Consider the following 57,671-nt stretch of genomic DNA (forward strand, 5'->3'; position numbering starts at 1 on the left):
CGGATGGGGCATCGGCGTCCCCGCGCCGCAGGCACGCGTTGGTGAGCTCGTTGAGCCGCGCGAGCGCCTTGCTCTCCGTACGGGTGGGCATGTCGAGCTGCTCGCTGCGGCACTTGAAGTCGAGCAGCTGGGACGGGTCGTTGGCGGCGTCGACGCGCGGTCGCCCGCTGGGCCCTTGGACGGACCGTGCGTCGACGCCGAAGTCGTGCATGCAGCTCACGACGCTCTCGGCCGCCTTCGCCAGCTCTTCGCGCTCCCGCTCCGGCAGCCGGAAGGGACCGACCGCGCGGGGATCGATGCGGTCCACGTCCGCGGTGTCCGTCCCGGCCTCCGCACCGGCGTTGAGAGTCCCGTCGACGGCGAGCGGATCGACGACGGCGGAGGCCTTGGAGGGCAGGTCGGCACTCCGGGAATCGGTGCTCCGGGAATCGGTGCTCCGGGAATCGGTGCTCCGGGAGCCGGTGCTCCGGGAGTCGGCGATGACGACACGATCCTGCGTGGTCAGGGCGATGCGCCGCCCGGTCTGCCGGGCCAGCTCCCGCACGGTCTTCTCGACACCCCGCCAGCCGGGCGCACCGGCACCGAGGGCGAGCAGTTCGTCGTAGACACGGGCGTCGTCGGCGAGGACCTGTCCCTGTTCCTGCCGGATCGCGCCGGAGGTGGTCTGCGCGGCGAGCCATGCGGTGGCGGCGATCGAGACCACGGAGACGAGCACGGAGACCGCGAGCAGCCGGGGCAACAGGCTCTTGCGGAACGGTATGTCACGCGCCACGTCGCGCCGCCGCCCCGAAGGCCGCATCCGTGAGCTTGTACCCGACGCCGAAGACGGTCACGAGATGACAGGGCCTGCGCGGATCGACCTCGATCTTCTTGCGCAGATTCAGTACGTGTACGTCGACGGTGCGCACCGATATGTACCCGGACGACCCGTGGATACGATCCAGGAGCTGGGGCCGCGTGAACACCCGCTCCGGCTCCGCGGCCATCGCGGCGAGCAGCCCGAACTCCCCCGGCGTGCACTCCACGAGCCGCCCGTCGACGGTCACCTCGTGCCGCACGGGATCCACGGCGAGCCCACCGACCCGCAGCACGCGCGGCACGGCTTCGGCGCCGTCGACGACTGGATGGTGCGTGCCTTGGGAACGCCGCAGCAGCGTACGGACGCGGGCCATGAGCTCGCGGGGGCTGTACGGCTTGGTCAGGTAGTCGTCGGCGCCGAGATCGAGCCCGAGCAGCAGATCGTCCTCGGTGGTACGGGCGGTCAGCATCAGGATCGGAATCCCGGGAACGAAGCCGTTCCCGTCCCCGTTTCCCTTCCCGCTTCCCTTCCCATTTCCTTTCCCACCCCTGAGGACACGAGTGACACCGAGCCCGTCGACCCGCGGCATCATCACGTCGAGCACGAGCAGATCCGGCGGCCTGCGCCGCACCTCGTCGATCGCGGCGCGCCCGTCGTGGACGACGGCGACCGTGTGGCCCTCGCGCTCCAGATAGCGGCGGACCAGCTCGGCCTGTTTCTCGTCATCCTCCGCGACCAGGACAAAAGCGCACATGGCGTCGAGCATAAGCGGGGCGGTGCGGGCCGAACGGAACCCGGACACCGCCCTGACAGGATCCTCATAACTCCCGGCGGCCTAGGCCTGGTGCGGCACGACCACAACCTGGAAGTCATCCTCGTAGACGACCCGCCCCGGATCCGATGACCGCACCTCCCGGCACGCGATGCCGTGCGCGTCCAGGATCTCCAGATAGCCGGGTACGCGCTCGATGAGATGCGCGGCGGAAACCTTGAACCAGGCGACGGCGCCGGGCGTCACTTCCGGGTCGTAGACACTGGGGTCGACCTTCGACGGGGTCGGATACGCGGCGTCGTACCAGTCATTGTTGGCCCGCCGGAACCGCTCCTGCTCAGACGTCAACTTCCCTTCCTTGGCAAGCCCGTTGACGAGAAAGAACACTCCGGGGAAATGCCCCCGCGGATGACGCACGGGCGACTCATAACGAACGTAGGCATCACTCATCGCGGCATCCTCGCATCCTCGTGCGGGGCGCAGCAGCGGGATTCCCCCACCGGGCCGGCCCCGCGGCACCGCACCCCATACGGCCGTCCCACCTCGCGCCGAGGGCCGACCACCCCGAAGGTGGTCCGCATGAACCGCACCCAGGCCCCCCGCGCAACCCGCATCGCCACAGCCGCAGCCACGACAGCCCTGCTGGCCCTGACCACCACCGCCTGCTCGGAGAGCGACGTGGACAAGGCGAAGGACAGGGCCGCCTCCGCGACAGCCAAGGCAGGCGAGGCCGTCGCGTCCGCCACGGAGGCAGCCGCCTCCAAGATGGCCGAAGTGAAGGGCGGCATCGACGCGAAGGGCGACGTGAAGGTCGAAGGCCCCACCAAGTCCGATGACAACCGACATCACGGCCCGCAACACCACGGACAAGAAGGCGGACTACACCGTCTCCGTCAACTTCCGCGACAAGGACGGCAACCTCTTGGACACGGCGGTCCTGAACATCACCGACGTAGAACCCGACCAGTCGAAGTCCGGCACGGCCCGCAGCAACAGATCCCTGTCCGGCACCCCCAAGGCAGAGATCGGCAAGGCACTACGCCACTGACCCGACCAAGCGACACATCACGCAACGCCTCGAGGAACGCACGCAACGCCTCACTCAACACGTCAAGGAACGAGCGACCGCCAGATCCTCTCCGGCAACACCCGCCCGGCCTGATCGAGATCGACGTCGTCGTAGCCGGCGAGCCAGCGCCGCGCGGTCGCGACGACGGGCCCCAGGACCAACCCCTCGATCAGGGCCATCGGCAACGGAGCGACCTCACCCGAATCGACGTGCCGCTGCATCCAGTCGGTCATCGGCGACAGCCTCGCCTCCTGCGCGTCACGGAGGCGTCTGGCCTGAGCCATCCCGAGCCGGTCGGCGTAAGAGGAGTGCAGGAGCCGGGCGGCGTCCGGATTCTCCTCGATGAACTTCAGATAGGCCTGCACCAGAGCACGAACACCGGTCCGAGCCGTACGAGAACGCTCCACGGACGCGGCCAACTCGGCGAGGAGACGTCCGAGCCACCGCATCAGCAGGGCATTCATGAGGCCGTCGACGCTGCCGAAGTGGTGGTAGAGACTGCCGAGACTGACACCACTGGCCCTCGTGAGCGCCCCGACGGTAACGCCCTGCTCTCCGGAGTCGGCGTACACCTGGAGCGCGGCATCCAGGAGTCGATCGGCGGTCTCTTCACCGCGTTGCTGCTTGGGGCTCATGGTGCCACCAGCGTAGGGCACATGCGGAACCCGTCAGTTCTAGACCAATTTTCTAGAAACATCTTCCAATCGACGCCCGGCCGGGCCCCCGATGGTCCAAACCGGCCGGGCCCCCGATGGTCCAAACTGAACACCGTGCCCGGACCTGTGTCCGTCCGTGCGGACGGGGGGATCGCACGGCCGGACCGGGCCGGGACAGGCGGCCGGGACAGGCCGCTGGGCCAGGCGGCCGGACCAGGCAGGCGGGCAAAAACCCGGACTCCCCCAACCCCGCCCCGCCCACCCCCGAAAAAAGCAAAAGCCCCAGGTCACGGCGAGTGAGTCCTGAGGCTTCTACAGAGCCGCCTTCGGGATTCGAACCCGAGACCTACGCATTACGAGTGCGTTGCTCTGGCCATCTGAGCTAAGGCGGCACGCGTCCCGCACCTATGGTGCGATCAGCAGCGGAGCCAAGTCTACACAGTTTCCGGGGGTGCTCCGCACACCCCCGGTGGACCTAGCCCCGGCGACCGCATCACCCCTGCGAGCAGCGCTTTCCGTCGTCCGGGGCCTTACCGTCCAGCAAGTAGTCGTTGATCGCCGAGTCCACGCACTTGCTGCCCCGCCCGTACGCCGTGTGCCCATCACCCTCGTACGTGAGCAGCTTGCCGGAGGAGAGCTGGTCGGCCAGGGCCTCGGCCCAGCGGTAGGGGGTCGCCGGGTCGCGGGTCGTGCCGACCACCACGATCGGAGCCGCGCCGTCCGCCTCGATGCGGTGCGGCTCGCCCGTCGCCTTCACGGGCCAGTACGCGCAGTTCAGCGAGGCCCAGGCCAAGCCCTCGCCGAAGACCGGTGAGGCCTTCTCGAAGTCCGGGAGCGACTTCTTGACGTCGTCCGCCGTGGCGAAGGCCGGAGGCAGGTCCAGGCAGTTCACGGCGGCGTTGGCGAACATGAGGTTCGCGTACGTCCCGTCGCCGTCACGCTCGTAATAGCTGTCCGAGAGGGAGAGGAGGCCCGCGCCGTCCTTCTCCTTCGTCGCGGACGACAGCGCCGCGCGCAGCTGGGGCCAGGCCGCCTCGTCGTACATCGCGGCGATCACGCCCGTCGTGGCGAGCGCCTCGCCGAGCTTGCGGCCGTCGGGATCGCCGGTCGGGAGCGGCGTGCGGTCCAGGTCGGCGAAGAGGGACTTGAGGCGCTTGCTCGCGTCCGCCTCGTCCTGCGTACCCAGAGGGCAGTCCTTCCTGGCCACGCAGTCCTTCGCGAACGACCGGAACGCCGTCTCGAAGCCCGCCGTCTGATCGCGGTTCATGCGGCGAGCCGGCAGCGACGGGTCCATCGCGCCGTCCAGGACGAGGCGCCCGGCGCGATCGGGGTAGAGCCCGGCGTACGTCGCTCCCAGGAACGTGCCGTACGAAGCGCCCACGTAGCTCAGCTTCTCGTCGCCGAGCGCCGCGCGCAGGACGTCCATGTCGCGGGCCGCCTCGACCGTGGAGACGTGCGGGAGCACCGCACCGGACTGCTTCCCGCAGCCCGCCGCGAACTTCTTGAAGGAGACCGACAGTTGGGCCGTCTCGCGCTCGTCGTCCGGGGTGATGTCCGTCTGCGTGTACGCGTCCATCTGCTTGCCGTCGAGGCAGCTGACCGGCTCACTTCGGGCCACCCCGCGCGGGTCGACCGCGACCATGTCGTACTGGGCGCGGACCTCTTCGGGGTACCCGAGCGCCGCGTACGACTGGAGGTAGCCGATCGCCGAGCCGCCGGGTCCGCCCGGGTTGACCAGGAGCGAGCCCAGGCGCTTGCCGGGGCCAGTGGCCTTCTTCCGGGAGACGGCGAGCTTGATGGCCTCGCCGTCCGGCTTCGCGTAGTCCAGCGGCGCCTTCATCGTGGAGCACTCGAAGCCGGGGACGCCGCACTCGCGCCAACTCAGCTTCTGTCCGTAGTACGGGGACAGCTCCTGCGGAGTGGCGCGGGGCAGCGCGGCCATGGACGCGTCCGCCGTCGAGCTCCCGGCCGAGCAGCCGGAAATGAGCAGCCCGGCGGCCAAGAACACGGTCGCGGGGGTGCGGAGTCCTCTGATGCGCATCACGCGAGACTAACGCTATGCGTTGAAGCCGTAACGCATCGTGCTCATACGGGTGACTCCGTCAACCGTCACTCCTCACCCGTCACTCCTCACCCATCACCCTTCAACCCTCAGCTGCTGGGACGGGCTCCTGATTCAACCCGCCCGCAGCGCCACCGTCATCGCCTCCACCGCGAGCAGCGGCGCCACATTGCGCTCCAGTGCGGTGCGGCAGGCGCCGATCGCCTCGATGCGGCGCAGCGTGGACTCGGGCGAGGTGCCGCGCGCCAGGCGCTCCAGCATGTCGAGCACCTCCGTGTTCGCCAGTGCCACGCGGGAGCCGAGCTGCAGGGTGAGCACGTCTCGGTAGACACCGGTCAGCTCGATGAGCGCGAGGTCCAGGCTGTCGCGCTGGGTACGGGTCCTGCGGCGCTTCTGGCGGTCCTCCAGGTCCTTCATGACGCCCGCCGTGCCGCGCGGCATCCGGCCGCCCTTCTCCGCGCCGAGCGCCGCCTTCAGGTCGTCGGTCTCCTTGACGTCGACCTCCTCGGCGACCTGCTTCGCGTCATCGCCGGCCGTGTCGATCAGCTCCTGCGCGGCCTTGAGGCAGCCGCCGATGTCCTCCACGCGCATCGGCAGCTTGAGCACGGCGGCACGGCGCTCGCGTGCCCGCGGGTCGGTCGCGAGGCGGCGGGCGCGGCCGATGTGTCCCTGGGTGGCGCGCGCGGCGGCAGCGGCGACGTCGGGCTCGATGCCGTCACGCCGGATGAGTACGTCCGCGACGGCGTCCACCGGGGGCGTACGCAGCGTCAGATGGCGGCAGCGGGAGCGGATCGTGGGCAGCACGTCCTCCAGCGAGGGCGCGCAGAGCAGCCATACGGTGCGGGGAGCGGGCTCTTCGACGGCCTTCAGCAGGACGTTTCCCGCGCCCTCGGTGAGGCGGTCCGCGTCCTCCAGGACGATGACCTGCCAGCGGCCGCCCGCGGGCGACAACTGGGCCCGCCTGACCAGCTCGCGGGTCTCCTTGACGCCGATGGACAGCAGGTCCGTACGCACCACTTCGACGTCGGCGTGCGTGCCGACCAGGCTCGTGTGGCACCCGTCGCAGAAGCCGCAGCCGGGGGCGCCGCCGAGTGCGCGGTCCGGGCTGGTGCACTGGAGCGCGGCGGCGAAGGCGCGGGCGGCGGTGGACCGCCCGGAGCCGGGCGGTCCGGTGAACAGCCAGGCGTGCGTCATCTTCGACGCCTCGGGCCGCGGAGCGCCCGTGGCCACGGCGGTGACCAGCGCGTCGGCGTCCCTAGCGGCGGCACCGAGCTGCTCGCTCACCCGCTCCTGGCCCACCAGGTCGTCCCATACGGTCATCGGTCACCGCCTCCGCCCTGCTCTTGCACCTTGCGTCACGCATCGCACTTCATGGATCGCACGTCATGGATCGCACGTCGCGCATCGCGCCGTCGAATTTATTGTGGAGCACGCCACTGACAACGCGGACCGCCCGCTCAGCGAGGCCGAAGCTCAGCGCCCGTTCCGACCCCGGCCCCTGCCCCGGCCGCGCCCGCGGCCGTCCGCGTCGTCGTCCGGATCCCCCAGCAACTCATCGGCCAGGGACGGCAGATCGTCCAGCGGGGTCTCCTCCGCCCAGTCGGAGCGCGGCCGCTGCCGAGGAGCTCCCTGCTCGTCGACCTGGGGCAGCTCACGGGTCCGGTCGTTCCCACCGTCCGGCGAGGGGGCGGGCCGCTCGTCCCGGAAGTACCCGGGCGGCACCTTGTCCTCCCGTACCGGAGGCAGTACCGCGGTCTCGTCCGCGGCCCCCGGCACCGGCGGCTGCGGCAGTACCTCGGTCTCCTCCGAACCGTACGCGTCCCGCACCGGCGGAAGCACCGCGGTCTCGTCGGCCGCACCCGGCGCCGGAGCACCGGGCTTCACGATGGGCGTGGGCACCGTCGTCTCGTTGTCCGGCACGGCATCCGAAGGCTCATCGGACGGAGCGGGAGCAGGAGCGGCAGGCTTGGCGGGAGCGGCAGGCTTGGCCGCAGTCGGAGCCGCGGGCTTCGTCGGAGTGGGAGCCACAGTCGGAGTCGAAGCCGTCGTAGCGGTCGAAGCAGCAGCCGCAGCCGCCGCCGAAGCCGCAGCCAACCGCCGCGCCTCCTCGGCCCGCAGCAACGCCTCCTCGGCCTTGCGCTGCTTCTCGACCCGCCGCGCCTCGGCCTCGGCCCGAAGCCGCGCCTCTTCCTCCGCCTCCCGGCGGCGCCGCGCCTCCTCGGCCGCCCGCACCTTCTCCTCGGCGAGCAGGCGTGCCTGCTCCTCCTCGGCCTTGCGCTTCGCCTCCTCGGCGCGCTGCCTGGCCTCCTCCGCCTGGCGCTCGGCCTCGCGGCGCTGCGCCTCCTCCAGCTCGCGGCGGGCGCGCTCCTCCTCCTCGGCGAGGAGCTTGGCGAGCTGCTCCTGGCGCTCGCGCTCGAGCCGCTCCTCCTCGGCCTTGCGCGCGGCCTCTTCCTCGGCCTTGCGGCGTGCCTCTTCCTCGGCGGCCTTGCGGGCCTCCTCCTGCGCCTTCACCTCGGCCTCGGAGAGCGGCAGCATCAGGTCGAGCCGGTGCCGGGCCACGGTCGTGACCGCCTCCGGCTCCTGAGAGGCGTCGATCACCAGATAGCGCCCCGGGTCGGCGGCGGCGAGCGTCAGGAAACCGGACCGCACGCGCGTGTGGAACTCGGCCGGCTCCGATTCGAGACGGTCGGGAGCCTCGGTGAACCGCTCGCGGGCGGCTTCCGGGGAGACGTCGAGCAGCACCGTCAGGTTCGGTACGAGCCCGGCCGTCGCCCAGCGCGAGATACGGGCGATCTCCGTCGGCGACAGATCGCGCCCCGCACCCTGGTAGGCCACGGACGAGTCGATGTACCGGTCGGAGATGACGACCGCGCCCCGCTCAAGGGCGGGACGTACGACCGTGTCGACGTGCTCGGCGCGGTCGGCGGCGTACAGAAGAGCCTCTGCGCGGTGCGAGAGACCGGCCGACGACACGTCGAGCAGGATCGACCGCAGCCGCTTGCCGACCGGCGTGGCGCCCGGCTCGCGCGTCACGACGACCTCGTGGCCCTTGGCCCTGATCCACTCGGCGAGCGCCTCGGCCTGCGTCGACTTGCCCGCTCCGTCGCCGCCCTCCAGGGCGATGAAGAAGCCCGTGGCCGCGATCCCCTGCACGGGGTCGTCGCCGCCGCGCAGCGCGTCCCGCAGGTCGTGCCGCAGCGGCACGCCCTGCCGGTCGTCGATCTTGGCGAGCACCAGCGCGGCCACCGGCAGGAGCAGCGCGCCCAGGAGCATCAGCGTGAAGGCGGCGCCTCCGTGGTCGAACACGAACTTGCCGTTGACGAAGCGGTGCGGCCCGATCGCCGCGGCGACCACGGGGGCGATGAGCGCGCCGAGCGCCACGAAGAGGCGTACGACCGCCTGGAGATGCTCCGTCGTGCGTGCCCTGCGGTAGTCCTCGACCTCCTGGTCGAGCAGCGCGTGCCCGGTATGCGCGGCGATGCCCGCGGCCACTCCGGTGAGCAGCAGAAGCAGCAGCACGGTCGTCAGGTCGGGCACGAGGCCCGCGGCGAGCAGTGCGACACCGGTGAGGGCGATCGCGAGCGCGAGCAGCCTGCGGCGCGGGAGCGTGGGCAGCAGGGAGGGCGCGGTACGGATGCCGACGGCGGCACCGCCGGTCAGCGCGAGGACGATCAGGCCGTACGTGACGGGCCCGCCGTCCAGGTCCTTGGCGTGCAGCACGGCGACCGCCACGGAGGCCGCGACGGCCCCGGCGATCGCGGCGCAGGCGGCGACGAGCAGCGGGATCGCGCCGGTGCGGCCCTTGTCGGCGCCGCTGCCGGTGCGCGGCCTGCGCAGCCCTTCGAGCGGGCTACGCGCGCGTGGCGTCTGTGTGGCGGGAAGTTCGAGGAAGTAGACGATCGACAGCGAGGCCGCGAAGAGCCCCGCGGCGACGAACGAGCCGAGCCCCGCCTGGTGCACCTCGAACCAGTCGAGCCCGGCGCCCAGGAGGTTCCCCACCAGCGTGATGGCGACGAGCGCGGCGGCCGCGATGGGCAGCGCCACGAATCCCGTACGCAGCGACAGTCGCCGCAGCGCGTCCATGTGGTCCGGAAGCGGCCGCACCGTCGCGCCCTCCAGGGGCGGCGCGGGCAGCAGCGCGGGCGCCGCGCTCTCCCGGCAGACCGTCCAGAAGCGCTCGGCGACACCGATCACGAACGCGGTGACGAGCAGCATCGCCAGGGCGTTGTCCGGCGTCCAGTCGATCCACAGCGGCGCGACGATCAGCAGCGCGGCCCGCAGGCCGTCCGCCACGACCATCGTCCAGCGCCGGTCGAGCGGCCCATCCGGTGACGTGAGCGAGCTCAGCGGCCCCAGGAGCACCGCACCGAAGAGCAGCGTCGCGAGAACGCGTGCCCCGAAGACAGCGGTGACCGCGAACGCGACCCCTCGATAACCGCCCCCGAACGCCGCCTCGGCGATGGCCGCTTGCAGCGCGAGCACCACCAGGACGAGGAGCGCGAGGGCATCACCGACACCGCCGACGAGCTGGGCGCTCCAGAGCCGCTTCAACTGCGGTACGCGCAGCAAGGCGCGGACAGCACGCTCTCGGGAATCTGCGACCAGGGCGTCGTCGGGGGCCGGGTTTCCGACCGGTGGCTGCTCGGCACGCGTCATCCGTCCAGCCTATCTGGACGGTGTGACACACCGAAGGGGCGCCCGAACAAACGGGCGCCCCTTCGGTTCACACATTCACAGCGCCGTACGAAACGACCTGTGCCGCTGCTGCTCGGCTACTCGGCGGCGGTCTTCTTGGCAGCGGCCGTCTTCGTAGTGGTCTTCTTTGCGGCCGTCGTCTTCTTGGCGGCCGTTTTCTTGGCAGCCGTCTTCTTGGCCGCGGTCTTCTTGGCGGGAGCCTTCTTGGCCGCCTTCTTGGCGGTCTTCTTGGCCGGGCCCTTCGCCCGCTTCTCCTCGAGCAGTTCGTAGCCACGCTCGGCGGTGATGTCCTCGACGCTGTCGGAAGCCCGCAGCGTCGCGTTCGTCTCGCCGTCCGTGACGTACGCCCCGAAGCGGCCGTCCTTGACGACGACCGGCTTTCCGCTGACCGGGTCCTCGCCGAGCTCCTTCAGTGGCGGCTTGGCGGCGGCCCGCCCGCGCTGCTTGGGCTGGGCGTAGATCGCGAGGGCCTCTTCCAACGTGATGTTGAAGAGCTGCTCCTCGGTCTCGATGGACCGCGAGTCCGTGCCCTTCTTCAGGTACGGGCCGTACCGGCCGTTCTGCGCGGTGATCTCCACGCCCTCGGCGTCCGTCCCGACCACACGCGGCAGGGACATCAGCTTCAGGGCGTCCTCGAGCGTCACCGTGTCGAGCGACATGGACTTGAAGAGCGAGGCCGTCCGCGGCTTGACCGCGTTCTTGCCGGTCTTCGGGGTGCCCTCGGGGAGCACCTCGGTGACGTACGGGCCGTAGCGGCCGTCCTTGGCGATGATCTCGTGACCCGACGTGGGGTCGGTGCCGAGCGCGAAGTCACCGCTCGGCTTGGCGAGCAGCTCCTCGGCGTACTCGACGGTCAGCTCGTCCGGCGGCAGGTCGTCGGGCACGTCGGCGCGCTGGTGGCCCTCCGCGTCCTTCTCGCCGCGCTCGATGTACGGGCCGTAGCGGCCGACGCGCAGCACGATGCCGTCGCCGACGGGGAAGGAGGAGATCTCCCGGGCGTCGATCGCGCCCAGGTCGGTCACCAGCTCCTTGAGCCCGCTGAGGTGGTCGCCGTCGCCGTTGCCCGCGTTGGACGCGGCGCCCGCGTCGTCGCCCTCGCCGAAGTAGAAGCGCTTCAGCCACGGCACGGCCTGCGCCTCGCCCCGCGCGATGCGGTCGAGGTCGTCCTCCATGCGTGCGGTGAAGTCGTAGTCGACGAGCCGCCCGAAGTGCGTCTCCAGGAGGTTGACCACGGCGAAGGACAAGAAGGAGGGCACCAGAGCCGTGCCCTTCTTGAAGACGTAGCCGCGGTCGAGGATCGTGCCGAGGATCGACGCGTACGTCGACGGGCGGCCGATCTCGCGCTCCTCGAGCTCCTTGACCAGCGAGGCCTCGGTGTAGCGGGCCGGCGGCTTGGTCGCGTGGCCGTCGACCGTGATCTCGTCGGCGGACAGCGCGTCACCCTCGCTGACCTGCGGGAGCCTGCGCTCGCGGTCGTCGAGCTCGGCATTCGGGTCGTCCGCGCCCTCGACGTACGCCTTCATGAAGCCGTGGAAGGTGATGGTCTTGCCGGACGCGCTGAACTCGGCGTCGCGGCCGTCGGCAGCCGTGCCACCGATCTTCACCGTGACGGAGTTGCCGACCGCGTCCTTCATCTGGGAGGCGACGGTCCGCTTCCAGATCAGCTCGTAGAGCCGGAACTGGTCGCCGGTCAGGCCGGTCTCGGCGGGCGTACGGAAACGATCACCTGAGGGGCGGATCGCCTCGTGCGCCTCCTGCGCGTTCTTGACCTTCCCGGCGTACGTACGGGGCTTGTCCGGCAGGTAGTCGCTGCCGTACAGCTGCGTGACCTGCGCGCGAGCGGCGGTGACCGCCGTGTCGGACAGCGTCGTGGAGTCCGTACGCATGTAGGTGATGAAGCCGTTCTCGTACAGCTTCTGGGCCACCTGCATCGTGGCCTTCGCGCCGAAGCCCAGCTTGCGGCTGGCCTCCTGCTGCATCGTCGTCGTACGGAACGGCGCGTACGGAGAGCGGCGGTAGGGCTTGGACTCGACGGAGCGGACCGCGAACCGGGTGCTCTCCAGGGCCGAGGCGAGCGAGCGCGCGTTGGCCTCGTCCAGGTGGAGCGTGTCGGACTTGAGCTGGCCGACCGAGTTGAAGTCGCGGCCCTGCGCGATGCGCTTGCCGTCGACCGTGGTGAGGCGCGCGACCAGCTGCGAGGGGTCGGAGGCGTCACCGGCGCGGCCGGTGCCGAAGGTGCCCGTCAGGTCCCAGTACTCGGCGGAGCGGAAGGCGATGCGCTCGCGCTCCCGCTCGACGACGAGGCGGGTCGCCACGGACTGGACACGGCCCGCCGACAGGCGCGGCATGACCTTCTTCCACAGGACCGGCGAGACCTCGTATCCGTACAGACGGTCGAGGATGCGGCGGGTCTCCTGGGCGTCGACCATGCGCTTGTTGAGCTCGCGCGGGTTGGCGACGGCGCCCTGGATAGCGGCCTTGGTGATCTCGTGGAACACCATCCGCTTGACCGGGACCTTGGGCTTCAGGACCTCGAGGAGGTGCCACGCGATGGCTTCGCCCTCGCGGTCCTCATCGGTGGCGAGGAAGAGTTCGTCGGAGTCCTTCAGCAGGTCCTTGAGCTTCTTGACCTGCGCCTTCTTGTCGGAGTTGACGACATAGATGGGCTCGAAGTCGTTCTCGACGTCCACGCCGAGGCGGCGCACCTCGCCGGTGTACTTGTCGGGTACCTCCGCGGCGCCGTTGGGGAGGTCGCGGATGTGCCCGACGCTCGCCTCGACTACGTAGCCGGGGCCGAGGTAACCCTTGATCGTCTTCGCCTTGGCAGGCGACTCGACGATGACGAGTCGGCGGCCGCCCTTTGCGGTCTCGCTGGTCGGGGACAACTTCGCTCTTCTCTCCGGTCGGTACTCGGTGGCCGTGCTGCGTGGCTTCGGGGCCGTGCAGCGTGGCCTCGCTCGGTGCGCTTTAGTTGCGCTGACGCTGCGGAGTGTGACGGTACATCCCGCCCCCGTGTCAAACGGGAAAAGCCCACAACGGCCACTCGAACGGTAACCCGACTACCGCCATTCCTGCCGCCCGGAGTGGCGACCTGCCCTTTCACCACCTGGTTCACCACCCGGTTCACCACCGCCCGGCACCGGCGCCGGGCCTACGGCCCGTACGCGCCCGGTGGCCACCGACCACTTCCGGTCACAACCGAGTGAAACACCACACGGCGAGCACCAGCGCCCCTGATCCGGCGAGCGCCGCGAGCGTCGCCGATGCGACGGGGCTCACACCGTCGGCGACCGGCGAGCGGTGCGCCACCCTCGCCCCGGTCCACAGCAGCAGCCCCGCTCCGAACAGCGCGAACACCGTTCCCGCGAAGATCGCTGGTCCACTCTCCATGGCCTTGCCTCCCCGTACCGAGTTCCCTGCTTCGGGAAACTTGCACGCCCGGGAAGCCGGGGCGCGAACCCCGGGTGAACGGAGGGCGCCCGGTCCCTTCCACCGGTCGGCGTCCGGCCCAAAACGACCGGATCCGATCGCCGCGGTGCCGACTCGCACGGTCCGCCTTCTCGATGTACGTCCAGCGGTCGCCGACGTCCACCCATCCCACGCACAACGGGGGACCGATTCCCGCGATCCGTACGAGACACGCCGTACGCGTACCGCCAACGGCCCGCCTCCGCACTCCTTCGCTCCCGAGCTCGCGTGGTTTCGGGTGGTGCACCGCTCAGGCGCCGACGGGCTCCAGGAAGCCCTGCTCGACGAGGAGGCGGATCTGCGCGGGCGTGCGGTCCCGCAGCAATACGGGGTCCTCCCCGACCAGTTGGGCGATGGCGTCGAGGATCCGCCCGGCGCTCAGCGTCCCGTCGCACACACCGGCGAAGCCCGCGCCCACCGTGTCCACCTTGGTGGCCCGCCGCATCCCGCGGTGCTGGCGCAGCACGACATGCTCCGGGTCCTCGGCGCCTGGCAGGCCGACCTGCTCCTGAACGACCTCGTCCGCGAGCTTGAAGTGCCCCGCGAGCAGCGCGGCGTCGTCGTGCGACCGCAGGAAGTCCAGCCGCGCGAAGTGCTCCCGCACCGTCTCGCCCAGCGGCTGCTCGACCGGGTGCGGCCACTCCTCGACGGTCACGGACGGCTCGGCGGCGCCAGTTCCCCCGACAGCCTTGCGCAGCGTGATCCACCCGAACCCGACCGCGCGCGTCTTGCGGGCCTCGAACTCGTCGAGCCACGCGTCGTACCGCGCCGCGTACTCCTCGGGGTCCGTGCGGTGATCCCCTGCGTCCCGCAGCCACAGCTCGGCGTACTGCGTGACGTCCTGCACCTCACGCTGCACGATCCACGCGTCGCACCCGCGCGGCACCCAGGATCGGAGCCGCTCGGTCCACTCCTCCCCGTCCACGTGCTGCCAGTTGGCGAGGAAGTGCGCATACCCCCCTTCGTTCAACCGCTCCCCCGCCTGCTGAACGAGCGACCGGCACAGATCGTCCCCGCCCATTCCGCCGTCGCGGTAGGTGAGCCGAGCCCCGGGAGAGATCACGAAGGGCGGATTGGACACGATCAGGTCGTACGTCTCATCGCCCACGGGTTCGAAGAGTGAGCCCTCCCGCAGGTCCGCCTCGGGGGCGCCCGACAGCGCCAGGGTGAGCCGCGTGATGTGCAGCGCCCGGGGGTTGAGGTCGGTCGCCGTCACGCGGGTCGCGTGGTGCGCGGCGTGCAACGCCTGGATCCCGGAGCCGGTGCCGAGGTCGAGAGCGCTGGCCACAGGCGTACGCACCGTGAGTCCGGCGAGCGTCGTCGAGGCCCCGCCGACACCGAGTACGACCCCTTCGTCATGGCTGCCGATGCCCCCGGCACCGCCGACCGCGCACCCCAGGTCCGAGACGATGAACCAGTCCTCGCCTCCCGGCCCTCCATACGGCCGCACGTCCACCGTCGCCCGCAGCGCACCCTCACCGTCCGCCGCGGTCAGCCAACCGCCCTCCAGGAGAGGGCCGACCGGCAGAACGGCCGCCACGCGCGGGTGCGGCACGGAACGCTGCAGCAGGAAGAGCCGAACGAGCGTCTCCAGCGGCCCATCGCCGCGGGTGGCCCGCAGCGCGGGCACGGTCTCGCTGCGCGCGAGCGCCGTGTAGGCAGGCGCCCCGAGCAGCTCCAGCAGCCCGTCAGCGGTGAAGTCGACCGCCAACAGGGCTTCCCGCAACTGGGCGGAGACGTCGGCACGATCGGACGAGGGCAGGGGGGCGCTAGCGATACTCACTCCTTCATTGTGACCCGCATCCGCTTGTATCCACCGCTGTGGGCGATCGTTCCGCAGGGCGGAACGGGTGGGCAGGGCCCGAAGCCGCCGGGTGCAGATGAATACGCCGCTGCCCCGACGCCGGGGGATCGTTCCCAAGGCTCCGGGGCAGCGGACAAGAAGAGGGGCAACCCTTAGGCGGCGGAAGGCGTAGCGCTGGCCGACTTGCAGCTGTCCTGCTTGCCCATCGCCTTGCCCACCTCACCCTCCTGAAGCTTCTCGAGCGCCTCGTTACCGCTCTTGCTGAGCTTGTCCAGCTCTCCCGCGACGGACTTGAGGCCGTCCGCGAAGTCCGCCTGGTTCTTGGTGTCCAGGCCGTCGACCTTCTTCTTCAGGTCGCCGTACGACTTGGAGATGGCGTTCAGTTCCTTGACCGCGTCGTCGGTCTTCTTCTGCCCACCGTCGACCGGCGGGGCGCCCGCCTTCTTCACCGCGGCGCCCATCGCCTTGTAGGCGTCGGACATGTCCTGGAACGCCTTGGAGTCGGTCTTCTGGACGTCCTCCGGCGAGCTGTTGTCCGAGGTCTCCTTCTGGATCGCCGCGTTGGCCGCGGCGATCTTCTTCGACTGCGGCTGGACCGAGTCACAGACGTCCTTGGCCCAGGAGTCCAGCTTCTCGTTGCCGTCGTCGCTGCAGCCCGACAGCGCCAGTACCAGTACCGCACCGCCGGACAGTGCGGCTGCAAGCTTCTTGTTCACCGGATTGGTCCCTTCCATGGCTCTCGGCCCCGGAACTTACACGCCAACTGGGCTACAACCGCATGCCGGGGGTCCGATACCACCCCCATTGAAGCCATTTGCACCAAGCAGAGGGCGCGAGAGAAGGCTCACGAGACATTCACCGGACGCACGAAAGGCGGACGCCGCGTCAAAACGCGCCGCCCGCCCTCGTGTTGGGCAGAGTCTGACCCGGTGTTACGAAACCACAGCCGGGTCAGCCGAGTTGTTCACCCGCTCCGCACCACCTTCCTCCGCGTCGCCCACGGCGATGCCCCGCCTCTTGGAGACGTACACCGCGCCGATGATGACCAGGATCGAGAGCACGGCGATCACTGCCCGCACCCCCGCGCTCGCGTCGTCCCCGTAGCTGAACTGGACGACCGCGGGCGCGATGAGCAGCGCCACCAGGTTCATCACCTTCAGGAGCGGATTGATCGCCGGCCCCGCGGTGTCCTTGAACGGGTCACCGACGGTGTCGCCGATGACCACCGCGGCGTGGGCCTCACTGCCCTTGCCGCCGTGGTGGCCGTCCTCGACGAGCTTCTTCGCGTTGTCCCAGGCGCCGCCCGAGTTGGCGAGGAAGACCGCCATCAGCGTGCCCGTGCCGATCGCGCCCGCCAGGAACGAGCCGAGCGCGCCGACACCGAGCGAGAAGCCGACCGCGATCGGCGTGAGCACGGCGAGCAGACCCGGCGTGGCCAGCTCGCGCAGCGCGTCCTTGGTGCAGATGTCGACGACGCGTCCGTACTCCGGTTCCTCGGAGTAGTCCATGATCCCGGGGTGCTCGCGGAACTGCCGCCGCACCTCGTAGACCACGGCCCCCGCCGACCTCGACACCGCGTTGATCGCGAGCCCCGAGAAGAGGAAGACGACCGCGGCGCCCAGGATCAGACCGACCAGGTTGTTGGGCTGTGAGATGTCCATCACGAGGTTCATCGGGGCGCCGTCGCCCATTTTCTCGCCGACGTCTTTGGCCGCGGTCGCGATGGCGTCGCGATACGAGCCGAAGAGCGCGGCGGCCGCGAGGACGGCCGTGGCGATGGCGATGCCCTTGGTGATGGCCTTGGTGGTGTTGCCGACGGCGTCCAGGTCGGTGAGGACCTGCGCGCCGGCGCCCTCGACGTCGCCGGACATCTCGGCGATGCCCTGCGCGTTGTCGGAGACCGGACCGAAGGTGTCCATGGCGACGATCACGCCGACCGTGGTGAGCAGGCCGGTCCCGGCGAGGGCCACCGCGAACAGGGCGAGCATGATCGACGTACCGCCGAGCAGGAACGCCCCGTACACGCCGAGCCCGATCAGGAGCGAGGTGTAGACGGCCGATTCGAGACCGAGCGAGATTCCCGCCAGGACGACGGTGGCCGGACCGGTGAGCGAGGTCTTGCCGATGTCCTTCACCGGACGCCGGTTGGTCTCCGTGAAGTACCCGGTGAGCTGCTGGATCAGCGCGGCCATGACGATGCCGATCGCGACGGCGACGACCGCGAGAACTCGCGGATCGCCGTCATGAGCCGCGATCGCGGCGTCCGTGACTCCGTCCAGGTCGGCATACGACGAGGGCAGATAGACGAAGACCGCCGCGGCCACGAGCACCAGCGAGATGAACGCGGAGATGAAGAATCCGCGGTTGATGGCGGTCATGCCGCTGCGGTCGGAGCGCCGTGGCGCCACCGCGAAGATGCCGATCATCGCCGTCACGACGCCGATCGCCGGAACGATCAGCGGGAAGGCGAGTCCGGAGTCGCCGAAGGCGACCTTGCCGAGGATCAGCGCGGCGACCAGGGTCACCGCGTAGGACTCGAAGAGGTCGGCGGCCATTCCCGCGCAGTCGCCGACGTTGTCGCCCACGTTGTCCGCGATGGTCGCGGCATTCCTCGGGTCGTCCTCCGGAATGCCCTGCTCGACCTTGCCGACCAGGTCGGCGCCGACGTCGGCGGCCTTGGTGAAGATGCCGCCGCCCACACGCATGAACATCGCGATCAGCGCCGCCCCGAGGCCGAAACCTTCGAGGACCTTCGGCGCGTCGGCCGCGTAGACGAGCACCACGCAGGAGGCGCCCAGAAGGCCGAGCCCCACCGTGAACATGCCGACGACGCCGCCCGTGCGGAAAGCGATCTTCATGGCCTTGTGCGAAACGGCGGTGAGATCCTTTTCGGGTTCACCTTCCGCGGGCGTGGCCTCTCGTGCGGCTGCCGCCACACGAACATTGCTGCGTACGGCGAGCCACATGCCGATATAGCCGGTGGTCGCCGAGAACACCGCACCGATCAAGAAGAAGATCGATCGGCCGGCACGCTGATTCCAGTCGTCTGCGGGCAGCAGCATGAGCAGGAAGAACACCACGACGGCGAAAACACCGAGAGTGCGCAACTGCCTGCCGAGGTAGGCATTGGCGCCCTCCTGGATCGCCTTCGCGATCTTCTTCATGCTGTCGGTGCCCTCGGTGGCCGCGAGCACCTGGCGTACCAGCACCCAGGCGACCGCGAGGGCCGCGACCGCGACGGCCGCGATGACCATCACGATGAGGCGGTTGTCGTCGGTCAGTACTGCGGCTGCGAAGGTTGTGGGGTGGTCAAACTGATGAGGGGTAGAAAGCCCCGCCATTCGTCCTCCTTGACGCCTGGGGTGAGCTCAAGATGTGGACGGATTGTAGGGAGCGGAACCTGATCAAAACAGAGTGCCGCAAACGGAATTGGCTCGAGATTGCTTCCCAGCAAATGATCGCGACCGCAGATTGACCCCGAAAGCGGTAATGCCTCAAAACCGTTGACGACGTCGGCAGTCCTGAGGCAATTGACTGGGGCAATGATCCAGAAAACGAAAAAAGGCCCTGCTCCCAAGTACGGGAGCAAGACCTTGGTACGGCCGCCCGGGGAAACCGGGCCCGCCTGATCAGAGAAGCGGCGCCGGGGTGGTCGGCCACGTCATCCGGATGAGACCGCCGCCCTCGCCCGCGGTGACCTCCACGTCGTCCACGAGCCCGCTGATGACGGCGAGACCCATCTCGTCCTCGCCCTCGGCCTCCAGTTCGTCGGCCCCGTCGGGCCCCGAGCCGGGTTCCCGGTCACCGGACGTCGCGTGGGGGGCCTCGTCGCCGACCTCGATGGAGAACTGCTTCTCGTCCTCGATCAGGGCGACCCGCACCGGCGCCGCGACGCCGTTGCTCTGGTGCAGTCCGACGGCACGCGTGCAGGCCTCACCGACGGCGAGCCTGACCTCGTCGAGGACGGCCTCGTCCACTCCGGCCCTGCGCGCCACTGCCGCCGCCACAAGGCGGGCGGTCCTGACGTGCTCGGGCAGCGCGCTGAAGCGGAGTTCAACGGTGGCCATGCATCCCCCTCGGACATACGCGCGTGCTGTCAGGGGGCCGGGCCGAGGGCCCGGTCCCCTGCTGTACTGCCACCCCCGGGCCGGACAAGCAGCCGACCCGGGACTTCCGGCTCTCAGTCGGTGGCCGCGACCGCTTCCTCGACCGAGGTGTGAATGGGGAACACCTTGGTCAGGCCGGTGATGCGGAAGATCTTCAAAATACGCTCCTGGTTACAGACCAGGCGCAGCGAGCCCTCATGGGCACGCACCCGCTTCAGGCCGCCGACCAGTACGCCGAGTCCGGTGGAGTCGAGGAAGTCCACGCCCTCCATGTCGACGACCAGGTGGAAACTGCCGTCGTTCACCAACTCGACCAACTGTTCGCGCAACTTTGGCGCGGTATAAACATCGATTTCGCCACCGACCTCGACGACCGTACGATCGCCGACGGTACGGGTCGACAGGGACAGGTCCACGGATCCTCCAGCACCTTGCTATCGAGCGGTCATCCCTCGGGACACCTCGGCAGAGCCCCCAGTTCGGATCGCCAGCCGCGATGGCATTCAATCACTTACCGGCAGGCGTGCACGACGCCTTCGGACCATTGTCCATCCCGCCGGTGACACACTCGGTGCCGATGGCCAACTTTTCTCCCCCGGGCGGACCCTCCACGGGCGCCCCGGTACGCACGTCTCCACGGACGGTCCTGGACCGGCTCACCGCGGGGCCGAGCCGTGCTTCGCGCGTCACTCATACGGAGCACTTGCCCCCGCGCGAGGCCCGATATGCAGTCTGGCCTGATCGCATCCGTTCCGAAGTCGTCTCCGCGGTGCAATCGGCCGGGATCGAACACCCCTGGGCCCACCAGGCCCTCGCCGCCGAGCACGCCCTGGACGGCGAGTCGGTCATCGTCGCCACCGGAACCGCCTCGGGAAAGTCGCTGGCCTACCTCACCCCCGTCCTCTCGGCCCTGCTCGACGGCTCCGAGGCCCCGAACGGCCGCGGCACGACCGCCCTGTACCTCGCCCCGACGAAGGCCCTGGCCGCCGACCAGCGCCGCGCCGTACGCGAACTGGCGGCGCCCCTGGGCAACGCGATCCGCCCCGCCGTGTACGACGGAGACACCCCCGTCGAAGAACGCGAATGGGTACGTCAGTACGCCAACTACGTCCTGACCAACCCCGACATGCTGCACCGCGGGATACTCCCCTCCCACCCCCGCTGGTCCTCCTTCCTGCGCGCCCTGCGCTACGTCGTCATCGACGAGTGCCACACCTACCGCGGCGTCTTCGGCTCCCACGTCGCCCAGGTCCTGCGCCGCCTGCGCCGCCTCTGCGCGCGCTACGGCTCCGAGCCCGTCTTCCTCCTCGCCTCCGCCACCTCCGCCGAGCCGGCCGTCTCCGCGGAACGCCTCATCGGGCTTCCGGTGAAGGAGGTCGCCGACGACGCCTCACCCCGCGGCGACCTCGTCTTCGCCCTCTGGGAGCCGCCGCTCACCGAACTCCACGGCGAGAAGGGCGCCCCCGTCCGCCGCACCGCGACCGCCGAGACGGCGGACCTGCTGACCGACCTGGCCGTCCAAGGCGTCCGCTCGGTCGCTTTCGTACGCTCCCGGCGCGGCGCCGAGCTGATCTCGGTGATCGCCCAGGAACGCCTCGCCGAGGTCGACCGCTCCCTCGCCCGCCGCGTGGCCGCCTACCGGGGCGGATATCTCCCCGAGGAGCGCCGCGCCCTGGAGCGGGCCCTGCACTCCGGCGAACTCCTCGGCCTCGCGGCCACCACCGCACTCGAACTCGGCGTGGACGTCTCCGGCCTTGACGCCGTGCTCATCTCCGGCTATCCGGGGACCCGCGCCTCGCTCTGGCAGCAGGCGGGCCGCGCCGGACGCTCCGGTCAGGGCGCTCTCGCCGTCCTCGTCGCCCGCGACGACCCGCTGGACACGTATCTCGTCCACCACCCCGAAGCGCTGTTCCAGCAGCCGGTGGAGTCGACCGTCCTCGACCCCGACAATCCGTACGTCCTCGCCCCCCACCTCTGCGCGGCCGCTGCGGAACTCCCGCTCACGGACGACGACTTGGCCCTCTTCGGGCCGACCACCGAGGAGCTGCTGCCGCAACTGGAGGCCGCGAAGCTGCTGCGGCGCCGCACGAAGGCCTGGCACTGGACCCGCAGGGAGCGGGCCGCCGATCTCACCGACATCCGCGGCGAGGGCGGGAAGCCCATCCAGATCGTCGAGGAGGGCACGGGCCGGCTGCTCGGCACCGTCGACGCGTCCGCCGCGCACGCCGCCGTCCACGAGGGCGCGGTCCATCTCCACCAGGGCCGTACGTATCTCGTGCGCCGTCTGGACCTGGAGGACTCGGTCGCCCTGGTCGAGGAGGCAGGACCGCCGTACTCCACGACCGCCCGCGACACCACGGCCATCTCCATCCTGGAGACGGACACCGAGATCCCCTGGGGCTCCGGCCGGCTCTGCTACGGCTCCGTCGAGGTCACCAACCAGGTCGTCTCCTTCCTGCGCCGCAGGCTCATCACCGGCGAGGTCCTCGGCGAGACCAAGCTGGACCTGCCGCCCCGCACGCTGCGCACCCGCGCGGTCTGGTGGACGGTCACCGAGGATCAACTGGACGCCGCGCGCGTCAATCCGGAGATCCTCGGCGGCGCGCTGCACGCCGCCGAGCACGCCTCCATCGGCATGCTGCCGCTCTTCGCGACCTGCGACCGCTGGGACATCGGCGGCGTCTCCGTGCCGCTGCACCCGGACACGCTCCTGCCGACCGTCTTCGTCTATGACGGCCACCCGGGCGGGGCGGGCTTCGCCGAGCGGGCCTTCCACACGGCCCGCGAGTGGCTGACCGCCACGCGCCAGGCCATCGCCTCGTGCGAGTGCGAGGCGGGCTGCCCCTCCTGCATCCAGTCCCCGAAGTGCGGCAACGGCAACGACCCTCTGCACAAGCGCGGCGCCGTCCGCCTCCTCACCACCCTCCTGAAGGACGCGCCCAACCCCTGAGGGGCAGCACCCGGCGGCTGCGACAGCCCCGGATCCACCACCGGCCCGGCCCGGCGCCCTCGCCCCGGGCTTCCGCCCAGCCGACGCCGCAGTGAGCTCCGACGGCGCTCTGGCGGTGCGTGTGGATCGGGTGAGCTGTGTGGGTCGGGTGGGCCGTGTGGGTCGGGCGTCCGCCCGCCACCCGGCGTGCGCCACAGCGTGCGTCACGGCCCCCGGCTGCGGCGCCGGAGCGACCGGACCCGCCGGGCCCGCCCGGGATCTGACCTCCGTCACGAACGGACCGAAGTCCGCCGCCGCGGTGACGTCCGAGATCTCGCCGTGCACCGCGCACCGCACGATGCGCGTCCCCTGGGCCTCGGCCACCCGCCCCGCCCTCGCACACGCACCGGAACGCCCCTCCATCCAGTGGTCCGCTGCCGCCAGCGCCGCCAAGTCGGCCGCGCCTCCCGCTCGATGGCGGGTGACGATCACCTGCCCCATCGCGAGGACCGCGCCGCAGATCACGCACAGCACGGCCATCACGACCACGACCCACACCGTGGCGGCTCCCCGGTCGGAGGCGGCCCCGGCGCTCCGGAAACCAGCCCGCCCTCTCACGCGCCCACCCCCACCGTCTCCTCCGCCAACGCCACCGCCTCCGACCGCAGCCGCAGCCCGAGCCCAAGCGCTCGCGGCCCCGGCGAGTCCGCCACGACCTCCACCCGCACCAGGTCGCCGTCCCGCCGCACGGCCACCGCCGCACCACGCGGCGCCGCCTGCCGAGCCGCCGCCACGGCCGCGCTCTCCGGATCCTGCCGGGCCATCACGCGCGCCCCGGCCCGCGCCGCGTCCACGCACTGGATCTGCGCGGACGCGGTCAGCAGCGCCCAGACCAGCGCCATCGTGAAGAGCACGAGCGTGGGCAGCACCACGGCAGCCTCAGCCGTCACGAACCCCTGATCCCCGCAGCGGCCCCGGCTGCCCCGGGTGCCCCGGGCACCCCTGCAGCCTCTTGCCGCCCGCCCAGAACTGGACGTCACGTCAGAACTGGACATCGAGCGCCTTCTCCACGACCGCCTGCAACGCCGCCCTGACCTGCCCGCTCGTCACCACCTTGTAGAGCAGTCCGGCGAATCCCACCGCCGCGACGAGACCCATCGCGTACTCCGAAGTGACCATCCCCGCGTCGCCCCGCACCGCACGTGCCCTGCGCCTCGGCGCCCGCGCACACAGCTGTCCCCACATCTCAACCCCCGACATCTCAGCCCTCATGGAATTTCCGTCCGTTCACGTCACACGGCAGCCACGCCTCGCGCAGCCCCGTTCCAGCCACTCGGCCGCCGAGCTCAGATGCCGCTCAACAACCCACCCGCCAGGCCGATCACCACCGGCAGCACCCCCACCGCGATGAACGCGGGCAAGTAGCACAGCCCCACCGGCGCCGTCATCAGGACCCCGGCCCTGCGCGCCGCCGCCGTAGCCGTACGACTCCGTTCCGCGCGGCAGTCCGCGGCCAGACGCGCCACCGGGTCCGCCGCCGGAGCACCCGACTCCCCCGCCCGCTCCAGCAGGCGGGCCAGCGGCCCCGCGCCCGGTATCGCGCCCAACCTCCGCCAGGCTTCGACTGGTTCACCGCCGAGCCGCACCTCCGCGGCCCCCTGCGCCAGTCGCTCCCCGACCGGCCCTTTCAGCGCATCGCCCACCGCTTGCGCGGCCACCACAGGCCCCGCACCGGCGGCCACGCAGGCCGCCAACAGGTCTGCAGCCAAGGGGAGTTGCCGAGCAGCCTCCACGGCGTCGAACTCCACGACGCCTCCGGCACCCCGCCCCCGCCACCAACGCCACACCCCGTACCCGGCACCCAACCCCACCAGGCACCCCGGAACACCGCCCACCAGCACCCACCCGGCGCTCACGGCCCCGGCCACCGCCAGCCACCCCCGCACCGCGCCCCGCCACCGGAACCACCGCCTCGGCACGCCCCCCGGCGGCCGCTCCACCACCCCCAGTACGACCCCCGCACGCCCCCGCGCCACCCGCTCACGCCGCGCCGCAAGGACCGCCGACATCAGCCACAGCACGGCCGCCACACCCCACACGGCCACCCCAAGCTCCCGGGCAACGTGACTCATCGCTCCTCCGCCCCCTTCATGATCCGCAGCGCCCACCACACGCCGGCGCCCTCCAACACCCCGCCCACCACCAGGCATCCGAGCCCCGCGCCCGTATGCAGCAACACCCGTAGCGGCGCCGCCCCGAGCGCGCTCCCCATGAGCAGCCCCAGGACCGGAAGCCCCGCGAGCATCACCGCCGTCGACCGCGCCCCCGCCAACTGGGCCCGCAGATCCGCACGTTGATCCCGCTCCGCCCGCAGCGCGCCCTCCAGCCGCTCAAGCCCGGCCGCGAGCCCGGCGCCCCGGTCCACCGCCACCCGCCAGCACGCCGCGAGCCCCAGCAGCCCCTGCGCCCCCGGCTCCCGCGCCGCCTCCTCGAGGGCCCCCGGCACATCCCCGCCGAACCGCGCCGCCGCCAGCGCCCCGGCCCGCGCCTCACCGAGCCCGAGGCCACCACCGGCCGCCGCCCTCAGCGCCTCTCCCGGCTGCCGCCCCGCCCGCACCTCGCCCGCGAGGGACCCGCACAACGCGATCACTTCGGCGGCCCTTCGCTCCCCTTCGAGCCGCGCCTCCCTGCCCCGCCGCACGCGCCGCATCAGGGGCACCCCGGCCGCTCCCAGGATCAGCGGCACCACGGACTCCCCGAGCAGGGCGACCATCACGCCGCCCGCCGGCGCCCACCACTCGTGCCGCAACCGACCCCTGACCGCGACCCTCACCCGCCGCCACGCCGGACCCCCCGGCACGCCGTCGCCACCGCCCACGAGCACCGCCCGCGCCCGCCGCAGCCCTCGATCCCGCCCGACCACCAGCCAGGCCGCGCTCCCCGCACACACGGCCGCCGCAACCCCCGTCGCACTCATCCCCCACCACTCCCGTCACCGCCTGTCAGAAGCGACTCCAGCCGCTTCCAGCCCCGCTCACGGACAAACTCCTTCTCGCCCCACCGCAGCGCGGGCACCGTCACCACAAGGCCGAACGCATCGCGCTCCAGGACATGCACCTCGGCGATCCGCCGCCGCCCCGCCCGGTCCCGTACGAGATGGAGCACCACCGACAGCGCGGCCGCCAACTGGCTGTGCAGTGCCGCCCGGTCGAGCCCCGCCGCCGTCCCCAGCGCCTCCAGCCGGGCCGGCACGTCCCCCGCGGCGTTGGCGTGGACCGTGCCGCAGCCGCCTTCATGTCCCGTATTCAGAGCAGCCAGGAGATGGACCACCTCCGGGCCCCGCACCTCGCCCACGACCAGCCGGTCGGGCCGCATCCGCAGCGCCTGCCGTACGAGGTCGTCCAGGCCGACCTGACCGGCTCCCTCCTGGTTCGCGGGCCTGGCCTCAAGGCGCACCACGTGAGGGTGATCGGGGCGCAGCTCCGCCGAATCCTCGGCGAGCACGATCCGCTCGCCCGGCCCGACGAGTCCGAGGAGCGCGCTTAGGAGCGTCGTCTTGCCCGAGCCCGTCCCGCCACTGATCAAGTACGAGAGGCGCGCATCGAGCAGTGCCCGCAGCACCCTGTCCCCGCCCGGCGGCACCGTCCCCGCCGCCGTCAGTTCCGCGAGGGTGAAGGCCCGGGGGCGCACGACGCGCAAGGAGAGGCAGGTCGACCCGACGGCGATCGGGGGCAGCACCGCGTGGAGGCGGGTGCCGTCCGGGAGCCGTGCGTCCACCCAGGGCCTGGCGTCGTCGAGCCGCCGTCCGGCCACGGCAGCGAGTCGCTGTGCGAGCCGCCGGACCGCCGCCGCGTCCCCGAAGGACACCCCGGTCAGCTCCAGGCCCCCGCCTCGGTCCACCCACACCCGGTCGGGGGCGGAGACGAGCACATCGGTCACCGAGTCGTCCGCGAGCAGTGTCTCCAGGGGCCCGGCGCCCACCAGTTCCGAGCGCAGCTGTGTCGCCGCCCCGAGGACTTCCGCGTCGCCGAGCACTCTGCCCTGGGCCCGCAGCGCCTCGGCGACGCGGGCCGGGGTCGGCTCTGTCCCGTTCTCCGCGAGCCACTGGCGCACCCCGTCCAGCATCCTGGCCCCGACGACGGCGCTCATGAGCCGCCCCCGGTGGTATCGACCGGAACCCGCTCCCAGAAGGCCGTACAGAACCGCGCCAGCGGCCCCCGCGCGACGGCCCCCGGCGGCATTCCCCCGGCCAGCGACGCCAACAGGCCATGCTCACGTGGCAGTTCACCGACGAGTGGCAGCCCCAGCAGTCGTGCGACCTCCTCCGCGTCGAACCCACCGGGGCCGTCGAGTCCGCCCCCGGTGCGACCGGCGCCACCCCCGCCGACCACGACCCGCAGATCCCGAAGCACCATCCCGACCGCCGACGCGACCCGCCGAGCCCCCGCCACCGCACGCAGCTCCGCGGGCACCACCAGGAGCCCCAGATCCACCTGCGCCAGGGCCTCGGCCACTCCTTCGTCCACCCGGCGGGGCAGATCCACGACCACCACCCCGCCCCGCCTGCGGGCGGCGGCGATCACCGCCCGCATGGCCTCGGGCGGAACGACCACCGTGTCGCCCCGGTCCCAGCTCAGGACCCGCAGGGAGTGCAGCTCGGGCAGCGATTCCTCGAGCGCGCCCCCGCCGACCCGGCCCCTGGACTGCGCGAACGCGGGCCAGCGGAGTCCGTCGGCCGTCTCACCGCCGAGCAGCACGTCCAGTCCGCCGCCGAGCGGGTCGGCGTCCACGAGCATCGTGCGCCGCCCGCCGCGGGCCGCCGTGACGGCCAGCGCGGTCGCCAGCGTCGAGGCGCCTGCTCCGCCGCTCCCGCCGATCACCCCCACCGTGAGCGCGGGCCGTCCTACGCCCTCGGCGACATCGGCGATGCGGTCCACCAGCCAGCGCTCGCCGTCCGGCAGGACCAGCACGTGATCGGCGCCGATCTCCACCGCTTTCTGCCAGACCCCGGAGTCGTCCTGATCCCGCCCGACCAGCACGACCCCGCGCCTGCGCACGGCTCCCCGCACCCGGTCCACCGCGTCGTCCCCGACCAGGACGAGCGGCGCCGCGTCCCAGCCGCCCCTGCGCTCCGGCACGCCGTGCTGCACCTCTGGGCGCGCCCCTGCCGCGGCGCACAGCCGCAACAGGTCGTCCAGCAGGTCCACGTCTTCCGTCACGATCAGTGGTCCGCCCTGCCGTCCATCGGACGGCGGCGGCCCTTCACGTGTAATCACTCCAGCCACGATCCCCAGCCCCCTCTCACTGCAAGCCCGTTGAATGACGCGTTCCACATCAGCGATGAGTCGGCCAAAGCAATCCGGCCATGAACTTCGCGTGCGGAACGTGCGGAATCAGCGTGCAGCGGCCCTGGATATCGTGTGGATCTTGGTCAATAACTGTGGACAAGACGGGGGCTGTGAATATCCCCTTCACCCATACCAGTGACATCCCGAAGACTTCCGCAGAGCAGTCCAACGGCTACACACAGTTACGGATCTTGGGCATGCGAAGAGATCGCCGAAACGGCGGCCGACAGGCGCCAGGCGATCAGATGAGGTCGAGAGAGGCCCGGAAAACCCATCCGGACATGCGACGACCCCCGCCGGGGGGGAGAGCGGGGGTCGTCCCCACGGTCCGACTCGGGGGGGGGAGGAGCCAGACCGGGTTAGCACGGTCGCGAACGATCCGTGACTTCCATGGTGTACCCGAGAGCCTTCTCAGGCAAACCCACGCGCCTCACCTTACGCCGAATGGTGGGCGCCTATGCTCGGGCTCGTGGAAAACCACTCCTTGCCCCGCGCAGCTGCCTTCTTTGACCTGGACAAGACGGTCATTGCGAAGTCGAGCACTCTCACGTTCAGCAAGTCGTTCTACCAAGGCGGCCTGATCAACCGCAGGGCGGTACTGCGAACTGCATATGCACAGTTCGTCTTCCTCGCGGGCGGAGCCGATCACGACCAGATGGAGCGGATGCGCGAGTACCTGTCCGCGCTCTGCCGCGGATGGAACGTGCAGCAGGTCAAGGAGATCGTCGCCGAAACGCTGCACGACCTGATCGACCCGATCATCTACGACGAGGCCGCGTCCCTCATCGAGGAGCACCACACCGCAGGCCGTGACGTGGTCATCGTCTCCACATCGGGCGCCGAGGTGGTCGAGCCGATCGGTGAACTCCTGGGCGCTGACCGGGTGGTGGCCACCCGGATGGTGGTCGGCGACGACGGCTGCTTCACCGGCGAGGTGGAGTACTACGCGTACGGCCCCACCAAGGCGACGGCGATCAAGGAGCTCGCGGAGTCCGAGGGGTACGACCTCGACCGCTGCCACGCCTACAGCGACTCGGCGACCGACATCCCCATGCTCGAGTCCGTGGGGTTCCCGCACGCGGTCAACCCCGATCGCGCACTGCGCCGCGAGGCTCTCGCGCGCGGGTGGCCGATTCTCGACTTCCACCGCCCTGTCCGGCTCAAGGAACGGCGCCGGAAGCCGTCCCGGCCCGCGGTCGTCGCGGTGGCCGCGGTGAGCGCAGCGGCGGCCACCGCGGGGCTCGTGTGGTTCGTGAGTCGCCGCCGGACATCACACGCCCGATTCGCCCTTATTTGAACCTAAAAGTAAAGAAGTAGCGCCAGGACTTCCGCTTACTCCAGGACAGGAGTACAAAGGAGTCAACGGCCCGCGAGACCAAGGACATCCGAGAGGATTACCTTTAAACGCAACCAAGGCCCCACGGACCGAAGCATGAACACCGAGCACCCACGCGACGTCGACCCGTCGATTACGGGCCAGCCGCACCAGGTGACGGGCAAAGTTCCCGACCTGATGGGCAAACTTTCGAGGACGCTTGGTAACACGGTGAACATGCCAGCGGCGGTACGAGTTCTCGTACCGCCGCAACCCTGTTCAGGGCCCGATTCGCCCGTTTCGCAGGCTCCTCAGGCAGCGCCGCGCTGCATCGCCTCGCAGACCGCCGTCGACTCCCTGGCCCCCAGTTCGACCGCGCGCCCACAGTGGGCGATCCAGGCGGCCATTCCCTCCGGCGTCCCGGACGCGTAGCCGTCGAGCGCCCCCACGTACGCCGCACGACCCTGTTCCGCGTGCCCCGCCTCGGCCGGACAGACGGACTTCGGGTCGAGCCCGCTGCCCACCAGGACGATGCGCTCCGCCGCCCGCGCGACCAGGCCGTTGTGCGAGCCGAAGGGACGCAGGCTGAGCAGCTCGCCGTGCACTACGGCCGCCGTCACGAGGGCCGGCGCGGAGCCTCCCGCCCGTCCCCCACCACCCTCGACCGAGCTTCGCGCGCCTTCCATTCCGATGATCAGCCGCGAGAGACCCTCCAGGCGGCCCGCCACCTCGTCGGAGTCCGGCACATCCAGCTCGACCAGCGGCTCGTCGACCGGCTCGCCCGCGAGGCGTGGCCGCCCTGCCGCCTCATCGTTCTCCGCGGCGGCCACCAGGTGGAGGCGCGCGAGGACACGGAGCGGTGACTGCCGCCAGATCGACAGGAGTTGGCCGGCCTCCGCGGTCAGCCGCAGGGCCGCGCCGACCGTGCGGGCCTCGCCGTCGACACTGAAGTCGCTGCGTCGGCGCACCTCTTCGAGTGCCCAGTCGGCACCCGAGAGCGCCGCCGAACCGCGCGCGCCGCGCAGCGCCGCCTCGGAGGTGATCTCATTGCTGCGGCGCCTCATGATCCGGTGGCCGTAGACCCGGTCCACCGCCCTGCGCACGGAGTCCACTGAGTCGGCCACGCCGGGCAGTGCGCCCAGGGCCGCGAGCGGATCGGCTGTCGTACTCATGAGTACGACACTACGCACCCCCGCGCTCTCTCCACGAAGGAGTGGTCTTCTTCACGCCGCATCGATACGTCAGGTGATCGCCCGGCTACCCTTGGTGAACATGAAGATCGCTTTCGTAGGGAAGGGCGGCAGCGGGAAGACCACGCTGTCCTCGCTCTTCATCCGACACCTCGCCGCCACCGGAGCGCCGGTCCTCGCGGTGGACGCCGACATCAACCAGCACCTGGGTCCCGCCCTGGGCCTCGACGAGGCGGACGCCGCCGAGCTGCCCGCCATGGGGGCGCGCCTCCCCCTCATCAAGGACTACCTGCGGGGCACCAATCCGCGGATCGCCTCCGCCGACACGATGATCAAGACGACGCCGCCCGGCGCGGGTTCACGGATCCTGCGGGTGCGCGAGGACAACCCCGTGTACGACGCGTGCGCTCGGCCCGTGGAACTCGACGACGTGGCCGTGCGTTTGATGGTCACAGGGCCGTTCACCGAAGCCGACCTCGGTGTCGCCTGCTACCACTCCAAGACGGGAGCGGTGGAGCTGCTCCTGAACCACCTGGTCGATGGGCGCGACGAGTACGCGGTCGTCGACATGACCGCGGGTTCGGACTCCTTCGCGTCCGGGATGTTCACCCGCTTCGACATGACATTCCTGGTGGCCGAGCCGACCCGGAAGGGGGTCTCCGTCTATCGCCAGTACAAGGAATACGCACGGGACTTCGGCGTCGACCTCAGGGTCGTCGGCAACAAGGTGCAGGGCCAGGACGACGTCGACTTCCTGCGCGAGCAGGTGGGCGACGACCTCCTGGTGACGGTCGGACACTCGGACTGGGTGCGCGCCATGGAGAAGGGCCGTCCGCCCCGGTTCGCGTACCTGGAGGACGACAACCGCCGTTCCCTGCAAGCACTTCAGAGCGCCGTCGACACCTCGTACGAGCGCAGGGACTGGGACCGCTACACCCGCCAGATGGTCCACTTCCACCTGAAGAACGCGCAGAGCTGGGGCAACGAACGTACGGGTGCCGACCTGGCTGCCCAGGTCGACCCCGACTTCGTCCTGCGCGAACAGGCCGTTGCTACGGCTTGACCGCCGGAGCGCCCGGGACTCCCTTGGGGGCCGGTGCGGGCTGGGCGGAGAGGAATGACGCCCAGCCCTCCTTCGGGGCCGTGCCGACCGGGAGCTTGGTGAGGCGCTCCAGCGTCTTCGGGTCCTGCGCGTCGAGCCAGTCGGCGAGTTGGCGGAAGGAGACGCACCGGACCTCGCGCTTGGTGCAGACCGACTCGATCGTCTCCTCGATGGCGCGCATGTACGTGCCACCGTTCCAGGACTCGAAGTGGTTGCCGATGATCAGCGGGGCGCGGTTGCCCTTGTAGGCACGGTCGAAGCCCTGGAGCAGGCCGTCGCGCATCTGGTCGCCCCAGTACTCGTGCTTGCTCGGGTCGCCCTGCGTTGTCGTGCCGGACTGGTTCACCATGAAGTTGTAGTCCATGGTGAGCGTCTCGAACTTGCGGCCGGGCACGGGGACCAGCTGCATCGACAGGTCCCAGAGGCCTTCCTTCTTCTTCGGCCAGACCTGGTTGTTGACCCCGCTCGTGTCATAGCGGAAGCCCAGCTCGCGGGCCGCCCGCGTGAAGTTCTTCTGGCCTTCGAGACAGGGCGTGCGGGCGCCGATGAGTTCCTTGTCGTAGTCGAAGGGCAGCGGCTGCGCCTTCTTCATGCCCGTGTTCGTCTTCCAGGCCTTCACAAAGGACTTGGCCTGGTTGATCTCGCTCTTCCAGTCGGCGACCGACCACTCGCCCACGCCGCGTCCCGCGCCGCAGAAGTGGCCGTTGAAGTGGGTGCCGACCTCGTTGCCCTCGAACCAGGCGCCGCGGAGCTGCTCCACGGTGTCCTCGATTCCCTTGCGGTCGTTGAAGCCGATGTCCGAGCTGCCGGCCAGGTGCTGCGGCGGGTCGTAGAGCTTCCGCTTCGACTCCGGGAGCATGTACACGCCGCTGAGGAAGTACGTCATCGTGGCGTTGTTGCGCTTGGCCACCTTGCGGAAGTGCGAGAAGAGCTTCTGGCTGTCCTCGCCGGCACCGTCCCAGGAGAAGACCACGAACTGGGGTGGTTTCTGACCGGGTCTCAGTCGCTCGGGCTCGGCCAGCTTCGGCTGCCGTCCGGTGAAGGCGGTGGAGCCGTCACCGATCATGCGGACAGCGCTCTTGGGGGCCGGGGCGGGGGATGCCTTCTTGGCGCCGTGCGCGCCCTTCTTGGCGCCGGTGTCGCCGCTCGAGCAACCGGCCAGTACGGCGACGCATGCCACGAGGGCGGTGATGCCCGCGGCGATCCGGTGGATCCTCTGGGTGGCGGCCATCTTCCGCCCACCTTCTTCCTTCAGTCGGCTTCGGGTCGGCATTAGGGCGTAATTGCCCGGAAATGCCCGACAGCGCCGCCAACGTCGCACGGAGGCATGAGTCAGAGGTTCCGACAAGCCGATGAATAGCCTTATTCACCCTCCGGGGTGATCTAGTGCCCCATTTGCCTGGCTTGTCTATCCGTTGTCTTTACTCTCCATTACGATTCGTTTACCGAGAGTTGAGAATCCCGCCGCTGCAACGCCGTGACCCACGGCCGCGACCCGCCCTCCGGCCACCACCGGAGGACCCCATGTCCCGCGACCGCGCTGCCCCGGAGGAGACGGGAAAACATGTCTGCCTGCGTCCCCACCCATGCCACTGACTCGGCCCACGCATCACGCGCCCACGAGCCCCACGCGCCCCCGCCCGGCAAGTTCCGCAAGTTCCGTAAGTTCCGCATCGCCGGCGCGGACGTCTCCGCGTCGATCGCCGTCTTCTTGATCGCCCTGCCGCTCTCCCTGGGCATCGCGCTCGCCACCGGGGCCCCGCTCCAGGCGGGCCTCGTCGCCGCCGCCGTCGGCGGCCTGGTCGCCGGATGGATCGGCGGATCGCCCCTCCAGGTCAGCGGCCCCGCCGCAGGGCTCACGGTCGTCACCGCCGACCTCATCCACCAGTACGGCTGGCGCACCACCTGCGCCATCACCGTCCTCGCCGGATTCGCCCAACTCGGCCTCGGCTGCCTGCGCGTGGCCCGCTCGGCGCTCGCCGTCAGCCCCGCCGTCGTGCACGGCATGCTGGCCGGCATCGGCGTCGCCATCGCCGTCGCCCAGCTGCACATCGTGCTCGGCGGCACCCCGCAGAGCGCCGTGCTCGACAACCTCCGTGCGCTGCCCGCCCAGTTGGCGAAGCTGCATCCGGCCGCGCTGTCGATCAGCGTGCTGACCTTGGCGCTGCTGCTGCTCTGGCCACGGATCCCCGGCCGCGCGGGGAAAGCCGCCCGCGTCGTGCCCGCCCCCCTCGTCTCGGTCGCCGTGGCGACCGCTGTCGCCGCGCTCGCCGGACTGAACGTGGCCAAGGTCGACCTGCCGTCGTGGAGCAGTCACGCGCTGGTGGGCCTGCCTGAGGGGCCCGTGCTCGGGCTCGTCGCCGCCGTCCTCACGATCACGCTCGTCTGCAGTGTGCAGTCACTGCTCGGCGCCGTCGCCGTGGACAAGCTCGTCTCCGGGCGGCGCGAGGCCACCGTCGGCAACCGCTCCGACCTCAACCGCGAACTGCTCGGCCAGGGCGCAGCCAACGCCGTGTCCGGCGTGCTCGGCGGTCTTCCCGTCGCCGGGGTCGCGGTGCGCAGCTCGGCCAATGTGCGGGCCGGTGCCGTCAGCCGGAACTCCACGATGCTGCACGGCGTTTGGGTAGTAGTAGCCGCCCTGCTGCTGGTCCCCCTGCTCGAGCTGATCCCGCTCGCCGCGCTCGCCGCCCTCGTGATGGCGGTCGGCATCCAGATGGTGAGCCTGAATCACATCCGCACCATCACCCGCCACCGCGAAATCCTCGTGTACGCGACCACCACGCTCGGTGTCGTCTTCCTCGGTGTGCTCGAAGGCGTGGCCATCGGTGTCGCCGTCGCCGTGGCCGTGGCGCTGCACCGCCTCGCCCGCACCCGGATCACCCACACCGAGGAGGACGGGATCCACCACGTGCGAGTGCGAGGGCAGTTGACCTTCCTCGCCGTGCCGCGCCTCAGCCGGGCGCTGCACCTCGTCCCGCAAGGGGCCGCCACCATCGTCGAGTTGGACGGATCATTCATGGATCACGCGGCGTACGAAGCGCTGCAGTGCTGGCAGGACGCGCACACCGCGCAGGGCGGCACCGTCGAGGTGACCGGACGCGCGGGGACGCGGATCGCCGAGCCCGCGAGCGCGTCACACTCCTGCTGCCGCCCCTGGACGGCCTGGCGCAACCACCACTGCGACCGGCCCCAGGAGGCCCCGCGGGGCGAGGGGCGGCGCAGCGGGCATCAACTGGCAAGCGGCATCAGCGCGTTCCAGCGGAACACCGCGCCGCATGTGCGGGGCGAGCTGGCCCGGCTCGCGCGCGAGGGGCAGCAGCCCTCGCAGCTCTTCCTGACCTGTGCCGACTCCCGGCTCGTCACCTCGATGATCACGTCGAGCGGCCCCGGCGACCTCTTCGTCGTACGCAATGTCGGCAATCTGGTGCCGCTGCCGGGCGCCGAGAGCGGGGACGACTCGGTGGCCGCGGCGATCGAGTACGCGGTGGACGTCCTGAAGGTGCGGTCCATCACCATCTGCGGGCACTCCGGGTGCGGCGCGATGCAGGCGCTGCTCAACACCCCGCCCGGGGGGGCCCAGACGCCCCTGAAGCGGTGGCTGCGCCACGGCTCGCCGAGCCTCGAACGGATGGCGGCGCACAAGGAGGAGAGCTGGGCCCGGCTCGCGGGGCGGGCGCCCGCCGACGCGGTCGAGCAGCTCTGCCTGACGAACGTGGTGCAGCAGTTGGAGCACCTGCGCGGCCACGAATCCGTGGCGCGGCGCCTGGCCGAGGGCTCCCTGGAACTGCATGGGATGTACTTCCATGTCGGCGAGGCGCAGGCGTATCTGCTGACCGAGAGTCCGGACGACGTATTCGACCAGGTGACGCCCTCGCCGCACGAGGGATCACCGCGCGAGGAGCCGCCCGCCCGAGTAAAGGTCTAAACCAATTTTCGGCAGGCTCTTGTCACCAGGGGTTCGCGTCTGATGAGCTGTGGCTTTGGACACAACGGACACCCTGGGAATGGGAGATGTCGTGAGCAACGAAAGCCTGGCCAACCTTCTTCATGAAGAGCGAAGGTTCGCGCCGCCGGCCGACCTGGCGGCCAACGCCAACGTCACCGCGGAGGCGTACGAACAGGCCAAGGCTGACCGGCTCGGCTTCTGGGCCGAGCAGGCCCGCCGGCTGACCTGGGCCACCGAACCGACCGAGACGCTCGACTGGTCGAACCCGCCGTTCGCGAAGTGGTTCGCCGACGGCAAGCTCAACGTCGCGTACAACTGCGTCGACCGCCACGTCGAGGCGGGCCACGGCGACCGCGTGGCGATCCACTTCGAGGGTGAGCCCGGCGACAGCCGGGCCATCACCTATGCCGAGCTCAAGGACGAGGTCAGCCGGGCCGCCAACGCCCTGACCGAACTGGGAGTCCAGCAGGGCGACCGCGTCGCCGTCTATCTGCCGATGATCCCCGAGGCCGTCGTGTCGATGCTGGCCTGCGCCCGCATCGGCGCCGCGCACTCCGTGGTCTTCGGCGGCTTCTCCGCCGACGCCATCGCCACCCGCGTGAAGGACGCCGACGCCAAGGTCGTCATCACCTCGGACGGCGGCTATCGCAGGGGCAAGCCCGCCGCCCTGAAGCCCGCCGTCGACGACGCCGTCTCGCGCGAGGGCAGCTCCGTCGAGCACGTCCTCGTCGTGCGCCGCACCGGCCAGGACGTGGCGTGGACCGAGGGCCGCGACGTGTGGTGGCACGAGCTCACCGAGCGCCAGTCCGCCGAGCACGCGCCGCAGGCCTTCGACGCGGAGAACCCGCTCTTCATCCTCTACACGTCGGGCACGACGGGTAAGCCGAAGGGCATCCTGCACACGTCCGGCGGATACCTCACGCAGGCCGCGTACACCCACCACGCCGTCTTCGACCTCAAGCCGGAGACCGACGTCTACTGGTGCACGGCCGACATCGGCTGGGTCACCGGGCACTCGTACATCACGTACGGCCCGCTGGCGAACGGCGCGACGCAGGTCATGTACGAGGGCACGCCCGACACCCCGCACCAGGGGCGCTTCTGGGAGATCGTCCAGAAGTACGGCGTCACGATCCTCTACACGGCGCCGACGGCGATTCGTACGTTCATGAAGTGGGGCGACGACATCCCCGCGAAGTTCGACCTCAGCAGCCTGCGGGTCCTCGGGTCGGTCGGTGAGCCGATCAACCCCGAGGCGTGGATGTGGTACCGGAAGAACATCGGCGCCGACAAGTGCCCCATCGTGGACACCTGGTGGCAGACCGAGACCGGCGCGATGATGATCTCGCCGCTGCCGGGCGTGACCGAGACCAAGCCGGGCAGTGCCCAGCGCGCGCTGCCGGGCATCGCCGCGACCGTCGTCGACGACGAGGCCCGCGAAGTGCCGGACGGCGGTGGCGGCTACCTCGTCCTCACCGAGCCGTGGCCCTCGATGCTGCGGACCATCTGGGGCGACGACCAGCGGTTCCTCGACACGTACTGGTCGCGCTTCGAGGGCAAGTACTTCGCCGGTGACGGCGCCAAGAAGGACGAGGACGGCGACATCTGGCTCCTCGGCCGCGTGGACGACGTGATGCTCGTGTCCGGGCACAACATCTCCACCACCGAGGTCGAGTCGGCGCTCGTCTCGCACCCTTCGGTCGCCGAGGCGGCAGTCGTGGGCGCGGCGGACGAGACCACCGGGCAGGCCATCGTCGCGTTCGTGATCCTGCGGGGCACGGCGAACGCCGACGACGAGGGCCTCGTGGCGGACCTGCGCAACCACGTGGGCACGACGCTCGGCCCGATCGCCAAGCCGAAGCGGATCCTTCCGGTGGCCGAGCTGCCCAAGACGCGCTCCGGGAAGATCATGCGGCGCCTCCTTCGGGACGTCGCCGAGAACCGCGAGCTGGGTGACGTCACCACGCTCACGGACTCCTCCGTGATGGATCTGATCCAGACCAGGCTGCCGGCGGCGCCCAGCGAGGACTAGTCAGACCCACAGCTGAGAGGGGCATCCGGCACCGCGCCGGGTGCCCCTCTTGCGCATAAAGTGACGATCGCCGGATAGGTCCGGTCGCATGTTAGGTACGCTAAGGACCGCGTCAACATCGCGACAAGAAGAATCAAGAAGAACCTAGGTGCGCCGGGAAGTCTGGTCGGCAAGTGTTTTGTCCTGCCTACCGACCGGAGGTCGACCCCCGTGGCCGCGCCCGCACCCAGCAACGCACCCCGCAACAACCGCAAGGTCCTCGGACGGCTCTCACTGCCCGAGCGGAACTTCGTCGCGAACGCGCTGCGTGCCGAGACCGTCGGCGGTGTCCTCCTCCTCGTCGCCGCCGTCACCGCGCTGATCTGGGCGAACACCGCAGGCGGCTCGTACGAGTCAGTGAGCGGCTTCCACATCGGGCCCGCCTCCCTCGGCCTCGACCTCTCCATCCAGCACTGGGCGGCCGACGGGCTGCTCGCCGTCTTCTTCTTCGTCGCAGGCATCGAACTCAAGCGTGAACTCGTCGCGGGCGACCTGCGCGACCCGAAGGCCGCCGCACTGCCCGTCGTCGCCGCGCTCTGCGGCATGGCCGCGCCCGCGCTCGTGTACGTCCTGGTCAACACCGTCGGCGGCGGCTCCATGGCGGGCTGGGCGGTGCCGACCGCCACGGACATCGCCTTCGCGCTGGCCGTCCTCGCGGTCATCGGGACCTCGCTGCCGTCCGCGCTGCGCGCCTTCCTGCTCACGCTCGCCGTCGTCGACGACCTCTTCGCGATCCTGATCATCGCGGTCTTCTTCACCAGCGACCTCAACTTCGCGGCGCTCGGCGGCGCGGTCCTGGGCCTCGCGGTCTTCTGGCTGCTGCTCCGCAAGGGCGTACGTGGCTGGTACATCTACGTTCCGCTGGCCCTGGCCATCTGGGGCCTGATGTACAACAGCGGCATCCACGCCACGATCGCCGGTGTCGCGATGGGCCTGATGCTGCGCTGCACCCGCCGCGAGGGCGAGGAGCACTCGCCCGGCGAGCACATCGAGCACCTGGTGCGCCCCCTCTCCGCGGGACTCGCCGTACCGCTGTTCGCGCTGTTCAGCGCCGGTGTCGCGGTGTCGGGCGGGGCCCTCGGTGACGTGTTCAGCCAGCCGGAGACGCTCGGTGTCGTGTTCGGCCTCGTGGTCGGCAAGGCGGTCGGCATCTTCGGCGGTACCTGGCTCGCCGCCCGCTTCACCAAGGCAGAACTCAACGACGAGCTCGCCTGGCCGGACGTGTTCGCCGTCGCCTCGCTGGCCGGCATCGGCTTCACCGTCTCGCTCCTGATCGGCGAACTCGCCTTCACCGAGGACCCGCTGCTCACCGACGAGATCAAGGCAGCCGTCCTGATGGGCTCCCTCATCGCGGCCGTGCTCTCGGGGATCCTGCTCAAGATGCGCAACGCCCGCTACCGCGCGCTGTACGAGCACGAGGAGCGCGACGACGACCTCGACGGCATCCCGGACGTGTACGAACAGGACAAGCCCGAGTACCACCTGCGGATGGCCGCGATCTATGAGAAGAAGGCGGCCGAGCACCGCAGGCTTGCCGAAGTGTCGGCCGGGGCACGCGCAGATGACGATGGTCCGGCATGATCTGAGCAGACTTGACTGCGCAGACTGAGCTGGGCGGTCGTATCTGAACAGACGTATGCGAGCAGACCTACGCAGACCCACGCAGACTTACGGAGAAGGGGAGAAGCGATGAGCACACCCGACGGGCCCGTCGGCACCGAACGCAGCCTCGGCCAGCTGGTCTCCACGGCCACCAGCGAGATGTCCGCGCTGGTGCACGACGAGATCGCGCTGGCCAAGGCGCAGCTGCGACAGGACGTCAAGCGGGGTGCCGTCGGCGGTGGCGCGTTCGCCGCCGCGGGCGCGGTGCTGCTCTTCTCGCTGCCGATGCTGAGCTTCGCCCTGGCGTACGGCATCCGTACCTGGAGCGGCTGGAACATGGCGATCTGCTTCGTGCTCTCCTTCGCGGCGAACGTGCTGGTCGCCGGGGTGCTCGCACTGATCGGCGTTGTCTTCGCGAAGAAGGCCAAGAAGGGCAAGGGGCCGCAGAAGGCCGCCGCTTCGGCCAAGGAGACGGCTGCCGTACTGCAGAACGTCAAGCCGCATCCGCGTGCGGTGAGCCCCGCGGCCACGTTGCCCCCCATGGGTGCCAGCCTCGACCGTGGCGGTGAGAAGGCTGCGGCTGTGGCACGCTCGTCTTCATGACGGACCCCGCCCAGCCTGTCCCCCAGTCGGCCCAACCCGCGTCGCTCGTACGCATCGAAGGCCCCTGGACCCACCGGGACGTCGCCGCGAACGGCGCGCGCTTCCACATCGCCGAGATGGGTGACGGGCCGCTCGTGCTGCTGCTGCACGGCTTCCCGCAGTTCTGGTGGACCTGGCGGCACCAGATGGTGGCGCTCGCCGACGCGGGGTTCCGTGCGGTCGCGATGGACCTGCGGGGCGTGGGCGGCAGCGACCGCACGCCCCGCGGTTACGACCCGGCCAACCTCGCGCTCGACATCACCGGCGTCGTGCGGTCACTCGGGGAACCGGACGCCGCGCTCGTCGGGCACGACCTGGGCGGGTACCTCGCGTGGACGGCTGCCGTGATGCGGCCCAAGCTGGTGCGCCGCCTCGCCGTCTCCTCGATGCCGCATCCGCGGCGCTGGCGCTCGGCGATGCTGTCGGACCGCAGGCAGACCGCCGCGAGTTCGTACGTGTGGGGCTTCCAGCGGCCGTGGGTGCCCGAGCGCCAACTCACCGCGGACGACGGAGCTCTGGTGGGGCGTCTGGTACGCGACTGGTCGGGGCCGCGGCTGCCGGACGACGAGTCGGTGGAGACGTACCGCCGTGCCATGACGATCCCCTCGACGGCGCACTGTTCGATCGAGCCGTACCGCTGGATGGTGCGGTCGATGGCCCGTCCGGACGGCATCCAGTTCAACCGGCGCATGAAGCGCCCCGTGCGGGTTCCCACGCTGCATCTGCACGGCTCCCTGGACCCGGTGATGCGCACGCGCAGCGCCGCGGGCTCCGGCGAGTACGTCGAAGCGCCTTACCGGTGGCGGCTGTTCGACGGTCTGGGGCACTTCCCTCAGGAGGAGGACCCTGTCGCTTTCTCGACGGAGCTGGTGAACTGGCTGAAGGATCCCGAGCCGGACCGGTAGGCCGCGCGGAGCGCTGGTTCACTCCCGTCACGGTTCACTCCCGCCCCACGGGCCGGGGGAACACCTGTTCCTCGAACGGCCAATTGCCTCCCGCATAGGCCAATTGGGGCCCCTGCGCGCGATTACCGACCTTGGGGCACGGGCACACGTCGGGGTATGGGCTGGACGCACGACTACAGTGACGCAGCACGCAACCGCCGCTCGGCCACAGCGCTGAACAGCCGTGGGAGGGGCGGTCCCCATGATCCGGGCCATGACGGCCCCGCTCAAGGCATCGGTATTCCCCGCATCCTGCGCCGCAGGGCCCGTTGGGTCTCGGCGCGGCTCAGGCATACGCGCGACTGATCCGCCCGCTCCCCCGACCGAGAGCCGCTCCCCGGCTTCGGCCGCTCCACGGCTACAGCCGGCTGCGCCCCGGCTCTAGAGCGCGCAGCCCTCGCTGTCGACCTCTTGGTTGGCGGTGCGGCCCGCCTTGATGTCCTCGCGGACCTCGTCGGCGGTCAGTGCGTAGCCGGTGTCCGGGTCGTCCAGTGACTTCGCGAAGACCACGCCGTAGACCTTGCCGTCGGACGTGAGCAGCGGGCCACCGGAGTTGCCCTGCCGGACGGTCGCGTAGAGCGAGTACACATCGCGGCGCACGGTGCCCCGGTGGTAGATGTCCGGGCCGTTGGCGGTGATGCGCCCGCGCACGCGCGCGGGGCGGACGTCGTACGGACCGTTCTCCGGGAAGCCCGCGACGATCGCGTTGTCACCGCTGACCGCGTCCTTGGACGTGAACTGCAGCGCGGGCGCGTCGAGGGTCGGCACGTCCAGTACGGCGATGTCCCGCTCCCAGTCGTAGAGCACGACCTTCGCGTCGTACGTCCTGCCGTCTCCGCCTATCTGGACCGTCGGCTCGTCCACGCCGCCGACCACGTGCGCGTTGGTCATCACGCGGCGGTCGTCGAAGACGAAGCCGGTGCCTTCGAGGACCTTGCCGCAACCGCGGGCCTCGCCCTGCACCTTCACGATGGAGCGCTTGGCCTTCGCGGCGACCGCGCTCTTGGCGAGCTTGGGGTCGGGGGCCTGGACCTCGGTGATGGGCTCGTTCGAGAACGGGCTGAAGACCTGCGGGAAGCCGTTGCGCGCGAGGACCGAGGAGAAGTCCGCGAACCAGGTGTCGGCCTGGTTGGGCAGCGTGCGCGAGACGCCGAGCAGGATCTTGGAGTTGCGTACTTCCTTGCCGACCGTCGGCAGCGTCGTACCCGCGAGGGCGGAGCCGATCAGCCAGGCGACGAGGAGCATCGCCACTACGTTGACGAGCGCGCCGCCCGTGGCGTCCAGGGCGCGCGCGGGCTGCCAAGTGATGTACCGGCGGAGCTTGTTGCCCAGGTGCGTGGTGAAGGCCTGGCCGATGGAGGCACAGACGATCACGATGACCACGGCGACGACGGCGGCCGTCGTGCTCACCGCTCCCTCGTCGTCCGTGAGGGCGGCCCAGATGACGGGCAGCAGGTACACCGCGACGAGTCCGCCGCCCAGGAAACCGATCACCGACAGGATGCCGACGACGAATCCCTGGCGGTAGCCGACGACCGCGAACCACACGGCGGCGACCACCAAAAGGATGTCCAGCACGTTCACCGATTCAATCCTCGCCTCGCATAGCGGTCGCCACGACCCCGCAACCTTGTCATGCGCGCCAGTCGAGCGGCACCTGCTTGGTGCGGTCCCAGGGGCGCTCCCAGCCGGCGAAGTGCAGGATCCTGTCGATCACTCCGGCCGTAAAACCCCAGACCAGAGCGGATTCGACGAGGAAGGCCGGGCCTCGGTGGCCGCTCGGATGAACCGTCGTCGCTCGGTTGTCGGGATCCGTGAGATCGGACACGGGGACCGTGAAGACCCGGGCCGTCTCGGCCGGATCGACGACGCCGACGGGGGTGGGCGAGCGCCACCAGCCGAGGACCGGGGTCACCACGAAGTCACTCACCGGGATGAAGAGCTTGGGCAGCACGCCGAAGAGCTGGACGCCGCCGGGGTCGAGCCCGGTCTCCTCCTCGGCCTCGCGCAGGGCGGCGCGCAGAGGGCCGTCCGTCAGCGGATCGCCGTCCTCGGGGTCGAGGGAGCCGCCGGGGAAGGAGGGCTGTCCCGCGTGCGAGCGGAGGTTCCCCGAGCGCTCCATCAGGAGCAGCTCGGGGCCGCGGTCGCCCTCTCCGAAGAGGATCAGTACGGCGGACTGGCGTCCGGAGCCGCTCTCCGGGGGCAGGAAGCGGCTGAGCTGGGTCGGCTGGATCGTGCCGGCGGCGCGGACGACGGGATCCAGCCAGCCGGGGAGGCCTTCGGCGCTGAGGCGTACGTGTCCGTTCGGGCCGCCCGTCAGGCGCCCGCCGGGGTCGCCCGTACGGCCGAGTCCCTGGTCGATTCCCTGGCCGAGTCCCTCGTCGGAGCCTCGGCCGGGGCCCTGGAAGTCGTTCCCGTCGCTCATATACGTATCGCTCGTGTCGGTCGTCTCGCTCGTGTCGCTCGCGTGCGTCATCTGCACCCCCGTCCAACTGTGGACAACGCCTGCGGACCCTCGGTTGGTTCCTCGCTCATGCGGCGCCCAGCGGGGGCGCCGGCTTCCCCGGGTAGTCCGGCGGGGGCTTCAGGCGCTGGCCCGGCAGTCCGCCCATCTCGTACTTCAGGAGCTTCTTCGCCTTCTCCGGGTCGGTCTCGCCCTCCCCGTACGACGGGCAGAGATCGGCGATCGGGCAGGCGCCGCAGGCAGGCTTGCGGGAGTGGCAGATCCGGCGGCCGTGGAAGATCACGCGGTGCGAGAGCATCGTCCACTCGCTCTTCGGGAAGAGGTCGGCGACGACGGCCTCGACCTTCACCGGGTCGGTCTCCTCGGTCCACTTCCAGCGGCGGACGAGCCGCCCGAAGTGGGTGTCCACGGTGATTCCGGGGACCCCGAAGGCGTTCCCCAGCACGACGAACGCCGTCTTGCGGCCCACGCCGGGCAGCTTGACCAGGTCCTCTATGCGGCTGGGGACCTCGCCGCCGTGGTTGTCCCGCAGGGCGGTGGCGAGGCCCATGATCGACTTCGTCTTCGCCCGGAAGAACCCGGTCGGCCGGATCAACTCCTCGACCTCTTCCGGGTTGGCGGCGGCGAGGTCCTCCGGGGTCGGGTACGCGGCGAAGAGGCGCGGAGTCGTCTGGTTCACCCGCAGGTCGGTGGTCTGCGCGGAGAGGACCGTGGCGATGAGCAGCTCGAAGGGGTTCTCGAAGTCCAACTCGGGGTGGGCGTACGAGTACACCTCCGCGAGCTCGCGGTTGATGCGGCGGGCCCGGCGGACGAGGGCCGTGCGGGACTCGGGCTTCGCCTGGGCCTTGGGTTTCGGCTTGGGTTTGGGCTCGGCTTCGGCCACGGCGGCCTTTTTGGCCGCAGTGGCCTTCTTCGCCGGGACCGTCTTCCTGGCCGGGGTGGATTTCGCCGCGCCCGCGGTGGCCTGATTCTTCTCCGGAGCCTTGCTCACCGGTGGCACCCTTGTCCCTTTTGTCGCATTCTCTGACTCGGTGGAAGCCTGTTCGCCCACAGCGGAATCCGAACGAGCTGATACGTTCTCAGCCCGTCTGGCCTGTGCTCTCACCGGCTTTTTGGACACCCGGCCAGCCTAGAGCCCGACACTGACATCCGCCCTGGACCCCATGGATCGGCCCCCAATTGGCCCCCTCCCGCACAGCATGCGACGCCAGTGCGGCAGACTTGTGACTGATCACACTGTTTGGACCGTCCGGCAAACTGGGGAGCACGGTCCCCTGATGCAGGTCGACAAGGAGAGAACTCGTGGACGACGTTCTGCGGCGCGCCCCGCTCTTCGCGGCGCTCGATGACGAGCAGGCCGCGGAGCTCCGCGCCTCCATGAGTGAGGTGACGCTCGCGCGCGGGGATGCGCTTTTCCATGAGGGCGACCCCGGAGACCGCCTTTATGTGGTCACCGAGGGCAAGGTGAAGCTTCACCGCACCTCACCCGACGGCCGCGAGAACATGCTCGCGGTGCTCGGCCCCGGCGAGCTCATCGGTGAGCTCTCGCTGTTCGACCCCGGGCCGCGTACGGCCACCGCCTCGGCTCTGACCGAGGTGAAGCTGCTCGGCCTCGGCCACGGCGACCTCCAGCCGTGGCTCAATGCCCGCCCCGAGGTGGCCGCGGCTCTGCTGCGCGCCGTCGCCCGGCGGCTGCGCAAGACCAACGACCAGATGTCCGACCTGGTCTTCTCGGACGTACCCGGGCGTGTGGCCCGCGCCCTTCTCGACCTGTCGCGCCGCTTCGGCGTGCAGTCCGAAGAGGGCATCCACGTCGTGCACGACCTCACGCAGGAAGAGCTGGCCCAACTCGTCGGCGCCTCCCGCGAGACGGTCAACAAGGCTCTGGCGGACTTCGCAGGGCGCGGCTGGCTCCGGCTGGAGGCTCGCGCGGTGATTCTGCTGGACGTGGAGCGGTTGGCTAAGCGGTCGCGCTGACTCGGTTTCGCTGACGCGGTTTCGTACGCGGATGGGTCCCGCCTCGTTTTGAGGCGGGACCCATCCGTGCTTGGGGCTGCGGCGGCTGCTGCTAGATCAAGCTGCTGCTGCTAGATCAAGCCGTGTTCCCGCAAGTAGTCCAGTTGCGCCCGCACCGACAGTTCCGCCGCGGGCCACAAGGAGCGGTCCACGTCCGCGTAGACGTGGGCGACCACCTCCGACGGGGCCGCGTGGCCGTTCTCGACCGCCGTCTCCACCTGCGCCAGGCGGTTCGCGCGGTGCGCCAGGTAGAACTCGACCGCCCCCTGGGCGTCCTCCAGGACCGGGCCGTGGCCCGGCAGGACCGTGTGCACGCCGTCGTCGACCGTCAGGGACCTGAGCCGCCGCAGGGAGTCCAGGTAGTCCCCCAGGCGGCCGTCAGGGTGCGCCACGACCGTCGTGCCGCGGCCGAGCACCGTATCCCCTGTCAGGACCGCCTGATCGGCCGGGAGATGGAAGCACAGGGAGTCCGCCGTGTGGCCTGGGGTCCCCACGACCCGTAGCTCGATGCCGCCCGTCGTGATCACGTCACCCGCGCCCAGGCCCTCGTCGCCGAGGCGCAGCGCGGGGTCGAGCGCCCGCACCTTGGTGCCGGTCAGCTCGGCGAAGCGCGCGGCGCCCTCCGCGTGGTCCGGGTGGCCGTGGGTGAGGAGGGTGAGCGCGACCCGCTGCCCCGCCTTCTCGGCCGTGGCAATGACCTGCTGGAGGTGTACGTCGTCCAGGGGCCCCGGGTCGATGACGACCGCGAGCCCGGAGCCGGGTTCGGAGACGATCCAGGTGTTGGTCCCGTCCAGCGTCATCGCGGACGGGTTGGGGGCCAGGACGTTGACCGCGCGTGCGGTGGCGGGGCCACTGAGGACCCCGCCCCGTGGCTGGCCGGGAAGCGCGGCGGCTTCGGTCATGCGGGGGTGACTCCCGTCCGGTTCGTGGCAGGCAGGGCAGACGCAGGTAGAGCAAACTCAGGCTTGGCAGGCGTGGCAGAGGTGGTCGTCGTCATGCGGAGTTCCCCGTGGGGATGTGTTTGGTGAACTCGTCGTGGCCCGGCCAGGACAGGATCAACTCGCCGTCCTCGAAGCGCGCTTGGGCCAGGACCGGGGTCAGATCGCGCTCCGGGGCCCCGGCCAGGGCGTCCGCCGCCGACCCGTAGGGCCTCAGCTGGCGCAGGGTCGCGATGGTCGGCGGCATCATCAGGAGGTCGCCCTTGTCGTACCCCGCCGCAGCGTCGCCCGGAGCGATCCACACCGTGCGGTCGGCCTCCGTGGAGGCATTGCGGGTGCGCTGCCCCTCCGGGAGGGCCGCCACGAAGAAGAACGTGTCGTAGCGCTTCGGTTCGAACTCCGGAGTGATCCAGCGCGCCCAGGCGGCGAGCAGGTCGCTGCGGAGGACCAGGTCCCGGCGGTCCAGGAACTCGGCGAAGGAGAAGTCGCGGGCCACGAGCGCCTCGCGGTCCGCCTCCCAGTCGTCCCCCGTGGTGTCGCCGACCACCGTTGACGCGGTCGGCCCCGCGAGCAGCACGCCCGCTTCCTCGTACGTCTCGCGTACGGCGGCGCACACGATCGCCTGGGCGCCCGGCTCATCCACCCCGAGCCGCGCCGCCCACGCCGCGCGGGACGGGCCCGCCCAGCGCACGAGGTGGTCGTCGTCGCGCGGGTCCACGCCACCGCCCGGATACGCGTACGCGCCTCCGGCGAAGGCCATGGAGGCGCGTCTGCGCAGCATGTGTACGGCGGGGCCCGCCGCGGAGTCCACGGAGTCCCGGAGGAGCATGACCGTGGCCGCCCGGCGCGGAGTCGCGGGAGTCAGTTCGCCGCTGCTCAGCGCACGGATGCGGTCGGGCCACTCCGGGGGGTACCACTGCCCATTAGCCATGGGCGGAGGCTATCCCCTAGTGGGCTGATGTTCGAGAGGCAACTATCGGGTGCCAGAAGGCAGCGATCAGGCCTCGTCGAAGCTGCCCTACGCCTCGGTCAGCTCCACCTGGATCTCGACCTCGACCGGCGCGTCCAGCGGAAGAACCGCCACGCCCACGGCACTGCGGGCGTGCACGCCCTTGTCGCCGAGGACCTCACCGAGGAGCTCACTGGTGCCGTTGATCACCGCGGGCTGGCCCGTGAAGTCCGGGGCCGACGCCACGAAGCCGACGACCTTCACGACGCGCGCGACGCGGTCCAGGTCACCGGCGATGGACTTCACCGCGGCGAGCGCGTTCAGACCGCACGTGCGGGCCAGCTCCTTGGCCTCTTCGGGCGTCACCTCCGCGCCGACCTTGCCGGTCACCGGAAGCTTGCCGTCCACCATCGGGAGCTGGCCCGAGGTGTAGACGTACACACCGGACTGGACCGCCGGCTGGTAGGCGGCCAGCGGCGGCACGACCTCGGGCAGGGTCATGCCCAGCTCGGCCAGCTTCGCCTCGACGTTCCCGCTCATGCCTGCTTCTCCCGCTTCAGGTAGGCCACGAGCTGCTCGGGGTTGTTCGGCCCGGGGACGACCTGGACGAGCTCCCAGCCGTCCTCGCCCCAGGTGTCCAGAATCTGCTTGGTCGCGTGGACGAGCAGCGGCACGGTTGCGTATTCCCACTTGGTCATATGGCCGACTGTAGCCGTTGTGAGGTGCTGCTCACGGTGGCCTCCTGATTGGTCCGCACGGCGACTGGTTAGGCTCGGAAGTGTGAGCAGGCTCCAGGTCGTCAGCGGCAAGGGCGGTACCGGCAAGACCACGGTGGCCGCCGCACTCGCGCTCGCCCTCGCGACGGAGGGCAAGCGCACCCTCCTCGTGGAGGTCGAGGGCAGACAAGGCATCGCGCAGCTCTTCGAGACCGAAGCGCTGCCGTATGAGGAGCGGAAGATCGCCGTCGCTCCCGGGGGCGGGGAGGTGTATGCCCTCGCCATCGATCCTGAACTGGCGTTGCTCGACTACCTCCAGATGTTCTACAAGCTGGGGGGCGCGGGACGCGCGCTCAAGAAACTCGGCGCCATCGACTTCGCCACCACCGTCGCGCCCGGTCTGCGGGACGTCCTGCTGACCGGCAAGGCGTGCGAAGCCGTACGCCGCAAGGACAAGAACGGGCGGTACGCGTACGACTGCGTGGTGATGGACGCGCCGCCCACCGGCCGCATCACGCGCTTCCTGAACGTGAACGACGAGGTGGCCGGGCTCGCCAAGATCGGCCCGATACACAATCAGGCGCAGGCCGTGATGCGTGTCCTCAAGTCACCGGAGACAGCGGTCCACTTGGTGACGCTCTTCGAAGAGATGCCCGTCCAGGAGACCGCCGACGGGATCGCCGAGCTGCGTGCGGCGAAGCTCCCCGTGGGGCGCGTCATCGTGAACATGGTGCGGCCCACGCTGCTGGACGAGGCGGCTCTCGGGCTCGGGCTCGGCCGGACCCCGCGTACCGCCATCGCCAAGTCCCTGTCCGCCGCCGGGCTCGGCGGTGCCCGCCGCGGCGGTGTCGCCGAGCGCCTCGTCGACCCGCTCCTGGAGCAGGCCGCCGAGTACGCCGAGCGGTACGCCTTGGAGGGCTCGCAGCGGGCCGTCCTGGGCGAGCTTGACCTCCCCCTGCACGAACTCCCGCTGCTGGCCGGGGGGATGGACCTGGCGGGGCTCTACGAACTCGCCACGGAACTGCGGAAGCAAGGGATCGCATGACCTCGGACCCGGCACGAGACCCTGCACGAGACGCGGACACGACCCGCACCCTGGACCCGGCCCGCACGCTCGACGTCGACGGCCTGATAGACGACCCGAAGACCCGCATCGTGGTGTGCTGCGGCTCCGGAGGCGTCGGCAAGACGACCACGGCGGCCGCTCTCGGCCTGCGCGCGGCCGAACGGGGCCGCAAGGTCGTCGTCCTGACCATCGACCCGGCGCGCAGGCTCGCCCAGTCCATGGGCATCGACTCGCTCGACAACGTCCCGCGCCGGGTGAAGGCCATCGAGAGCCCATCCGGTGGCGGCGAGCTGCACGCCATGATGCTCGACATGAAGCGCACCTTCGACGAGATCGTCGAGGCGCACGCGGACAAGGAGCGGGCGAGCGCGATCCTCGGCAACCCCTTCTACCAGTCGCTCTCGGCGGGCTTCGCGGGCACGCAGGAGTACATGGCGATGGAGAAGCTGGGGCAGCTGCGCTCCCGCGACGAGTGGGACCTGATCGTCGTCGACACGCCGCCCTCGCGCTCGGCCCTGGACTTCCTCGACGCGCCCAAGCGGCTCGGTTCGTTCCTGGACGGGAAGCTGATCCGTGTCCTTATGGCACCGGCGAAGGTCGGCGGCCGGGCGGGGATGAAGTTCCTGAACGTCGGGATGTCGATGATGACGGGGGCGCTCGGCAAGCTGCTCGGCGGCCAACTCCTGCGTGACGTGCAGACGTTCGTGGCCGCGATGGACACCATGTTCGGCGGCTTCCGCACCCGCGCGGACGCCACGTACCGGCTGCTCCAGGCGCCGGGCACGGCGTTCCTGGTGGTGGCGTCGCCGGAGCGGGACGCGCTGCGTGAGGCGGCGTACTTCGTGGAGCGCCTGGCCGCCGACGACATGCCGCTCGCCGGTCTCGTACTGAACCGGGTGCACAGGAGCGGCGCCGCTCAGCTCTCGGCCGAGCGGGCACTTGCCGCCGCGGAAAATCTTGATGAGAGCCGCATTGTGGATCAGGAGGACGGGAAGGTTGGAGTGCGTAAGTCCTCCGAGGCTTCCCACGAGGCTCCCGGCAACTCCCCCGAGACCCCCGGTGGTTCCGAGACTCCCGCACCTTCTGACGCACCTTCTGACGCACCTTCTGAACCGAATGACGCAGACCCGCACGGCACCGAACCGCATGCCGCAGGTCCGCACGGCACCGACCCGCATGGCACCGGCACGCATGGCACCGGCACGCAACCGCCCGTGGCACAGCTGACCGCCGGACTCCTGCGACTGCACGCGGAACGCATGCAGCTGCTCGCGCGCGAACAGCGCACTCGCGACCGCTTCACCGCGCTTCACCCCGAGGTGGCCGTGGCCGAAGTGACGGCGCTGCCGGGTGACGTGCACGACCTGGCAGGCCTTCGGGCCATCGGGGACCGGCTCGCGGCCGGTGCTGATGATCCGGCCGGAGCTGCCTGAGCAGCGGGACCGACCCACTGCCACGCGGCCGGTAGGGCCTCCCCGAGGGGGCCTTCCCCACCGCCACGCGGCTACGGGCACTGTCCCCGAAGGGCGCTAACCCACTGCCGCGTAGCTCTCGTACGTCTCGTCGTCCTCCAAGTCCACGGGCAGCAGGCCCGCGCCACGCTCGTACTCGGAGCGCGCCGTCTCCAGCAGACGGCGCCACGAGGTGACCGTGGGGCGCCTGCGCAGCAATGCGCGGCGCTCCCGCTCAGTCATGCCACCCCACACGCCGAACTCGACGCGGTTGTCCAGCGCGTCGGCCAGGCACTCCGTGCGCACCGGGCAGCCGGTGCACACCGCCTTGGCCCTGTTCTGCGCTGCTCCTTGAACGAACAGTTCATCTGGATCGGTAGTGCGGCAGGCCGCCTGCGCACTCCAGTCGGTTACCCAGCCCATACCGGCGCCGTCCTCTCCCGAATCGAGGCTCCCCCACGGCGGCAGCGGCATATTCACCGCCGCCAGTTGAGGACGTTACGGAAGGTGGGCACAGCGCAACACCCCCTTCGGGCCCAATCTTGAATGGCCCGAACGGACTATGCGTAAGCGGCAGATCACCCGACGGAGTGAGCCGACGACATGCGTGATTAACCCGGCAATTGCGGGCACTTCAGCTGAGTCACAACGGGCATCGAATGCCGCATGAGGCGAATTCGGACACACTTTCCCTGGCTCATTAAGAGCTCTGGGGGAGCTACGGGAGACCCCACTCGGGATTCGGGACCGACGGAGGGGTTGTTGCCGAACCGCACTGCTGTGACAGTTGAGAGCAGCTTAGGCCAAGGCATTGAGGCGTGTCCGGCGAATCAGAACGTAGGCTGCCCCCATGGGAAAGAAGCGCTCGGGCGGTGGTCTGTCACCAACTCAGCAGGCCGCGAAGTTCCTAGGTGTCAGCGTGCTCGCGGGAGCCGTGCTGGCAGGTATCGCCCTGCCCGCGGCCGGCGCGCTCGGTCTCGCGGCGAAGGGGTCGGTCGAGGAGTTCGACGAGATCCCGGACAACTTGGAGCAGCCGCCGCTGAGTCAGCGCACGACGATCCTGGACAACGAGGGCGGCTCCATCGCCACGGTCTACTCGCGTGACCGCACGGTGGTGCCGCTCAAGGAGATCTCGCCGTACATGCAGAAGGCGATCGTCGCGATCGAGGACTCGCGCTTCTACGAACACGGCGCGGTCGACGCGAAGGGCATCCTGCGCGCGCTGAACCAGAACGCGCAGAGCGGCGGCGTCTCCCAGGGCGCGTCCACGCTCACGCAGCAGTACGTGAAGAACGTCTTCGTCGAGGAGGCGGGCGACGACCCGACGAAGGTCGCCGAGGCCACCCAGCAGACCCTCGGGCGCAAGATCCGCGAGCTGAAGTACGCGATCCAGGTCGAGGACAAGCTGGGCAAGAAGCGCATCCTCAGCAACTACCTGAACATCACCTACTTCGGCCAGCAGGCGTACGGAGTCGAGGCCGCTGCCCAGCGCTACTTCTCCAAGTCCGCCAAGGACCTGCAGGTCCAGGAGGCCGCGCTGCTGGCCGGCATCGTGCAGTCCCCCAGCCGGTACGACCCCGTGAACGACACGCAGGAAGCCACCAAGCGGCGCAATGTAGTGCTGCAGCGGATGGCGGAGACGCACGACATCACGCGGGCGGAGGCCGAGGAGGCCAAGGCGAAGCCGCTCGGCCTGAAGGTGAGCAAGCCCAAGAACGGCTGCATCACGGCGGTCAGCGGCGCCGGGTTCTTCTGTGACTACGTACGCGAGGTCTTCCACTCCGACCCGGTCTTCGGCAAGACCAAGGAGGACCGGGCCAGGGTCTGGAACCAGGGCGGTCTGCGGATCAAGACCACGCTCAACCCGCAGGCACAGCAGTCCGTGCAGGCCTCGATAAAGGATCACGTCAACCAGTCCGACGACGTGGCCACGGCCGCCACCATCGTCGAGCCGGGCACCGGCAAGATCCTGGGCATGGGCCAGTCGCGGCCCTACGGCGTCAATCTCAAGGACAACGAGACGTCGATGAACCTGTCCGTGGACAACGCCATGGGCGGCGGCGCGGGCTACCAGCCGGGGTCGACCTTCAAGCCGATCGTCGCCGCGGCGGCCTTGGAAGGCGGAATGCCTCCTACGAAGAGCTACGGCTCTCCGTACGAGATGCCGTACCCCAAGAGCGTCGACGCCTGTGACGGCAAGAAGTGGCTGAACTCGGGCAACGCGAAGCTCACCAATGAGAACGAGTCCGAGGTCGGCCCGTACGGGATGAAGGAAGCGACCGCGAAGTCGGTCAACACCTACTACGTGGAGCTGATCGGCGACATCGGCATCTGCCCGGTGACGGAGATGGCCAAGAAGATGGGCGTCGAGCGGGCCGACGGCAACAAGATGGACCAGGCGCCGTCGATCGCGCTCGGCACCCAGGAGATGTCGCCGCTGACGATGGCGGGCGCGTACGCGACGTTCGCGGCGCGCGGCAAGTACTGCTCGCCCGTCGCGATCGAGTCGATCTCGGGTCCGGGCGGCAAGTCGCTGCCGGTGCCGAAGTCGACGTGCTCGCGCGCGATGTCACCGAAGACGGCCGACACGGTCAACACCCTCCTGAAGGGCGTGGTCGAGGACGGAACCGGCAAGCAGGCCGGCCTCGGCTCCCGCCCGAGCGCGGGCAAGACGGGTACGACCGACTTCCGCTACGCCGCCTGGTTCGTGGGCTACACCCCGAACATGTCGGGCGCGGTGTGGGTCGGCGACCCGCAGCACAAGCGGCGGATGGTCAACATCCCCATCGGTGGAGTCACCTACGACAAGGTCTTCGGTGGTGAGGTCCCGGGTCCGATCTGGCGGGACGCGATGAGCGGGGCGCTCGCGGGCGAGCCGGCACCGGGCTTCAACACCGTCCACATCCCGGACGGCGACAAGGACAAGGACAGGGACAAAGACAGGGACAAGCCCCACGAGGACGACAAGCCGGGCGGCGGTCACGACGACGGCGGCGACAACGGCGGTGGCGACGGGGGCGGCGATCCCTGGCCGGACGTCTCGCTGCCGCCGGATGTCATCGGCGGTGGCGGGAACGGTGGGAACGGCAATGGGGGCGGCAATGGGGGCGGGATCGGGGGCTGGGGCCGGTAGGTCCGAGGGTCCTGCTGATTCGGGTCTCCTGCTCGATACGTGAATGAGGGCGCCCCCTGGTCTTCAGGGGGCGCCCTCATTCACGTACGAGATCAGGCAGAAGGGCTGATCAGCCCGCGAGCAGCTTCTTGACCACGGCGGCGACGCGGCCGCCGTCGGCCAGGCCCGCGACCTTCGGGTTCACGATCTTCATGACCTGGCCCATGGCGCGCGGCCCCTCGGCGCCGGCGGCCCTGGCCTCCTCGACGGCCTGGGCGACGATCGCCTGGAGCTCGTCGTCGGAGAGCTGCTTGGGGAGGTACTCGGCGAGGATCTCGCCCTCCGCCTTCTCCTTCGCGGCCTGCTCTGCGCGCCCGCCCTCGGCGAAGGCCTCCGCGGCCTCGCGGCGCTTCTTCGCCTCGCGGGCAATCACCTTCTGCACCTCGTCGTCGGAGAGCTCGCGGGCCGTCTTGCCCGAGACCTCCTCCTTCGTGACGGCGGTGAGGGTCAGCCGGAGCGTGGCGGAGCGCAGCTCGTCACGCCCCCTGATCGCGGCGGTGAGGTCTTCCTGAAGCTTGGACTTGAGCGTGGTCATGCCGTGATTGTCGCAGGTGCTCACCGCCCGACGCCCGCCGATTTACGGGGCCTTCGGGTCTGACACGATGGGTGGATGCGCGCGCGATACGCAGTACCCCTGGGAATCACGGCGACAGCCGCCGCCGGTCTGGCCTACTCGGTGGGGTTCGAACCCCGCTCCTTCCGGCTGCGACGGGTCACGGTGCCGGTCCTGCCGCCGGGGATGCGACCGCTCAGAGTCCTCCAGGTTTCGGACATCCACATGGTGTCCGGGCAGCGCAAGAAGCAGCGCTGGCTGCGCTCGCTCGCCGGTCTGCGCCCCGACTTCGTGATCAACACCGGGGACAACCTCTCCGACCCGGAAGGCGTACCGGAGACGCTGGACGCGCTCGGCCCGCTGATGCAGTTCCCCGGGGCGTACGTCTTCGGCTCGAACGACTACTACGGCCCCAAGCCGCGCAACCCCGCCCGCTACCTGGTCGAGAAGTCGCAGGGCAAGCACGGCCTGAACGGCAACCCGCCCGCCGTCGGCGTGATCCACAACCCGTGGGAGGACCTGCGCGACGGCTTCGACGCCGCGGGCTGGGTGAACCTGACGAACACGCGGGGCGCGCTGAAGATCGAGGGCTACGAGATCGGCCTCACGGGCGTGGACGACCCGCACATCAAGCGGGATCGGTACGCGCAGGTGGCGGGCGGCCCGGCCGCGGGCGCCGACTTCTCGATGGGCATCGTGCACGCCCCGTACCTGCGCAGCCTCGACGCCTTCACGGCCGACGGCTACCCCTTGATCCTGGCGGGCCACACCCACGGCGGCCAGCTGTGCATCCCCTTCTACGGCGCGCTGGTCACCAACTGCGACCTCGACAGGCAGCGGGTGAAGGGCCTGTCGTCGCACACGTCGGAGGGCAACCGTTCATACCTCCACGTCTCGGCGGGCTGCGGCGCGAACCGCTACACCCCGATGCGCTTCGCGTGCCCGCCGGAGGCGACGCTGCTGACGCTGACGGCTCGGGGCTGAGGGCGCGGGCTGCGGGGCCCCTGACGGGGGCCCCTCAGGGGGCTCGAAAACCGGATTTCGTCTCCGGGCGCCGGTCCGCTAAAGTAATCGATGTCGCCACGACCCGCGCAGCGGGCCAGTGGAGCAACGACATCGGGGTGTAGCGCAGCTTGGCAGCGCGCTTCGTTCGGGACGAAGAGGTCGTGGGTTCAAATCCCGCCACCCCGACAGCTGAGCAACAGGTCGAAGGGCCGGTACTGAATTCAGTACCGGCCCTTCGGCTTTGTGGCGCGCCGGACCGCTGATCCTGAGCCCGGGACCGCTGATCCCGGGACCGCTGATCCCGGCTGAGCCCGTAGCCAGGATGGACGTCCCCTCAGCGCTGCTCGCGTGCGAACCCGCTCCAGGGCCCAGGACCCAGGCGCGCGAGGCGCTGCGGTGTTCTGGCCGCTGCCGAGATGGTTTCCGACCCGCGTCGTCCGGCTCCGGTCCCTCCCCTGTGGGGACCGGTGCCGGACGAGGCGGGTGGCGTCGGCCCGTGCCGCATCGGCGTTGCGGCACGGGTCGAAGAAGGGCCGGAGCCTCAGTCGGTGTGGATGGACGGGGTCCGGACGGTTATTTGATCGGGGAAATCAGCCTCGCCCCGTGCAGCGGCGTGAGAGGTCTTAGCCGGTGCCGCGAGCTGATGACCTGGTATGACGCTGCGCGGTTGATTCGCTACCGCTTCGCGATCCTGCCAGTTATGGCCTCGGACGAGGAGGTTCCGGCGGCGACCGGACGCCTTAGTCGCAGGTCAGCCGTATAGGGTGAGTTTTCCGGTCCGGATGTTCAGGTGCGGGGGAAGTAAGGGGTGGAGGCCTTGAGTTCCGACTCAGGGGCACGCACAGCCTTCGCGGAACGTCTCGCGCTGCTGTACAAGGAAGCCGGTAACCCTCCCCTCCAGCGCGTCGCCGAGGCGGTCGTCCGGCAGCAGCGGGTCGACGAGCGCGGGCGGATCGTGCGGGTGTCCGCCCAGCGGATCAGCGACTGGCGGCGGGCCAAGAACGTGCCCGCCCAGTTCGCCGCCCTCGCCGCGGTGCTGCACGTACTGATACCCGAGGCGCGGCGCGAGCGGCCCTCTCCGGTGTCCGCGGGGCTCTACGAGATGGCCCAGTGGCAGCTCCTGTGGGAGCGCGCGGTGGCCGATCCCGCCGGTGGGCGTACCCCGGCGGCGGTCACGGAGGATGACGAGCGGACGACCGCGGCCGACGCTTCTGCCGCCTCCGGTGTGTGTCCCTACCGCGGGCTTGCTTCGTATCGTCAGCAGGACGCGCGGTGGTTCTTCGGGCGGGAGCGGAGCACGGAATCTCTCGTCGCCCAGCTCCGTGCCGCGGAGAATTCGGGCGGTCTGGTCATGCTCGTGGGCGCCTCGGGGGCGGGGAAGTCGTCGCTTCTCAACGCCGGGCTCGTGCCCGCCCTGCAGGCCGGGGTGCTGAGCGACGAGGACGGCCGGGCGGGACCCGTGCTGCAGCTCGTGCCAGGGAGCGATCCTCTCGCCGAGCTCGTCCGTCATATACCTGAGCTCGCCAGCCTCACGTCCAGCGTGGAGGAATCAGCCGCGTACGAGCCCGGGACTCCGTCCTTCGCTCTTGCCGTGCGCGAAGCCGTCACCTCGTGGGCCCGGCGCGAGGCCTCGTCCGACGGGGGCGGGGGCCGGCCCGTCGTCATCGTGGATCAGTTCGAGGAGACCTTCACCCTCTCCTCCGACGAGGCCGGCAAGCGGATCTTCGTCCAGCTCCTCCAGGCCGCGTGCTCGCCCACCGACGCCGAAGGGCCGGCCCCCGCCCTCGTCGTCCTCGGCATACGCGCCGACTTCTACGAGCAGTGCCTCGGGTATCCCGAACTGGCCGACGCCCTCCAGCATCGGCACATGGTGCTCGGCCCGCTCACCACCACGGAGCTGCGCGAAGCCGTGACCGGGCCGGCCAAGGCCGTGGGGCTCGAACTCGAGACCGGGCTCGCGGAACTCATCGTCCGGGAAGTCAGCACGAACGGGCCCCGCGGCTCACACGACGCCGGAGTGCTGCCCCTCCTCTCCCATGCCCTGCTCGCCACCTGGCAGCGACGGAAGACGGGGCGGCTGACCCTGGCCGGCTACCGCGCGGCGGGTGGCATCCAGGGAGCCGTGGCGGCGACCGCCGAGCGTGCCTGGTCGGGACTCGACCCGGCGGCACGCACGGCCGCTCGGCTGCTGCTCCTGAGGCTGGTCCGGCTCGGCGAGGACACCCAGGCCACCCGGAGGCGCGGGACGCGGCGCCAGCTGGCCGAGGAGTCGACGGACCCCTATAAGACCGAGGAGTCGCTCGAAGCACTCGTACGCGCCCGCCTGGTCACCCTCGACGCGGAGACCGTGGAGATCACGCACGAAGCGCTGCTCCACGCCTGGCCCCGGCTGCGCGACTGGATCGACGAGGACCGGAACGACAACCTGCTGCGTCAGCGGCTCGAGGAGGACGGCAGGACCTGGGAGGACTCCGACCGCGATACGTCGCTGCTCTACCGGGGCTCCCGCCTCGAACAGGCCCGCGCCTGGCGGAAGACCGCCGGTGGCACCTTCCTGACCAGGGGCGCGGTGGAGTTCCTCGCCGCTTCGGCCAGGCTCCGCAGGCGTACGGTCCTGATCACCCGTGGCGCCGTCGCGGCGCTGGTCGTGCTGGCGATGGTGGCCGTCGCGTCGGCGGTGGTCGCCTGGCAGCAGCGGGACGACGCGGTCTTCCAACAGGTGGTCGCCGAGGCCGATCGCGCCAAGGACACCGATCCGTCCCTGTCCGCCCAACTCGACCTGGTGGCACACGATCTGCGGCCGGGCGACGCGGGCACCGAG

The 57,671-nt window shown here is 70.4% G+C and carries 47 protein-coding genes, 2 tRNA genes and 1 pseudogene (2 of these 50 running past the window's edge); 17 read left to right on the forward strand and 33 right to left on the reverse strand.

Going from position 1 to position 57,671, the window contains the following annotated elements; translation table 11 throughout:
* The 3 genes from AC5P1C_RS03270 to AC5P1C_RS03280 form a co-directional block, all read right to left on the reverse strand.
* Positions 1-772, reverse strand: partial view of a HAMP domain-containing sensor histidine kinase gene (locus AC5P1C_RS03270; protein ID WP_493864120.1) — the beginning only. The gene continues 1,313 nt to the left of window position 1, outside the view; 772 of the gene's 2,085 nt are visible here — the first part of the coding sequence; it begins with the start codon at positions 770-772; its stop codon lies beyond the left edge, outside the window.
* Positions 762-1,553 (reverse strand): response regulator transcription factor, encoded by a 792-nt coding sequence (locus AC5P1C_RS03275; protein ID WP_493864121.1) that lies wholly within the window; start codon positions 1,551-1,553, stop codon positions 762-764. Before AC5P1C_RS03275 ends, AC5P1C_RS03270 begins: the two co-directional genes overlap by 11 nt.
* Positions 1,554-1,634: 81 nt before the next feature.
* Positions 1,635-2,021, reverse strand: a complete 387-nt coding sequence (locus tag AC5P1C_RS03280; RefSeq protein ID WP_493864122.1) for a hypothetical protein — start codon at positions 2,019-2,021, stop codon at positions 1,635-1,637.
* A gap of 382 nt (positions 2,022-2,403) precedes the next feature.
* Between AC5P1C_RS03280 and AC5P1C_RS03285 the strand changes: the two genes are divergently transcribed.
* A complete protein-coding gene (locus AC5P1C_RS03285) occupies positions 2,404-2,619 on the forward strand; it encodes an FxLYD domain-containing protein (protein ID WP_493864123.1) in 216 nt (71 codons plus the stop codon).
* A gap of 62 nt (positions 2,620-2,681) precedes the next feature.
* Here AC5P1C_RS03285 and AC5P1C_RS03290 read toward each other — a convergent pair whose 3' ends face one another.
* The 12 genes from AC5P1C_RS03290 to bldG all read right to left on the reverse strand — a co-directional run bounded on the left by AC5P1C_RS03290 (position 2,682) and on the right by bldG (position 19,847).
* Entirely contained in the window at positions 2,682-3,275 is a 594-nt protein-coding gene (locus AC5P1C_RS03290; RefSeq protein WP_493864124.1) for a TetR/AcrR family transcriptional regulator, read from the reverse strand.
* 339 nt (positions 3,276-3,614) lie between these two features.
* A tRNA-Thr gene (locus AC5P1C_RS03295) sits at positions 3,615-3,688 on the reverse strand.
* 101 nt (positions 3,689-3,789) lie between these two features.
* The gene (locus tag AC5P1C_RS03300) at positions 3,790-5,337 is read right to left on the reverse strand and encodes an alpha/beta hydrolase (RefSeq protein ID WP_493864125.1); all 1,548 of its coding nucleotides are present in this window, start codon (positions 5,335-5,337) and stop codon (positions 3,790-3,792) included.
* A 135-nt stretch (positions 5,338-5,472) separates the two neighbouring features.
* Positions 5,473-6,678 carry a DNA polymerase III subunit delta' gene (locus tag AC5P1C_RS03305; RefSeq protein WP_493864126.1) on the reverse strand — a complete coding sequence of 402 codons (1,206 nt, stop codon included), beginning with the start codon at positions 6,676-6,678 and terminating at the stop codon, positions 5,473-5,475.
* Between the two features lie 153 nt (positions 6,679-6,831).
* Complete coding sequence (gene tmk, locus AC5P1C_RS03310) at positions 6,832-10,014, reverse strand: dTMP kinase (protein WP_493864127.1); 3,183 nt, start codon at positions 10,012-10,014, stop codon at positions 6,832-6,834.
* Between the two features lie 116 nt (positions 10,015-10,130).
* A complete protein-coding gene (gene topA / locus AC5P1C_RS03315; RefSeq protein WP_493864128.1) occupies positions 10,131-12,938 on the reverse strand; it encodes a type I DNA topoisomerase in 2,808 nt (935 codons plus the stop codon).
* 307 nt (positions 12,939-13,245) lie between these two features.
* Positions 13,246-13,443 carry a hypothetical protein gene (locus AC5P1C_RS03320; protein WP_493864129.1) on the reverse strand — a complete coding sequence of 66 codons (198 nt, stop codon included), beginning with the start codon at positions 13,441-13,443 and terminating at the stop codon, positions 13,246-13,248.
* A gap of 328 nt (positions 13,444-13,771) precedes the next feature.
* A complete protein-coding gene (locus tag AC5P1C_RS03325; protein ID WP_493864130.1) occupies positions 13,772-15,304 on the reverse strand; it encodes a DUF7059 domain-containing protein in 1,533 nt (510 codons plus the stop codon).
* 173 nt (positions 15,305-15,477) lie between these two features.
* Positions 15,478-16,059 (reverse strand): small secreted protein, encoded by a 582-nt coding sequence (locus tag AC5P1C_RS03330; protein WP_493864131.1) that lies wholly within the window; start codon positions 16,057-16,059, stop codon positions 15,478-15,480.
* A 198-nt stretch (positions 16,060-16,257) separates the two neighbouring features.
* Positions 16,258-18,666: a sodium-translocating pyrophosphatase gene (locus tag AC5P1C_RS03335; RefSeq protein ID WP_493864132.1), complete on the reverse strand. Its 2,409-nt coding sequence runs from the start codon at positions 18,664-18,666 to the stop codon at positions 16,258-16,260.
* A gap of 288 nt (positions 18,667-18,954) precedes the next feature.
* Positions 18,955-19,392 carry an ATP-binding protein gene (locus AC5P1C_RS03340; protein ID WP_493864133.1) on the reverse strand — a complete coding sequence of 146 codons (438 nt, stop codon included), beginning with the start codon at positions 19,390-19,392 and terminating at the stop codon, positions 18,955-18,957.
* A gap of 113 nt (positions 19,393-19,505) precedes the next feature.
* On the reverse strand, positions 19,506-19,847 hold the full coding sequence (gene bldG / locus AC5P1C_RS03345; protein WP_003975386.1) for an anti-sigma factor antagonist BldG: 342 nt from the start codon (positions 19,845-19,847) through the stop codon (positions 19,506-19,508).
* Between the two features lie 80 nt (positions 19,848-19,927).
* On the opposite strand from bldG, the gene AC5P1C_RS03350 reads away from it, so the two are divergent.
* Positions 19,928-22,381 (forward strand): DEAD/DEAH box helicase, encoded by a 2,454-nt coding sequence (locus tag AC5P1C_RS03350; protein WP_493864134.1) that lies wholly within the window; start codon positions 19,928-19,930, stop codon positions 22,379-22,381.
* Between the two features lie 255 nt (positions 22,382-22,636).
* Here the strand turns inward: AC5P1C_RS03350 and AC5P1C_RS03355 are convergent.
* From AC5P1C_RS03355 to ssd, 7 genes and pseudogenes are all read right to left on the reverse strand, one after another.
* Positions 22,637-22,978: pseudogene (locus AC5P1C_RS03355) on the reverse strand (Rv3654c family TadE-like protein); the annotation flags it as partial.
* Positions 22,975-23,415: a TadE family type IV pilus minor pilin gene (locus tag AC5P1C_RS03360; protein WP_493864135.1), complete on the reverse strand. Its 441-nt coding sequence runs from the start codon at positions 23,413-23,415 to the stop codon at positions 22,975-22,977. The pseudogene AC5P1C_RS03355 and the gene AC5P1C_RS03360, both read right to left, overlap by 4 nt.
* Positions 23,402-23,620 carry a DUF4244 domain-containing protein gene (locus AC5P1C_RS03365; protein ID WP_493864515.1) on the reverse strand — a complete coding sequence of 73 codons (219 nt, stop codon included), beginning with the start codon at positions 23,618-23,620 and terminating at the stop codon, positions 23,402-23,404. The genes AC5P1C_RS03360 and AC5P1C_RS03365 overlap by 14 nt, the downstream gene beginning before the upstream one ends.
* Before the next feature lie 86 nt (positions 23,621-23,706).
* Positions 23,707-24,492, reverse strand: coding sequence for a type II secretion system F family protein (locus AC5P1C_RS03370; RefSeq protein WP_493864136.1), 786 nt, complete (start codon positions 24,490-24,492; stop codon positions 23,707-23,709).
* On the reverse strand, positions 24,489-25,337 hold the full coding sequence (locus AC5P1C_RS03375) for a type II secretion system F family protein (protein WP_493864137.1): 849 nt from the start codon (positions 25,335-25,337) through the stop codon (positions 24,489-24,491). The genes AC5P1C_RS03370 and AC5P1C_RS03375 overlap by 4 nt, the downstream gene beginning before the upstream one ends.
* Positions 25,334-26,509: a TadA family conjugal transfer-associated ATPase gene (locus AC5P1C_RS03380; protein WP_493864138.1), complete on the reverse strand. Its 1,176-nt coding sequence runs from the start codon at positions 26,507-26,509 to the stop codon at positions 25,334-25,336. The genes AC5P1C_RS03375 and AC5P1C_RS03380 overlap by 4 nt, the downstream gene beginning before the upstream one ends.
* Positions 26,506-27,645, reverse strand: coding sequence for a septum site-determining protein Ssd (gene ssd / locus AC5P1C_RS03385; RefSeq protein ID WP_493864139.1), 1,140 nt, complete (start codon positions 27,643-27,645; stop codon positions 26,506-26,508). The genes AC5P1C_RS03380 and ssd overlap by 4 nt, the downstream gene beginning before the upstream one ends.
* A gap of 520 nt (positions 27,646-28,165) precedes the next feature.
* Here ssd and AC5P1C_RS03390 point away from each other — a divergent pair.
* The gene (locus AC5P1C_RS03390; protein ID WP_493864140.1) at positions 28,166-29,005 is read left to right on the forward strand and encodes an HAD family hydrolase; all 840 of its coding nucleotides are present in this window, start codon (positions 28,166-28,168) and stop codon (positions 29,003-29,005) included.
* 329 nt (positions 29,006-29,334) lie between these two features.
* On the opposite strand, the gene AC5P1C_RS03395 is transcribed toward AC5P1C_RS03390, so the two are convergent.
* Positions 29,335-30,195 carry a Fic family protein gene (locus AC5P1C_RS03395; protein ID WP_493864141.1) on the reverse strand — a complete coding sequence of 287 codons (861 nt, stop codon included), beginning with the start codon at positions 30,193-30,195 and terminating at the stop codon, positions 29,335-29,337.
* A gap of 100 nt (positions 30,196-30,295) precedes the next feature.
* Here AC5P1C_RS03395 and AC5P1C_RS03400 point away from each other — a divergent pair, with 100 nt between their 5' ends.
* Complete coding sequence (locus AC5P1C_RS03400; RefSeq protein ID WP_493864142.1) at positions 30,296-31,276, forward strand: ATP-binding protein; 981 nt, start codon at positions 30,296-30,298, stop codon at positions 31,274-31,276.
* Here the strand turns inward: AC5P1C_RS03400 and AC5P1C_RS03405 are convergent.
* A complete protein-coding gene (locus AC5P1C_RS03405; RefSeq protein WP_493864143.1) occupies positions 31,266-32,546 on the reverse strand; it encodes a polysaccharide deacetylase family protein in 1,281 nt (426 codons plus the stop codon). The two genes, AC5P1C_RS03400 and AC5P1C_RS03405, sit on opposite strands and share 11 nt — an antisense overlap.
* Positions 32,547-32,879: 333 nt before the next feature.
* Between AC5P1C_RS03405 and AC5P1C_RS03410 the strand changes: the two genes are divergently transcribed.
* The 6 genes from AC5P1C_RS03410 (at position 32,880) to AC5P1C_RS03435 (ending at position 40,826) form a co-directional block, all read left to right on the forward strand.
* A complete protein-coding gene (locus AC5P1C_RS03410; protein WP_493864144.1) occupies positions 32,880-35,240 on the forward strand; it encodes a bifunctional SulP family inorganic anion transporter/carbonic anhydrase in 2,361 nt (786 codons plus the stop codon).
* 49 nt (positions 35,241-35,289) lie between these two features.
* Positions 35,290-37,293, forward strand: a complete 2,004-nt coding sequence (gene acs / locus AC5P1C_RS03415; protein WP_493864145.1) for an acetate--CoA ligase — start codon at positions 35,290-35,292, stop codon at positions 37,291-37,293.
* A 210-nt stretch (positions 37,294-37,503) separates the two neighbouring features.
* Positions 37,504-38,913, forward strand: a complete 1,410-nt coding sequence (gene nhaA, locus AC5P1C_RS03420; RefSeq protein WP_493864146.1) for a Na+/H+ antiporter NhaA — start codon at positions 37,504-37,506, stop codon at positions 38,911-38,913.
* A gap of 108 nt (positions 38,914-39,021) precedes the next feature.
* Positions 39,022-39,537, forward strand: coding sequence for a phage holin family protein (locus AC5P1C_RS03425; RefSeq protein ID WP_493864147.1), 516 nt, complete (start codon positions 39,022-39,024; stop codon positions 39,535-39,537).
* Positions 39,534-40,481 carry an alpha/beta fold hydrolase gene (locus AC5P1C_RS03430; protein ID WP_493864148.1) on the forward strand — a complete coding sequence of 316 codons (948 nt, stop codon included), beginning with the start codon at positions 39,534-39,536 and terminating at the stop codon, positions 40,479-40,481. Before AC5P1C_RS03425 ends, AC5P1C_RS03430 begins: the two co-directional genes overlap by 4 nt.
* A 156-nt stretch (positions 40,482-40,637) precedes the next feature.
* The gene (locus AC5P1C_RS03435) at positions 40,638-40,826 is read left to right on the forward strand and encodes a hypothetical protein (RefSeq protein WP_493864149.1); all 189 of its coding nucleotides are present in this window, start codon (positions 40,638-40,640) and stop codon (positions 40,824-40,826) included.
* 75 nt (positions 40,827-40,901) lie between these two features.
* Here the strand turns inward: AC5P1C_RS03435 and AC5P1C_RS03440 are convergent, their stop codons facing one another.
* From AC5P1C_RS03440 to nth, 3 genes are all read right to left on the reverse strand, one after another.
* Entirely contained in the window at positions 40,902-42,104 is a 1,203-nt protein-coding gene (locus AC5P1C_RS03440) for a MarP family serine protease (RefSeq protein ID WP_493864150.1), read from the reverse strand.
* A 49-nt stretch (positions 42,105-42,153) separates the two neighbouring features.
* Positions 42,154-42,945, reverse strand: coding sequence for an NUDIX hydrolase (locus AC5P1C_RS03445; RefSeq protein ID WP_493864516.1), 792 nt, complete (start codon positions 42,943-42,945; stop codon positions 42,154-42,156).
* A gap of 106 nt (positions 42,946-43,051) precedes the next feature.
* Positions 43,052-43,975, reverse strand: coding sequence for an endonuclease III (gene nth, locus AC5P1C_RS03450; protein ID WP_493864151.1), 924 nt, complete (start codon positions 43,973-43,975; stop codon positions 43,052-43,054).
* Between the two features lie 311 nt (positions 43,976-44,286).
* Between nth and AC5P1C_RS03455 the strand changes: the two genes are divergently transcribed.
* On the forward strand, positions 44,287-44,961 hold the full coding sequence (locus AC5P1C_RS03455; RefSeq protein WP_016642758.1) for a Crp/Fnr family transcriptional regulator: 675 nt from the start codon (positions 44,287-44,289) through the stop codon (positions 44,959-44,961).
* A 110-nt stretch (positions 44,962-45,071) separates the two neighbouring features.
* On the opposite strand, the gene AC5P1C_RS03460 is transcribed toward AC5P1C_RS03455, so the two are convergent.
* The 4 genes from AC5P1C_RS03460 to sp36 all read right to left on the reverse strand — a co-directional run bounded on the left by AC5P1C_RS03460 (position 45,072) and on the right by sp36 (position 47,585).
* Positions 45,072-45,902 (reverse strand): MBL fold metallo-hydrolase, encoded by an 831-nt coding sequence (locus tag AC5P1C_RS03460; RefSeq protein WP_493864152.1) that lies wholly within the window; start codon positions 45,900-45,902, stop codon positions 45,072-45,074.
* A 91-nt stretch (positions 45,903-45,993) separates the two neighbouring features.
* Entirely contained in the window at positions 45,994-46,869 is an 876-nt protein-coding gene (locus AC5P1C_RS03465) for an NUDIX hydrolase (protein ID WP_493864153.1), read from the reverse strand.
* Between the two features lie 87 nt (positions 46,870-46,956).
* Complete coding sequence (locus AC5P1C_RS03470; protein ID WP_493864154.1) at positions 46,957-47,427, reverse strand: RidA family protein; 471 nt, start codon at positions 47,425-47,427, stop codon at positions 46,957-46,959.
* Complete coding sequence (gene sp36, locus AC5P1C_RS03475; protein ID WP_003975360.1) at positions 47,424-47,585, reverse strand: Sp36 family protein; 162 nt, start codon at positions 47,583-47,585, stop codon at positions 47,424-47,426. The genes AC5P1C_RS03470 and sp36 overlap by 4 nt, the downstream gene beginning before the upstream one ends.
* A gap of 82 nt (positions 47,586-47,667) precedes the next feature.
* Between sp36 and bagA the strand changes: the two genes are divergently transcribed.
* Both bagA and bagB read left to right on the forward strand, forming a co-directional pair.
* Complete coding sequence (gene bagA, locus AC5P1C_RS03480) at positions 47,668-48,648, forward strand: ATPase BagA (protein WP_493864155.1); 981 nt, start codon at positions 47,668-47,670, stop codon at positions 48,646-48,648.
* Complete coding sequence (bagB, locus tag AC5P1C_RS03485; protein WP_493864156.1) at positions 48,645-50,102, forward strand: ATPase BagB; 1,458 nt, start codon at positions 48,645-48,647, stop codon at positions 50,100-50,102. The genes bagA and bagB overlap by 4 nt, the downstream gene beginning before the upstream one ends.
* 96 nt (positions 50,103-50,198) lie before the next feature.
* Here bagB and AC5P1C_RS03490 read toward each other — a convergent pair whose 3' ends face one another.
* Positions 50,199-50,543 carry a WhiB family transcriptional regulator gene (locus AC5P1C_RS03490; protein ID WP_167828965.1) on the reverse strand — a complete coding sequence of 115 codons (345 nt, stop codon included), beginning with the start codon at positions 50,541-50,543 and terminating at the stop codon, positions 50,199-50,201.
* Positions 50,544-50,970: 427 nt separating this feature from the next.
* Between AC5P1C_RS03490 and AC5P1C_RS03495 the strand changes: the two genes are divergently transcribed.
* Positions 50,971-53,253 (forward strand): transglycosylase domain-containing protein, encoded by a 2,283-nt coding sequence (locus AC5P1C_RS03495; RefSeq protein ID WP_493864157.1) that lies wholly within the window; start codon positions 50,971-50,973, stop codon positions 53,251-53,253.
* A gap of 109 nt (positions 53,254-53,362) precedes the next feature.
* Here AC5P1C_RS03495 and AC5P1C_RS03500 read toward each other — a convergent pair whose 3' ends face one another.
* Positions 53,363-53,827: a GatB/YqeY domain-containing protein gene (locus tag AC5P1C_RS03500; RefSeq protein ID WP_493864158.1), complete on the reverse strand. Its 465-nt coding sequence runs from the start codon at positions 53,825-53,827 to the stop codon at positions 53,363-53,365.
* A 75-nt stretch (positions 53,828-53,902) separates the two neighbouring features.
* On the opposite strand from AC5P1C_RS03500, the gene AC5P1C_RS03505 reads away from it, so the two are divergent.
* The 3 genes from AC5P1C_RS03505 to AC5P1C_RS03515 all read left to right on the forward strand — a co-directional run.
* Positions 53,903-54,829, forward strand: coding sequence for a metallophosphoesterase (locus tag AC5P1C_RS03505; RefSeq protein ID WP_493864159.1), 927 nt, complete (start codon positions 53,903-53,905; stop codon positions 54,827-54,829).
* A 133-nt stretch (positions 54,830-54,962) separates the two neighbouring features.
* Positions 54,963-55,036, forward strand: a tRNA-Pro gene (locus AC5P1C_RS03510).
* Between the two features lie 622 nt (positions 55,037-55,658).
* A protein-coding gene (locus AC5P1C_RS03515) for an nSTAND1 domain-containing NTPase (RefSeq protein WP_493864160.1) crosses the window boundary here: on the forward strand, positions 55,659-57,671 show its 5' portion. 2,010 nt of this gene lie beyond the right edge of the window; 2,013 of the gene's 4,023 nt are visible here — the first part of the coding sequence; its start codon is at positions 55,659-55,661; its stop codon lies beyond the right edge, outside the window.

The organism is Streptomyces sp. A18, assembly GCF_059026065.1.

Bases quoted from the DNA above. Each gene is read 5' to 3' on its own strand.
- AC5P1C_RS03275 (WP_493864121.1), bottom strand. From the start codon at position 1,553: ATGTGCGCTTTTGTCCTGGTCGCGGAGGATGACGAGAAACAGGCCGAG.
- AC5P1C_RS03280 (WP_493864122.1), bottom strand. From the start codon at position 2,021: ATGAGTGATGCCTACGTTCGTTATGAGTCGCCCGTGCGTCATCCGCGG.
- AC5P1C_RS03285 (WP_493864123.1), top strand. From the start codon at position 2,404: ATGACAACCGACATCACGGCCCGCAACACCACGGACAAGAAGGCGGAC.
- AC5P1C_RS03290 (WP_493864124.1), bottom strand. From the start codon at position 3,275: ATGAGCCCCAAGCAGCAACGCGGTGAAGAGACCGCCGATCGACTCCTG.
- AC5P1C_RS03300 (WP_493864125.1), bottom strand. From the start codon at position 5,337: ATGCGCATCAGAGGACTCCGCACCCCCGCGACCGTGTTCTTGGCCGCC.
- AC5P1C_RS03305 (WP_493864126.1), bottom strand. From the start codon at position 6,678: ATGACCGTATGGGACGACCTGGTGGGCCAGGAGCGGGTGAGCGAGCAG.
- tmk (WP_493864127.1), bottom strand. From the start codon at position 10,014: ATGACGCGTGCCGAGCAGCCACCGGTCGGAAACCCGGCCCCCGACGAC.
- AC5P1C_RS03320 (WP_493864129.1), bottom strand. From the start codon at position 13,443: ATGGAGAGTGGACCAGCGATCTTCGCGGGAACGGTGTTCGCGCTGTTC.
- AC5P1C_RS03330 (WP_493864131.1), bottom strand. From the start codon at position 16,059: ATGGAAGGGACCAATCCGGTGAACAAGAAGCTTGCAGCCGCACTGTCC.
- AC5P1C_RS03335 (WP_493864132.1), bottom strand. From the start codon at position 18,666: ATGGCGGGGCTTTCTACCCCTCATCAGTTTGACCACCCCACAACCTTC.
- AC5P1C_RS03340 (WP_493864133.1), bottom strand. From the start codon at position 19,392: ATGGCCACCGTTGAACTCCGCTTCAGCGCGCTGCCCGAGCACGTCAGG.
- AC5P1C_RS03350 (WP_493864134.1), top strand. From the start codon at position 19,928: ATGGCATTCAATCACTTACCGGCAGGCGTGCACGACGCCTTCGGACCA.
- AC5P1C_RS03360 (WP_493864135.1), bottom strand. From the start codon at position 23,415: ATGTCCAGTTCTGACGTGACGTCCAGTTCTGGGCGGGCGGCAAGAGGC.
- AC5P1C_RS03365 (WP_493864515.1), bottom strand. From the start codon at position 23,620: ATGTCGGGGGTTGAGATGTGGGGACAGCTGTGTGCGCGGGCGCCGAGG.
- AC5P1C_RS03370 (WP_493864136.1), bottom strand. From the start codon at position 24,492: ATGAGTCACGTTGCCCGGGAGCTTGGGGTGGCCGTGTGGGGTGTGGCG.
- AC5P1C_RS03375 (WP_493864137.1), bottom strand. From the start codon at position 25,337: ATGAGTGCGACGGGGGTTGCGGCGGCCGTGTGTGCGGGGAGCGCGGCC.
- AC5P1C_RS03380 (WP_493864138.1), bottom strand. From the start codon at position 26,509: ATGAGCGCCGTCGTCGGGGCCAGGATGCTGGACGGGGTGCGCCAGTGG.
- AC5P1C_RS03390 (WP_493864140.1), top strand. From the start codon at position 28,166: ATGCTCGGGCTCGTGGAAAACCACTCCTTGCCCCGCGCAGCTGCCTTC.
- AC5P1C_RS03395 (WP_493864141.1), bottom strand. From the start codon at position 30,195: ATGAGTACGACAGCCGATCCGCTCGCGGCCCTGGGCGCACTGCCCGGC.
- AC5P1C_RS03400 (WP_493864142.1), top strand. From the start codon at position 30,296: ATGAAGATCGCTTTCGTAGGGAAGGGCGGCAGCGGGAAGACCACGCTG.
- AC5P1C_RS03405 (WP_493864143.1), bottom strand. From the start codon at position 32,546: ATGGCCGCCACCCAGAGGATCCACCGGATCGCCGCGGGCATCACCGCC.
- AC5P1C_RS03410 (WP_493864144.1), top strand. From the start codon at position 32,880: ATGTCTGCCTGCGTCCCCACCCATGCCACTGACTCGGCCCACGCATCA.
- AC5P1C_RS03425 (WP_493864147.1), top strand. From the start codon at position 39,022: ATGAGCACACCCGACGGGCCCGTCGGCACCGAACGCAGCCTCGGCCAG.
- AC5P1C_RS03430 (WP_493864148.1), top strand. From the start codon at position 39,534: ATGACGGACCCCGCCCAGCCTGTCCCCCAGTCGGCCCAACCCGCGTCG.
- AC5P1C_RS03435 (WP_493864149.1), top strand. From the start codon at position 40,638: ATGGGCTGGACGCACGACTACAGTGACGCAGCACGCAACCGCCGCTCG.
- AC5P1C_RS03445 (WP_493864516.1), bottom strand. From the start codon at position 42,945: ATGAGCGACGGGAACGACTTCCAGGGCCCCGGCCGAGGCTCCGACGAG.
- AC5P1C_RS03460 (WP_493864152.1), bottom strand. From the start codon at position 45,902: ATGACCGAAGCCGCCGCGCTTCCCGGCCAGCCACGGGGCGGGGTCCTC.
- AC5P1C_RS03465 (WP_493864153.1), bottom strand. From the start codon at position 46,869: ATGGCTAATGGGCAGTGGTACCCCCCGGAGTGGCCCGACCGCATCCGT.
- AC5P1C_RS03470 (WP_493864154.1), bottom strand. From the start codon at position 47,427: ATGAGCGGGAACGTCGAGGCGAAGCTGGCCGAGCTGGGCATGACCCTG.
- sp36 (WP_003975360.1), bottom strand. From the start codon at position 47,585: ATGACCAAGTGGGAATACGCAACCGTGCCGCTGCTCGTCCACGCGACC.
- bagB (WP_493864156.1), top strand. From the start codon at position 48,645: ATGACCTCGGACCCGGCACGAGACCCTGCACGAGACGCGGACACGACC.
- AC5P1C_RS03490 (WP_167828965.1), bottom strand. From the start codon at position 50,543: ATGGGCTGGGTAACCGACTGGAGTGCGCAGGCGGCCTGCCGCACTACC.
- AC5P1C_RS03495 (WP_493864157.1), top strand. From the start codon at position 50,971: ATGGGAAAGAAGCGCTCGGGCGGTGGTCTGTCACCAACTCAGCAGGCC.
- AC5P1C_RS03500 (WP_493864158.1), bottom strand. From the start codon at position 53,827: ATGACCACGCTCAAGTCCAAGCTTCAGGAAGACCTCACCGCCGCGATC.
- AC5P1C_RS03505 (WP_493864159.1), top strand. From the start codon at position 53,903: ATGCGCGCGCGATACGCAGTACCCCTGGGAATCACGGCGACAGCCGCC.